Below are 57671 nucleotides of genomic sequence, written 5' to 3'. Positions count from 1 at the left end.
AACACCTCCCGAGCGCCCCTCACCGTTGAGCTCTATCCTTTTTCTATGACAATGGATGAGCACGGAAAAGAAACCATCCGAGCAGCGGATGACGAGTTACTTGTCATACCCGTAACCGCCATTATTGAACCTGGCCGTTCCCAGTCTGTGATGATCCGATACTTAGGCGACCCATCGATCACTCAATCAAAATCGTATCGCATTGCCGTTAAGCAAGTAGAGGTTAAACGAGGTGATGGCAACAACGGTCAACTTGGTTTACTGCTCCAGTTCAATACACTTGTCAATGTGAGACCAAAGAATACAGCACCAGCTCTTGATATTAAGAGTGTGCAAGAGGGGAAAAACAAGTGGATCGTTGAAGTCGAAAATACTGGAGACAGTTATGGCAGATTAACGAAAACTAACTGGCGAGTAACTGATGGAAACCATTCTAAATACCTCAAGGGCATCGACATTAGTAAGCTGATAGCGGGGACATTAGTGTTACCACATTCGACACGCTATTTTGACATGCAGCCGCTGGATGGATTTGATGCATCTAAGGTATCAATCGAGATCGATCAGGACGAATAACAATGAGAATAATGAGTCTACTTGGCGTTCTCCTATTAGTCGTGAGCTACCCATCGTTAGCCATTATTATTTCACCTACGGTTTTAGAGCTGAATACAAGCAAGAGTAACAATACTCAGTTGATTGTCACCAATAACTCAAATATCAAATTACCTATTGAAGTGACCGTTAAAAAGATTGTATTCAATGAAGATGGGAAATACTCGACTCATAATATCAATCACGAAGACATTTTAGTTTTTCCACCAGCAGCAATGTTAATGCCGGGGAAAAAACAAACATTTCGAGTACAATGGTTAAAGAATAAGCCTATTAATCATTCAGAGAGTTATTTCATTCGATTTAGTGAAGCTAAAGTAAAAGACAATGAAAAAGCTCAACGTAGCAATAACGTAACAACCGACGTTGACTTAAATATACATTATAACGCGCTAGTTCACGTGTTCGACCAAACATTAAGGCCCAATGTATACGCCCATATTGATGAACTCGGTGCCATTACACTTCAAAATAGAGGCTCTCGATACACATTTTCATCACTCGTTCGTTTTGGTGAGTTAAATTCTGAGGCAAATGATCTGCTGCAAAACGAAATTGGGCAGCAATTCTTACCTCCTCATTCATTAATAAAGTTGCCGTCAACTTCAACCTTACCTGCCGGTCTATATCATGGAAAAGAACAATGAATTGAGTTTATTATTGAAGTTCTTCTTTCTACCCCTACTCTCACTGTTTCTAACAAATAGTGTCTCCCATAGTCGAGAAGTCGTTCTGAACCCGACTGGCAGGGATATCGAATTGGTCTCTTTAGTTAAGATCAGTGATACTGTACTCGGTGAAGCTTCTATCACCATCACCGCAGACGATTCCATTGTATTACCCAAAGACAGCACACTAGAGCTATTATCTTCTTCAGTTTCACAGCAAGCCATCCAGAAGCTTCGTGAAGTAAACAACCTTGAAACGCTCACACAAGTTGACTTTGAAAAAGTCGGACTGGGCTTACAGTTCGATCTTTCAACCCTAGAGTGCATCATCGCCGTCCCAAATGAGCTAAGCCTCACACAGCAAATCTCGTTGTCCGATAATAACGATCATTACAATTACATCGAGCCAAGCTTTTACAGTGGTTATTTGAACATTTTCCTAAACGCAAATGAAACCCAATCATTTGATGAGCAAAGCTCAAGAACCAGCCTTTATAGTTCTCGACTAGATTCTGGCCTAAACATCGGTTTACTTAACATTGAGTATGAGTCCATCTTTGAAAATGGCTCTGAAAAAGAATCGACATACAATAGAGAAGGGACGCGGCTCAATGTCGACTTCCCTACCCAAGGAACAAGGCTAGTCGTCGGTGACATGTACAATCCCGGCACTAGTTTTCAAGATGGCACTGACGTTCTTGGGCTCGGCATTACGCGAGACTTTACGCTTATCCCCACCCGAAATGTTCGACCAAAAGCAAATCAGTCTTTTACGCTGCAAAGAACCTCAAGTGTTGACGTTGTGATTGACGGTATTGTTGTGCAACGATTAACGCTTGGTGCAGGCAGTTATAACTTGAATGACATCCCCTTGGCTCAAGGAACGAACGATGTAGAACTCGTGATTACTGACTCATCGGGTCAACAAGAACGCATCCAGTTTTCGATTGCCACAGGTAACGATTTATTGGACAGCGGAGAGTTTGAATATAGCCTGATGTATGGTGCGCCTTCATTTTTCGACAATGGCGCCATAGATTATTTGTCAGATCAAAGACTCGCTCATGGTTACCTAGATTTTGGTGTAACCCCCTGGTTAACACTCGGTGTTAACGCTCAGACAAGAGAAAAGCTGTATCAATATGGCTTTTCTGCTCTATTTGCGAATTCTCTTGGCATTACCGAACTTTCTGGGTCCCAAAGCCACCATCCAGAGTTCGGCAATGGACACGCCTATAAAGTGGCGTTTGATGCGGAGTTTTCCGACACCAATTCATGGCAGCCTCAACTTAGCCTGGTTTACGAATATCAATCCGAGAATTTTTCTGGCGTCAGTGACCTTGACTCAACCCAATCACCATTAAATTTAACCACACATTATGCGTCAGCTTTTGCTGCTGTTTACATTTACGATAGTTTGAGAGCCGCAGTGACATTCAACTATCGCTCTGGTCTCGACAAGAACAATGATTATTGGTCAGTCAGCCCGAGCTTGTCCGGTCCTTTTTTTGGCACACCTGCTACTTGGAGCGCTCGCGTAAATTATCAGAATAATGAGGTAGACTCAGATGAAGTCAACACAACACTAACTCTGAGTTGGCCGCTTAGCAAACAGTCTCGCGTCGTCGGCCGATACTCTACTGAAATCGATCAAGCTTCGCTCGACTACACCTATCAAAACAACGTTGGCAATACTGGCGGTGTATCTGGTTTTGCATCTGTCGTTACCGACAGAGAGACAGATTCTAGCGTCGACCTCGGCATTAACTATGCAGCAAATCGATATCAATTCATTGCGGACCACTCTTCACGCCTTGAAGATCTAGACGAGGACAGACGAAATCATTCCACAAGAATCGAAATTGGTAGTGCCCTCGCCTTTGCAGGAACCTCTGTTACGATTGGCCGCCCTGTACGTGAAGCATTTGCGGTTGTAAGCAAGCATTCAAGCTTAGAAGACAACGCTATCGCGATAGACCCAACTAAAGATGGTGATTACGCCCGCGTCTATAGCACTAACCAACATAACGTATTAATCCCGGATCTGGTCGCCTACAACACACAACTGATTAGTTACGACGTAGAGGATCTTCCTCCCGGCTATGATCTTGGCGAAGGTGCCTTTTGGCTCAATCCCGGAAACAAACAAGGGTACGCCCTTCAGATAGGTTCCGATGCCGTCTTAACCGTTATAGGCACTCTTTTAGATAGACAAAGTGGCAGCCCCATCCCTCTTGTGGCAGGAACTGCAAGCTACTTAGGAACGGGACAGCAGCTGCCAATTGAGTTTTTTACGAATAGAAATGGCTTGTTTGCGATATCTGGCTTGAAACCTGGGCGCTATAAACTCGAACTTGATACTAAAGAAAAGCAAACCGTCACCATTGATTTAAGTGAACAAAAAGAAGTCCTGATAAGACTGGGAGAGCTCTATGTTGATTAGATCATCCTTTTACCTGATTTCCCTAATTACAGCCTTTCAATCCAATTCGGTGGTAGGTTGTCAAATAAACTCTCTCAGCATTGAGCCTATTGCAACGCCTTATAGCTATGATGTCTTTGCCAATGGACCTTATGCGATGACCAACTCTTATAAAGCTGCCGCAGATATTGTAGGCGAAAATTGTCACGTTGAGATGTCACTACAAATGGAAGACGTAACGACGACATTAACAGGCAGTAACCAGCAAACTCTTGCATTTACATGGGCTGGCGGCAACGGGACGTCCGTTGCGAACCAATGGCAATTTGTACTAACAGAACAATCGCCCTCGGCCATCATACAAATGCGTTACCCAGCAAAGCAGTGGCTCCCGGCAGGCTCCTACAGCGGAACACTACAGCTTGCTGTAGCTTATTCTTCAATGTTGAACCAAACACCACTATCACCTGCAATAACGACGGTGAATGTCACGGTTAACCCGATTGCAAAAATACAATTTTATGGATTAACTCAGAGGCAATACGACTTAGATTTGGGCAACTTGTACTCAAACAAAGTGATCAGTAATGCGCCCAACTTATGGGTTCAAAGTAATAGCCCTTATCAAATTACCGTTACTTCTAGCCACCAAGGGAAGTTAAGGCATCAATCGAATGATGGACAATGGGACATCGACTACCAACTTTCGTTTGATAGCCAAGTGATTGACTTAGACCTTTTGGAGGCTCAAGTGAACAAAAGTGAAATGACTTCTGGGCTACCCATTGCTCTTAACTTTGTCATTGGTGACACGTTCAACAGACCGGGAGGAAAGTATAGCGACACTCTAGATATATCTATTGAGCCACTTCTTTCACAACAACCATAGGCATTCCCAATGATGAGACAGTAAAGAGTGGCAAGGGCAATATCAGTGAACTATGGTGATATTGTTAACATTAAGTGCTAAGACAAAATTACTATTTTGGGGCTAGTCATGCACGGTAGGGCAAACAACAGCGGCCGACTCAGTATTCTTTTGGTTGGAGATCATTGTATACAGAATCAGTTTTTACGCCGCGAAATAGAGAAAAGTAATAAGTATAAGTTCACAAGGAAAAGCATTCATGATTTCAGTCACTTAACTATCCAAGGCTCGTTCGACATTGTGTTGGTATCCTACGCACAATTAGAAAAGTATGATTATCATGGCTTTATTTCTGCCTGCACGGCGGAGGCAGACCTGATCGTTTACGACGTGCCTAATGGTATCGTTGAGCTTAAACTCGCCGCGAGTTTAAATCTCAAGGGAATGCTTTATGAAGACGCTCCTATTGAGCACTTAACGCGTTGTATACAAGCGGTCGAAAACCAAGAGCTCTGGCTACCGAGAAAAGTCATGGAAAAAATGCTCAGCGACATTCGCCCTTACGCAATGAACTCGCAGGATATCAGCTCAACATTAACCAAACGTGAGAAGCAAATACTTGATCGGCTCGTTCAAGGCCATTCTAACCTGCAAATCGCGGAAGAGTTATTTGTTGCTGAAAGCACAGTAAAGACCCACGTTTATAAACTGTACAAAAAGCTCAATGTCAGTAACCGAAGAGAAGCCGTTCAGAAAGCAAGCCAACCGTTTCATTACGAATTTAAGCCACACTAACGTATTAGTTGTACTTAACCGCACATACTGCCCCCCCCTTCTAAAGGCATCCTACCTCTATACAAGTTACTGAAATTGTGCACAATAGACCTGAATTATTTGTTAAAAAATAGTAAATTCAAATAATCTCGCTATCGGTGATTTGTTGATGCTTTATCCTGTTCTGCATCCAGCACCAAGAGAAGGAACCCTAGGTTCAAGGACCCCTTTGGGGCGTTTAAGGAAAGAAAATACAAAAGAGTAGTCACATGAGCGCATTTCAAAAACTCGTCGAACATTCAAATAAAGTCTTCAACTTCGGTCATTTAGCATCCATTGTTGGTTGGGATCAGGCAGCCGTTATGCCCGCAGGCGGTGCAGAAGCTCGATCTAATGCAGTGGCAGAATTAGAAGTCCACATCCACTCTTTAATGACTCAGCCACACCTTGGTGACCTATTTGCTCAAGCAGAAGAAGAGTCACTATCTGCTAAAGAGCAAGCCGTACTTCGCGAAATGAAACGTGATTGGCAGCAGGCTAACCTATTACCAGAATCATTGGTTCAAGCTCAGTCCCTAGCGGGCTCAAAGTGTGAACACGCTTGGCGTACTCAGCGTGGTGACAATGACTGGGCGGGGTTCGAAGAGAACTGGGCAGAAGTGGTCAAACTTTCTCAAGAAGAAGCACAAATCCGAGCGGAAGCCAATGGCACGACGCCTTACGATGCAATGCTAGATATTTATGAACCTGGCACAACTTCCGCTTCACTCGATGCTCTATTTGCAGACGTTAAAACGTGGCTACCGAATCTAATCGATGACGCTATCGAGAAACAAAAGTCGAACAATATTCTACTGCCTAACGGCCACTACCCTGCTGAAAAGCAAAAGGCATTGGGTCTAGAAGTCATGAAGCTTTTGCAGTTCGATTTTGAGCATGGCCGTCTCGATGAAAGTGTTCACCCTTTCTGTGGTGGTGTACCAACCGATGTACGAATTACTACGCGTTATGACGAGAGCGAATTTGTTCAATCTCTAATGGGTATCGTGCACGAAACTGGTCACGCGCGTTACGAGCAAGGTTTACCTAAATCGCTAGCGGGCACTATGGCAGGTCAAGCACGCTCAATGGGAATCCATGAGTCTCAATCTCTGTTCTTTGAGATGCAAGTCGGTCGTAGCCAAGGATTTGTTGAACACCTAGCACGTCTGGCTTCGAACCACTTTGAAGGCCCTGAGTTTGCACAAGATAACTTATCAAAAATCTACACTCACGTAGAGAAAGGCTTTATCCGAGTTGACGCTGACGAGTTAACCTACCCAGCTCACGTCATCCTACGTTACGAGATTGAGCGCGACCTGATGAATGGCGTGATCAAACATACCGACGTGCCAGAGTTGTGGAATGAAAAGATGAAGTCTTATCTTGGTCTATCAACAGAAGGGAACTTCAAAAACGGTTGTATGCAAGACATCCACTGGACCGATGGTTCATTTGGCTATTTCCCGTCATACACACTAGGCGCAATGTATGCAGCACAGTTTATGGCGGCTATGAAGAAAACTGTGGATGTGGATGGCGCGATTCGCTCCGGTGATCTGTCACCAATCTTCACATGGTTATCTGACAATATTTGGAGCCAAGGAAGCCTGCTATCTACTGATGATTTGGTTACACAAGCAACTGGTGAAGTCTTAAACGCTAAGCACTTTAAAGATCATTTGATTGGTCGTTACTTGTAACAGTCAAATCGAAAGAAAGCCGAGCGTTTTGCTCGGCTTTTACTTTTAATGGCTACTTAACCAGTATCGCATCATTTGTCTTCTCATCCATTTCATTAGGCGATTGCACGCCGTTATTACGATGAGTCCAAAGGTAGATGGATGGAATAACCGTAAGGGTCACTATCATCGAGATAACACAGCCCCATCCTACTACTAACGCCATTGGAGACATGTAATTGTCATAACCACCAAACCCATACGCCAGAGGAATTAGACCTGCAACCGTCGTGATGGTCGTTAATGTTATTGGTCGAACGCGACTTTGAGTCCCTTGAATCACAAACTCTAATAGGTTGCTTTTACTACAATCCGATTCGTGTTCTTTAAAGTGCCAGATCAACACTAAGCTGTTATTCACCATGATACCAATCAAGGCGATCATCCCAATAATCGAGAAGAAACTTAAAACTTGATTGTGTAAGAACAAAATGAACAACGCACCCGCAATACCAAAAGGAATCACCGTTAAGACAATTAACGTCTCTCTCATCCTATCGAACAACAAGATGAGAAGCAGAGCGATGCCAATAAACGCCACGCTGATTGCAATGATAAAGCCTTGTTGTGCTTCCTGGGTTTCAAGGATTTGACCAGTAGCGATGATCGATGCACCGCCGTACTCTTTATTGGCAAACTCTTGTTGTACCAAAGCAAACACCGCCACTGGGTCTGTGACTGTAGCATCTACCCCTGAAGACACGCGGATAACTCGTTCACCATTAAAGTGCTTGATCTGAGCTTCTGAGTCTGCATTTTTCCATCGAACCAACTCGCTCAGCGGCACGAGCTTGTTATCACTCGCACGAACTAACAGGTTATTGAGCTCCTCAAGTGACTTATCATCCTCTTCTAACGCGACTCGGAAGTACACTTCTTCCTCACCGTTAAAGATGCGAGTCACTCGCTGACCATCAATCGCGAACTTGATAATGTCACCTACTTGGTTCGCACTAATGCCATAATATTTTAGCCAATGGTGCTGTAGTTCTGCTTGGATCTGCGGTGCAGGTGCGTTCAAATCACGACGCACACGACTGGTTCCGTCCAGAGAATCAATATATGCCGTTAAGTCATTGGCTAAGTTCTCACGACCTTCGTCCGTTCCGCCAACAACACGTAAATCAACTGGGCGTCCAACTGGTGGCCCACCACCATCAATGTCAAATTCGATCTGGGCGAGACCGGTAATTTGTGTGGCTTTCTCTTCCCATTCCTCAACGATTTGTTCTGCCGTTCGGGTTCGACTATTTGGTGGTGTTAGTGAGATAACCCAATAGCTATTTGGTGAACTCACCTCTCCGTACCAGTAATTTACTTCTTCCGTATTTTTAATCAGTGACTCTAATTTTTGAGTTTCTTGCCAAACGTCATCCAAATCCAGTTCTGGATTCGACTCAGCACTTATCTCGATCAGATACGCGCCATCCGTAGGGAAGAACAAAAAACTCAAGCTCTTGTAAGAAATTGCGCCTAAACTCAGGATCACAACAGTGATACATGGTAACGCCAACTTACTATTGCGAATAACAAACTCAATCAATCTATTAAGGATCGTTAAATCTAAGAAGGCTTTCTTTTTGAGTTGGTTGCGCTTGGTTAAAATGCCTTTTAGGTGAGCAGGAATAAAGAACAGTGCATCAACGAATGAGAAACATAGCGCCACAATCACGGTAAGCGGAATAACATAAACGAGCTTACCACTGTTCCCAGGTAAAAAGAGCAACGGCACAAACGCGATCATAGTTGAAAGAATACTTGCTAATACAGCAGGAAATACGCTCTTCACCCCCTGAGTTACAGCGGTTTCAACAGGGTATCCCTCTTCGACTAACGCGACGATTTTATCACTGACAACGACAGCATCATCCACAATGATGCCGACGATTAAAATCAATGCCGACATGGTAAACACATCGAGGATTTGGCCAAAAGGTGGAAGTAAAGCTAAGGTGCCAAAAATACAAACTGGAATGGAAACCGCAACCCAAAACGCGATTCTTCGGTCTAGGAACAGCGCCAGAGTAATCAGTACTAAACCAAGTCCTACCAAACCGTTGTCTTTTACAATCCGCGCTTTTTCTTGAATATCTCCAGACAAATCAGAACCAATTGCGATTGTGTACTTATCCCCTAGCAAGCTTTGCTGGCTATCAATCAACGCTTTAACCGCATTGGAAGTACTAATGACATCGGCTGATTCATTGGTCCTGAGATCAAATAGGATACTCTTATTACCATTTATCGAGCCGTAAACATCACCTTTTTCAAAACCATCCTCAATGACACCTGAGACATCTTTTAGCTGGATATTGGGACTGAATGAAATGAACATGTTTCTCAGCTCATCAAGACTGTCCAACTCTGCCGATGTCATTAATTCTGGATTGTTCTTGAGCGTCTCTAGACGTCCTCCACTGATCAAAGTGTTACGCTCGGCAATCAGTGCTGCAACTTGGTCGAGTGTCAGGCCATATCGGCGTAATGAGATCGGTTCGAGCTGAATTAAAAATTCGGGAGCACGTAAATCAACGGTATAAACCTCACCTATCCCCTCAACGCGGCGCAACGCGAGCTCAAGATCTTTGGCTTTTTGTCGCAGAGCTTTGTAACCAACATCGCCTGAAATTCCCACCACCATAAAGTCTAAACTATACGATTTTTTGATCGATAGTGTTGGCGCTTCAGTCACTCCCGAAGGCAAGTCAGATACGCGTGCCAATGCATCTCGAATGTCTTGGTAAACCGCATTGGGGTCAGAAACATTACTATCCAGCACCACACTGATGTTTGAAATGCCAGTTTCAGAGGTAGACGTAAACTCTTTTAAGCCTGAAATGGAAAGCAACTCTTTTTCAATCTTACTGGTAATATTACTCTCTATATCTTTAGCACTTGCTCCGGGATAAACGGTAACAATATTCCCTTTACCTAGATCGAATCGCGGCTTTTCCGCCAGCGGTAGGTTGTACGCAGTTAACGCCCCGACACTGATGATCAAAATCGTCAGTATTTTAGAGGCAAACTTACGATGAGAGAGTAGTTCTAAGAAGAAGTTCACATCGCCTCCTCATCATTGAAATAGACATAAGATTCCATGCCAGGGTTCAGCAAGCCTTCAGTGTTTTGGACGGTGACTTCAACAAGGAAGCCTGGTTCACTGTTTTTAAACGCAGGCGAAAGTAAGGTAATCGTTCCATCTAACGTCTTATTCACCGAAGGGACTTCGACTTTCACCGCTTCACCCTTGGTGAACTTGTTAAAATCAATTTCCAAAAGGTGGAAACTGACCTTTAACTTATCCATATCTGCGATAGTAAATAGAGGATCGCCTACCGAGATAAACTGCCCCATCTCTACAGAACGATCAATAATTACGCCATCAAATGGAGCATCTGGCGTTGCTTTATCTAGCGTCCTTGCGGCAATTTTGTATTGGGTGTTGCTGACATTAAATTGAGCTCGGCCAATGTTGGTCACACGAATTTGATTATCGACATCACTCGCGGACACGCCTTTGCTCTTTAATAGAGACTGATAGCGCTTCAATTGCTTTTCTTGAATATCGAGCTCAGCGCGACTTACTTCAAGCTCGTTTCTCGCAAGCTCTAAGCTCAACGAATAGTCTTGCGACGACAAAGACAGTAACTCTTGGCCTTGAGTCACCAAATCGCCATTGTCATAAACATAAGAGTCGACGACTCCTGCAACCTCACTTTTAACAACGACACTTTTTTCAGGGATTAACTGACCGACAACGTAATCACTCGAGGCATGAGCAATACTTGATAGGAAAAACAACGGTATTAGTGCAGATCTTTTATTCATTTAGTTATCTCAAATCTGATGAACCAAAGGTGACCTGTGCAGATTGCTCTATTCAAATAATTAGAAACCACTGATATCAACGCACAAGCCCATGGTGTTTAGCAAAACGTTAACCAAAGGTATAGCTAACAGTTAACGTAATTCTTGATTGGATCTATAAATTATCAGTGGAAGTGTGGAAAAAAAGTGAGTTTGGGATAGGATGGTGTGAGACGAAAAAAGCGGCTGTATTGAGCCGCTTAGATAACTATTTAAATGGTTCTACTAGAAATAGTAGCTATAGGTAAACTTGAGTTCTGTGCCCTGCCTGTTGTGACCAAAGCTCTGTTCTGTATCATCAAAAAACTCAGTGTAGGTAACCTTTCCCCAGTGCTTACGGTTTTCTGTAAAAGGTGTTTGGAACGCGAGATCGAGTTGGAGCTGATTAACCGTCCCTACACTGCCGCCAAAATTAAGTGAACTAAACTGTGGGTTTACCTGAACATGCGTGCCATTTTCATGTAGGTAAATAGAGTTTAAGTAATTGAACTGAAACCCATAAGTATAATCATCTGTAATACCTAATCGGCTATAAGTACTGTTATTTTGTCCGATAGCGCCAGCTAGTATTGGGAAAGACAGCCAGTTTTTAAATGGGGTGTTAACTCGAATCAAGCCACCAACAGCAAACAAGCGATCCGAAATTGCGTCAGTAAAACTGGTTTCGATGTAGTCTAGAGACACACCAACCATAGGCGCGTGCTGCCAGTCAGTATGGCTAACCTCGAAGTAACGAGCCCGGACTTGGGACAAGTTAAAGTCTTCGCTGCCCACCTTGCCTCTATCTTGCCCTTGAATGGTTAGCTGTCCCAGAAAGAGATTGTCGTTGCTTTTTTTTCCTGACATTTGCCCTTGGATTTGGGCAAAGTCATTATCCTGCTCCCTAAAGCTTTGCTTACCGTAAGTGATATTAATCACTGAGGATACTTTTGTATGGTCACCAGGATCTGGTGCATCTTCCGGAGTAATATGCTCCTCAGCCAGAGCATAAGACGAAAAAAGGATCAGGGCACTACTTAGCGTTATTTTCTTATAGTTAGTCATGGTCAAAAACCTATTGCGCGTTATTGGATAATGGTCATTGTCGACATAAACCAAATTCCAAATCACTCTAGATAAATTGCACCTTGCTAGATAACAAAATAAAAAAACAATAAGTAAAAAAAAATAGTTTCTTAATGATGCCCTGCCCTAGAGCCTAATTACGAAGGCACCACGCTGAGAATTCAGACAAACATAAAATAGACAGTAAAAATCTTTCCGTGCAACACATTTATACATCAAATGGAATTCTCATTAATTGTCACTTATTTATGCTCGACTACTGTTTAAAATCTCATTTTTGAGCTTTCAATTTTCGATGCAGCTCATTTATTGCGGTAGATCAAAATCAAAAACCTCGGCACCCAGTTAGCATATTTATCGACGTAATGACATTGAGAATACTAAATGGCCAAACTATGCCTTGAGCCACCGATTTATAAGGTGGGCGATCTCTACTACTCACCAACATCCGCTGTGGTTGATAATCAGGGAGAGTTGAGTCGCTTGCGAGCACGTGAAGCGAGCTTATTCTATGAGTTAATCAAAACCTTTCCTGATGTGCTATCTCGCAGTTCAATAGAACAAACGCTCTGGAAAGATTCTTACGCGACAAATGCAACAATCAATCAAACGGTTAAAGCACTAAGGTTTTCACTTCAAGACGCAGACAGAACACTCATAAGGACCATTCCAAAGCAAGGTTATGTGCTTTCCGCTGCGCCACAGATTGAAGATTCTTACGGCAAACCAATTGTTGAAGAACCAAAGCAAACTGAACGAGTCCTAAATGATAACCAACAAGAGGATACGCTCAAGCCAAGATCCAACGTAGTACAGTCTGTCACCACAATACTTGTTGTCGCTATTGGTTCTTTTGCACTTTCTGCGTCAGGCGTTTTTGTTTCTAAGCCCAATCGTATCAGTCAACAACATGGCAAACACTGGATACTCTTTAATGCAACAGAACAAGAACTCGCATCTTTGCCTGTGAAACAAAATGAGTCCACTAAATACATAACTAAACATGAGTCATTCTATAGAGTTTGCTCTGAAACAACAGGGGTTCTGGAATGCCAAAAAATCGACTTTTAGCACTGTTTCTACTTACAGTCATTGCCGGACTATCAAGCTTTCTAGGAACTCAGGTCTACCACTATTTGAATGACCCTTTCCGCCTTTATGAAGGAGGGTGGCAAGGAGAAGGTGCAATATATGTTGGAGATAAAAAGATCGATAGCAGCGCTTTTATGCTCGTCAATAATAATGACATTCGGCTTTCGATTAATAACAAATACCAAGACTTTAGCTACACATATGATGGTAATTTGGTGCTGCAACAACGAGAACACGTGAGTGCGCATTTCGATATTGAAAACCGACATGTACGTGGATTAGAAGCATTTATCGAAAACACCAAAATAGATGTTCCCCTAGGTGGAAACCTATTGCGCTTGAACGCTTGGCATTTAGATGAAGGAAGAATATTTGTCGAAGTTGAACAAAGTAACGGCTTGGACGTATCTTACATTTTAACTAGAAAATCAGATAGTTAATTTGGTTTTATGTTTTTTTACTTCCGATTTTAGAAATACAATTTTTTTTGTTCTAAAGATACTTTTTTTGGTTGGAGAGCAAATAGGCTCACAAGGTTAAATAGCGATGAAGATTATTTCATAACTATAACGACTTGAGCTTTTGGCTCTTCAACTAAAAGGTATCTACAATGACGGTATCCGCTTCTACTATTCCTACTCCTGAGGAGAAAACAGGGCTAGCCAAATGGTTTCCTTTAATTGTTCTTCTCGCCGCACAATTCTCTACCATGGCTGACAACTCTGGCCTTGCTATCTCTACCGATGCTCTAATCGCCTTGCACGGCGCATCCATGCCACAAATTCAAATGGCAAACGCTATGTATCCTCTTATTGCAGGTGCAGGTATGATTGCTGGTGGCTTAATCGGCCTTATTATTGGCTGGAAACGCCAAATGATTATTGGCGCCGGCATGCTTGCTGTAGCTTCGTTCGGTGCTGCTTTTGCTCCGAATATGGAAGTTCTAAACTATGGTGCGCGTGTTGGCGCTGGCTTGGGTGCTTGTTTGCTCATCCCTGCGGTTCTCGCAAACGTCGCTGGCATTTATAAAGGCAAAGACCAAGCCATTGCATTTTCGGCCATTGCTGCCTTGGTCGGACTTGCAAGTGCTGTAACCCCGCTTCTGTTTGGCTTTATTCTTGATGTCGCGAGCTTCCGAGTTGCGTTTGTTGGTTTAGGCATCTACTGCTTGCTAGTTATGTTTGGCAGTATGAAACTTCCAACACTTGATTCTAGCCCCTTCAAAGGCAAGCTAGATACGGTTGGTATTGCACTCGCTGGTATTGGTTTACTTTGCTTTGTTACAGGTCTACTGAAGATTTCTGAATGGGGCCTAGTGGCACCACTAACAGACTTCACCATCCTTGGCATGTCTCCAGCAATCCCAACGGTACTACTTGGCGCTGCCATTCTAAAAGCGTTGATGGTATGGGAACGTCGCTTCGAGGAACAAGGTGGCACACCACTACTGCCGTCTTCATACAGTAAGAATCCTCAAGTTGTAGTCGGCCTTGTGCTATGTGCAACTATCTTCCTGCTATTTGGCGCAACTGGTTTTATCAACGTATCTTACATGCAGCTTGTTGCGGGTATGAGCGCATTCTCATCAGGCATGGCACTGTGTGCTTTCGCATTAGGCATGATGATCGGTTCACTCGGTGCGCCAGCTAAACTGGCTCACCTAACTTGCCAAAGAGTCTGTCAGCTAGGCTTTATCATTGCAGCTGCAGGTACTGGTTTAATGTTCTTTGGCTTCACCGCTGATGGCATCACCTTCTGGCAATATGTTTCACTGACTATCTTTGGTACAGGTGCTGGCCTACTTGCTTCTCAGGCATCGATTGTCGTGACATCAGCTCTGAGTGAGCGTGAAGCACAGCAATCTGGCGGTATTCAGGCTACATCACGTAACGTTGGTCAAGCATTTGGCGTTGCGATTCTAGGCTCTGTAATGCTGTTTTCTCTGACTGGTGCAATCAAGTCTAATGTAGCGGAGCATGAAGCATTATCTGCAGAAACTAAGCAAATCATTATTGAACAACCTTCTCTACCATTCGTATCAAACGCAATGGCAATTGATCTAATGGAGCACTTAATCGTTGATAAGGAAGAGCAACGTATAGTGATCGAAGTAATGGCTGAATCACGTCTGCAATCTGTTCATTACGCACTGTTTGCGTTGATTGGATTAATGCTTGGCGGGTTAGCGCTTTGTTCAAAACTACCCCAACGCTCATTAATGAAGAATTAACGGTGACATTAAAGCCTCGGCAATGCCGGGGCTTTATTCGTTTACCTCTGCAAACCTAGTGAGATTCTATGGATAAAACTAAAGATAAAAAAACGACTTGGTTGCTCATTGCACTGTGTTTGGCGCAATTCACGCTCTCCGCGGACGTAGCAAACCTTTCGATCTCAACCTCAGCGCTCGTTAATGTATTTCAAACAGACATTTCCAACATTCAATTTTTGGGAATTGTCCAACCTCTCGTTGGCGCTGCTTTCATGCTCCCTGCTAGCATATTAGGCTTGATCATCGGCTGGCGACGACTCCTGATCCTTGGGACATCAGTAGGGTTCATCTCTACGCTTGGTTTCATGACCATTGATAACATCAACACAATTTCGCTCTTAATTCGCCCGCTTGCTGGCATTGCATCCGCACTGATTCTTCCTGCAGTCCTCGCACTTGTTGTTGCCCATTTCCCTGGAAAAGATCGTGCTATCGGCTTTGGACTCATGGCGGCTTCTACGGGGCTAGCAGCAGCTCTCATCCCTTTACTTAGTGGCTGGCTACACGATAATACCAGTTGGTTTTGGCCATTCATTCTTATAGCGGTCTGCTATTTTTCCTGTCTTATTGCCGCCATTTTTGGGATTCGCCCTATACACACCAATCAACCAACTAAGTTCGATACGGTTGGGGCGATATTGGGTGCGGCGAGTACCGTAACTATCTTTTTCGGATTGGTAAAAATACCTTACTGGGGGGGGCAATTAAAGTATTAAACGGAGCTAATGTTCCTACATTGCTGAGCTTTGTTTTTCCTTTCAGCCCGGCTCTATTTTTGCTCTGCTTCGGAGCCATGCTCTTTACGCTGTTCGTCATCCAGCAAATACGATTTGAGAAACGTCACGGCTTTGCTTTGCTGCCGTTCAGTTGGTTTAAAAACCGTGCATCACGAACAGGTTTCATTGTTCTCGCTTTAATGTACATCGCGCTCGGTGGCAGCAGTTTTGTTATCGTCACTTACCTACAAGTCGCAATATCCCTTTCATCTGCACATTCAGGGGCGATCATTCTTCTTTTCTCTGCATGTATGATTGGTTTATCCATCGCGACGCCAATCGTATTCAAAAAGCAGTCCCCAAAGAGGCTATGTCAAACCGCTTTCATTGGGATGTTAACCGCTAGCGCTACCCTAATATTCTCAAGCCAAAGCTTGTACATACTGCCACCCTTCTATGTCGGAATGGGCATACTTGGTGCTTCTATGGGTATTTTGGCATCACAATGCCCTGTCATCATTACTAGCGCATTAGGAGAGCGAGAGGCAGAGCAATCTGGCGGCTTACAAGCGACGGTAAGAAACATCGGATTAGTGCTGGGAATCAGCCTATTTGGTGGTTTGAATCAATGGGCAATGGATCACAGTATTCGTTCGAATCATGAGATAACTACCTACTACCCTCGCTCTTTTGTCTCTGATTTAAATCAAATATCTCATGTGCCCTATATCGACGATAGTCGAGTTGAAGTGCTACTCGAACGCTATCAACTTGATTCTCACCAAACCTCCTATCTATTGAACGAAAATGCTAAGGCTCGCGCATTGGGGTTCAACCTTGCAATGGGAATTCTTGCCACTATCGCACTTCTCGGTGGTTATGTGAGCTTTCAAATCCTCCATCAAAGCACCAAGTGTAAGACTAAACCAACGAAGATATCGCAACCCCCAAAGCCTCTGATGAAAGGTCAGCATTAAGTTTCTGACCGTCCGTTCCCATTTTCTTATCTTTATCTACGCTGCATCAACTTAACTCAATAGTGGATGCAGCTCCCTTTTAAACGTTACCCTGCCATTCCCTGTGCCACTCAAAGCCTTGCTGAACTTAAAGCCAGTCGCTCTGTTTACTCCGAAGGCAACAATAATACTAATCGTGGTAAATAACTGATCATTCTAGCCTGTTATAACGCTCGATAACTCTGCTCACTGAGTTGCTGTGATTGGAATAAGGTATAGCGATACGAAGGTATGAAGGTATGAAGGTATGAAGGTATGAAATCTTACATCCAAATCACGAATTCTGAACTGGATGCATCTAACTTGCTTTAAGTCGTGGATTCAGAGGTCAATTGAGAACCCCAACCAAACTTATCATCATGCTTCTATATTAAGAGCTCGACATTGGCAAACCTTCCACTTACAGAGATAGCGGAGAACTCAACGCGAAACCGTTCTTCTAAGCGAATCTAAAGCATGACTGCACCGCGATGTCTTTGCTAGCTGTCCACCATGTAACATTTCAGTAATACGACGCTGAAGAGCGAGTAAGGCTAAAACAAGCCTATGCATCCAACTGATATATACCCAAGTAACCTCGAGATGCTAGGTTCAGCGAGAATGACTTGGTTTGTAGACGCGGCGGCGATTTAAAGGTCTAGTGGTTCTAAATCAAGAATCGGCAACAAAGTATACAAGCCAAGGCCCTTACTATTTGTAAAGAGTGCCCTTTGGGAGCGTGTCATTGACTCGGTTTTTTATTAAACCAATGGCTGCGTCAAACAACTTGGAAAGAGCTGGCTATTACGCTGCGTTGTTTTCCTTGAACTCGAATCAATGACAACGCTCTGAATCCTGCATCTTGAAGTCACTTGGGTATACCGACATAAAATACAAAAAAAGAGCACTGATTAGGTGCTCTTTGACTTGAAGTGAAAGTGTGAGATTTATATTAAGCCATTTCTGGTTCTTTCACTGACGTTGTAACCGTTTGGTGCACTGTGACATCGCCACCCAGCACTGTGGCATGCACACGAATATCTTTAATTTGTTGCTTAGGTGTCTCGAGAGGGTTTGCATCCAAAACTGCAAAGTCTGCAAGCTTACCAGCACAAATTGAACCCTTGCTCTCCTCATGACCCATTAGGTACGCTGCGCCTAGCGTTACCGCATGTAGAGCTTGCTCTGCAGTTAGGCACTCTTCTTCTCCGTATACATTTCCAGAGAAGATGCACTGGCGGTTCATCGCCCCCCCCACATCATAAACAGCGGGTTTACCTGAGTTACACCATCATCACAGTGGATAGAGAACGGAATGCCTTTCTTCGCAGAGGTTTGGAATGGATTCAGGCGCTTAACAAGCTCTGGCCCAACGGTTTGAGTCGCGTGCACGTCACCCCATACTGGAATATGAGTGCCAAACAGGTTGTGACAAACACCCATCTCTTTCATTCGATCCATCTGCTCATCTGTCACCATTTGGTTGTGCTCTAAACAGTGGCGTGCATTTGGCATTGGCGTGTCTTTTTGCATACGCTCGATAAGGTCTAACAGTTTTTCTGTTGTACCATTGCCGTTACAGTGGAAAGAGATATTGTAGCCCGCCTTATGAAAAGGAAGAGAAGCTTCATAGATCTCTTCAATATCACGAGTCAGTGATGTACTTGGCTTGCCATTATAGAATGTTTGTCCGTCCAATAAGTTAGCAGTAAACCCTTGAATAGAGCCATCGGTATTCACGTATTTAACACTACCAATGCTTAAACGATCGTTGTTCTCTGCTTTCATCGCATTCGCTTCATCCACGCTGAATACGCCAGCAAGTGGGTATGCAGTCACACGAAGTTTAAATGCTGGGTTTGAACTGAGTGCTTGATACAACGGATATGGGTTCGATGGAATACCCATACCACAATCAGCAACGGTTGTTACGCCGAGTGAATGCGCAATGTTCGCGTAATCAATCAATGTTTTTCCGATAACAGCAGGATCAGTGCCATAGTTAAATGCGCCAACATTCAGTGCACGATATAGATCTTTCATCTCTGCGATATCACCCGTTAGTCGGCCGTTTTCACGGAGAATAAACTCTGGATCATCATCTAAGCTGTACCCTACTTTTTCGATTGCTTGCGAATTCATTGTGGCTAAGTGGCAACTCGCATGCATGAAAAAGACTGGAGAATCATCAACCACTGAATCAAGGAAATCGCGGTTTACTACGGAGCCATCGGTCATCAATAATGGGTCAAGACCCCAAAGGTTAAGCCAGTCACCTGTTTTCCCTGCATTATCATGCTCTTGTTTTAATTCTTTAATGCGGGCTTTTAGCGTCTCTTCCGTTGAGCAGCCTTTGAGTAGTTTGCCACCAACACCTAAGCGATCATACTGGCCGCCATACTCGAACATGCCTGTAAACAGAGCCGCCATCAGCGGGTGCATGTGGGCTTCAATAAAGCCTGGAACAATCGTTTTTCCTTCAAATTGCTCATCACAGCGGTAGTCTAACTTCTCACTGTTTAGGTATGTTTCAGCTTGGTCTTTGGTACCAGTGAACAGTATCTTACCTTCCTTTACAACAACAGCGCCTGCTTTCGGCTGCTCTGTATTCATCGTAATGATGTTGCCAGTATATAAAACGGTTTCGTTGCTATATTCAAGGCCAGGTTTAAGAGTTGTTTTTGTTGTCATGGTAAAACTCCAAATATGTAGGATTCATCGTTATATGGCTACGCCAGTGACTTCAAGATGCAGGATTCAGAGACACTAGACCTTCAAATCACCGCCGCGTCTGCAAGCTATGCTCTTCTCACTGAACAAAGTATCTCGAAGTTACTTAGGTATTTTTGTTCCTTTCCAACTTGCCTTAACCAAAGATTTGTTTCGAGAATTTAAAAATGAAATAAAATGATGAAATAAAATCCGGACATAAAAAAAACTAAAGACACTGATTTTAAAGAACATTTAACATCATAAGTAATTCTGATGTCGTTCAAAGAACATATGGACTTCAAAGCTACCGACTGGGTACTCAGTACCGTGTTCGCTGTCAAAAGCAGCTGACGACAACTCTAGAAAAAGAAATAAGCCAATTAGTACACTTGTAATAATTAGAACGAATAGTCGAAAGTAAAAACTCATCACTGCACACCTTATTTATTAGCCGTAGTGGTCTATTTATAGTGCTTATTTTTTCCTCATTTATTGACAACCTAGTCTTTAAAACAATTTCTTATCTATTGTCATTTTTATTTTTTATTTCACGAACTAGAGCGAGTGACTTCACATCAGATGAAATGAATGATTTCGTGACCACCGCATCAGATCCGGTATTTCTCAGGTCAGAACAATGTCAGGCAGCGGTGTTTTTTGATTCAAGACAGTTTTAACAGGGTTAAGGTGTGTAATAAGAGGTGTTCTGTTCCCTTTCGGGCCCGCACGATACGGATGCGGTCTCGACCCAGAAAGAAAGAGACACCCAAATGACACAAATCAATCAAGAACGTCTAGTTGAACACTTCTGCCAACTGGTTCGCATCGATAGCGAATCAATGAATGAAAAACAAATCGCAGAAACTCTAGCTGAGCAACTAGGCGAGTTAGGCTTTACAGTTCAAAAGCTACCTGTACCAGAACACATTTCTAACGGTTTTAACGTATACGCGCGTCTAGAAGGTAAGAAAGAAGGCTCTATCCTAATGAGCTGCCACATGGATACAGTAACGCCGGGTATTGGCATCGAGCCAATCATTGAAGACGGCATCATTCGCTCTAAAGGCAATACAATTCTTGGCGGTGATGACAAGTCTGGTATTGCGGCAATCATGGAAGCGGTTCGCTGCATCCAAGCAGAAAACCTTGAGCACAAAACACTAGAGCTTGCATTCACTGTGCATGAAGAAGGCGGTCTGTTCGGGTCTGAGTACTTCGACATGACGCACGTAACGTCTAAAGAAGCGATCGTACTAGACACAGGCGGTCCTATCGGCACTATCGTGACAGCAGCACCTGGTCAGCAAAAAATCGTTGCGACAATCAAAGGCCGCCCAGCACACGCGGGTCTAGCTCCTGAAGAAGGCATCAGTGCAATCATGGTAGCGGCAGATGCCATCAATCAGATGAACCTGCTTCGCATCGACGAAGAAACAACAGCAAACATCGGTATGGTAAATGGTGGTCAAGCGACTAACATCGTAATGCCAGAGCTAAAAATCATTGCCGAAGCTCGCTCTCTAAATGGCGAGAAGCTAGAAGCGCAAGTAAACCACATGATCTCTACATTCGAGTCTGTGTGCGAAAAACATGGTGCAGAAGTTGAAATCGAATCAAGCCGTGCATACGACGCGTTTGTTATCGAAGAAGACAATGCACACGTATCAGCAATCAAAGCGGCATTCGCTGACATGGGCATCGATGCGTTCACTAAAGGCACAGGTGGCGGTAGCGACGCGAACAACTTCAATAAGAAAGGGCTAACAACCGTAAACCTTTCTACAGGTATGGCAAAAGTCCACACTACGGAAGAATTCATCGCGGTAGACGACATGGTGAAAATCACTGAGTTCGTTAAACACTTCCTAGTAAAATAAGCTCACTGCAAACCTAAATTCAGATAATCACTTTGCTCCCCTTCCGGCCCTATGCTTGAAGGGGATTTTTTATTAAAGACTTTTGCTTACTTCACTTACTAGATTGTGCTCACTGTGAATAATAATCTAGTGCCATAAATCTGCCCACAACTTTGTGACACTGTCACCAGAAACCCCAAAATAGATGGCCACAATATCAGTTTTTGCCCTGAACATTGGCTATTTACTCTCCTTACACCAACGTATTTTAATAAAAAGCCTAAACACTTATAAATTTCGCTCAATTAAGATGCCAACTACATAAAAATCAACACCTTGAATAGATAGATAACGACAAATTTGGACATAAGGTTCCAATCTGATTCCACCATCAAGCTGGGGCTGGAAGCAAGTTCACAAGCGAGCCCAACCCACCTATTTCAAACTAAATTCTCATCAGATAATCCCATTCATAACTCATTCACATTGAAGCGAGTTATGTAAATCCCCCCCCAAGAGTCCAAGTTTATTGTGACTCATTGATGTCCATTAAATTGTCAAAAGTAGAGTCTAATATGAAGAAAAATACGCTCGCTTGGCTGATCTCTTCACTCCTAGGAAGTACAGCCGCTTTCGCAAACGCGAACCACGACTTAACTATGGTCGAAATCGGAAATCAAACCTTTGAACGCATTGAAATGCTCAAGCAATTGGTAGAAAAAGGTCAAGACACGTATCTACGTGATGGCAAAACTTACCTTGATTTTCAAGGGCATGAATACTGGGTCAACTTCGATAACTACCCTAAGTTCCCTTTTATGTTTGGAGACCAAGATCAAGCTTATCGTAACGTAGTGGACTTCGTCGGTCCGGAATGGGAGTTTATTTGGTATAACGGTGGCTTCTACCTGCTCCATAAAGAGTTTGGCGTGATGAACCCAGACGACACAGGTTGCTACGTCGAATATATCCCTGCAGCTCGTGGCTCTAAGGGGCCAAATGGCGAATACATTTGGCAGTCAGATATGATTCAAAACATCGAAACTTCGGACTGTGGTGACCTATCTACACCAAGCATCAATGCATTGAATGTAGCCAGCGTTTCAGATCAAGGTGTTCAGCTAAAATGGACTACGCAAAACGCTAATGACAATGTGGTTCTGACATTGACCGAATCAGGTGCAGAGCCAGTTCGCTATGACAACGTTCAATCTGGCTTGTTCATTGGCAACCTAAAACCAGATACTCGCTACACCGCAGAGCTTTCTTCATGCAATGCGATTGATTGTATCGAACCACAGAAGGTTGAGTTTACGACAAGTGCCGCACGCCTTGGTTACGCAGACGAATTGCCACTAGTAAATCACTTGAATGGCGATTTGACTGGTTCTATCCATTTTGCTCAGACCCATACTACCACCGCCCCGAATCAAAACGATGTGAACCTGTTCCCTGACTTGGTGATCGACCGTGAAGCCTTGCTCCTATTCATGCCAGAGGACAAAACCGTTCAACAAGTTTGGGTAGAAGTGAGCTTTGAAGGCACTGTAATCACTCGCCTCCCAATGCTGCCACCAAGCGCGCTTGCGGCTTCTGATCAGCCAGATAATGGACGCTCTAAAGTGGTGTTCTCCCATCACGCGTGGTCACTGCCGCTGCAATGGAATTGGATGAAACCAGGCTTGTCGCTGCGCTTAACGGACAACACAGATCGTCAAGGCGACTTAGCTGCCAATGAACTTGTCTTTGGCGGTGCGCCGGAGCTTATCATTCAAAACATCGACATGGGTATGCTCACCGCACCGCGTGATGGCAACACCATGATCAAAAACATGGCAAAACTGAGCGCCGATTACTTCCAGAAGATCCCAGCATCTAAACTGGTGATGTCGGATTACACTGCCGCTTATTTCCCGAAAGTAACGCTACCAAATGGCAAGGTTTACACCTCAAGTTCTGATGGTGAAGGCGGTTGGCACGGTGGCGACATGCGTGAAGCGATTGGTAAGGCACTCGTATCAACAGGTGTAAATAATGCTAACGTCGGCATCACCGATAGCGCAGGTTATTCGCAAGCTTACAATAAACGCTTCAACCACATTACTGCACACACCAACCGCGGCGTGTACACCAACGGCATTATTGACCATGGCGGCAGTGGCGGCGGTGGCATCGTGACTTTAACGGCGACAACTGGTAACGAATGGTCGCACGAGCTTGGTCATAACTTTGGTTTGGGTCACTACCCTTGGCATGCATCAACTCACGATTTGGAATCTGGTTGGGGTTGGGATGCTCTGCATCGCCGCTTTATCGGTAACTTACACTGGACAGGAAAAGCAACGACCAATGATGTTGGTGGTGAAGTTATCCCACCATTTGCAGACGAATTCCGCTTTATGCGTGATGCGCAAGCTGGTGGTGAAGCGGCACTGCTGGGCACCATTAGTCACTACACGCTGGAGCACCCTTCTCAGTCTCGACGTGTTCAAGCTTGGCTGAATAACGGCTTTAACGTTGATTTAAACAGCTCTACTGGTTATGTACGTTGGAACCAAGAAAACCAAAGTTACGAAGAAGCGCAAACCGATACACCAGTACCAAGCGCTGCAGGTGTGCCTGTTGTCACTATGCTGGGTATTTACGATCCACGCAACGAACTAGCAAGCCAAGTTTACCCGCTGATTTACTCTAACTACGGTAACGTGTTTGAACTACCATCAGCACCTGAAGTGACTTACCATCCGGAAGGTTGGCAAGCGGTATCTTCTCTATCCGATGAGCAGATCCAGCAAGATCACTGGCAAACAATGAAGGTAAATAACGGACAAGAACGTATTTGTCAGTTCAGCTACACAGCGAGCAATGGCGAAAGCGCAAACTTTGTCGGTACGGTAAGCGATGATTTGGCTCGTTGTGAAAGCAGCGAAGACATGTATTGGAGCATCAATGGTCAACGTGAACACATGGTATCTCAAGATCATGATTACTCGTTGCTGTCTAAATACGGTGAAGGCGCGGTGACTTACACACCAAACGCTGAAATTGGCGAAGTACCACTTTGTGTTCTAGACAAGCGAGGGACGAGCCATGACGGCGCAGGCTACTTTACATCTTCACACTGTCAGCAATTTACTGGCGTACAACACAACAACGGTGCGGATTGGCGTTATGCAAGACACCAAGGTGGCATGTTCCAACCAAGTATGATTTCTCAGCGTAGCTGCGCAGTCACGGTTGAGCGTGAAGACGGCTCAGTACAAAGTGTTGCGGTTGCAAGTAGCCGACTTAACGATTCGCAAAGTAACAAGTTCCACTTTAACCTAGAGCAGTTACCACTACCGACTCGTGTAACCTTAAGCTGTACCGACATCAACGGTGAGCAAGTTCTGGATAGCTTGATCCCTGATCAAAACCCAGCAATTGATAAGCTCGTCGGCCCTATTTTTGTAGGTCAGGAACACGGTTACAGGCAATACGTTGATCAACAAGTACTATTTACTGATAACACTTCATTAAACAGCATCGATTTTGGTTTTGTTGCTGACTTCGACAAGTTCGTTGCTGACAACTACGGTGCAGGTGTACTGAACAATGGTGAGACAAACGCAGAACGCCGCGCTGGTGCACTTTACGTGTACCCTAACCCAGTAACAGGAACACGTGATTACTTCCTAATGCGTGACATTTCTGCCGCGGATTTCCCAACCAATCAAGCAGACAATGAGGGCTGGAAGTATTTAGGCTCAGCAGAAAATCATGTTCAGTTCAGTTTTAACCCACTGATGATTGATCGTAGTAGCATCGACAATGCACAGCGAGTAGCGAACTACTTTAATCAGTCTAATTTACTGACATGGGAACAAGCAGGCACAACGGCATGGGGAGCATCGGAAAACGCCATTTTCATCGATACCGATGCAGACGGCGAACGCCGCTACTTTATGCAAAAACGCCCAGGCGTAAACAGTACTCTGCCGGCCCAAAACATCTCTGACGCTGATTGGCGCTTTATTGGTAGCGATACTGATATTGAGCAATACGTTACGGAACTTAACAGTGACCTAGCCAAGTTCGAAGCGGAGATCCTGACTTGGCATAAGCAAGAGCGTATGGGTATTTGGGGTGAAAACAACAAAACGGGAACGATTAACGACATATACGTTTATCACTTCCGTGGTGGCTACCATTACTATCGCCTAATTGACGGTAAATACTGGTACTTCCCTTGGCCAACTGAGGAAAATCCAAATAACGCAGATTGGCACTATCTAGGTCAGTTCTAAGCATCTAGAACACAAATAAGATCATCATTAAACAACAACGCCCTATTCAATTTAAAACGTGTATGGGGCGTTTTTTTATCATTCGCTCTTTTTGGCGTTAACCTAAAATCGAGTTACACTACCCCCTCTTTTTCTTTTCTACATCACACCTATGACCGACGCTGATATCGATCTGCAACACCTTTGGTTAGAAGTCCAAGCTGAGCGCTGGCAAAACCTGTCACGCTTTTTGTTTAGCTATTACTGCTACAAACACAACCTGGTGAGTAAAACCAATAAAGTGTGTTGGGAAACTGCCCGTGCTTCACTGCCCTGTTCTAAGACGATTAGCGAGCGTAAGCATACGATAATCGAACCGCTGATACCTGAAGATACGGTCGTTGGACTATTAAAAACCATCAGTAAAGATGGCGACATGAGCTTTGAAATGATGACGAGCACACTCGACACGTTTTTGCGCTATGTTGTGATCAGTAAACAAGAAAAAGCCCAGCTTAAACCCAACATGCCAGCAAGCTGGTATCAGCAAGAGAACAAGTCATTAATGGCACGTTTTGAGCTCGCAGGTATTGTCATTTAAGGTACGTCGATGCAATTACAAACCCTAGGTAAAGGACGCTTTGAGGCGCAATGGAGTGAAGATAAACATCTCATCGAAAAAACGATCCGAGATTGCATCTGTACGCGCCGAATTTTTGATGAAAACGAAAAGCTCCTCACCCAAGGTGAGCATGTCGAGAACTTATATCTGGTCGATTCCGGTCGCATCTCCATGGGTGTCACGGCAAGAAACGGCAAAACCTTTCTGCTTGGCACGCTTGAGTGCGAACAACAAGTCTTTGGTGAGATGGAGTTCTTTACTGGCTATCGTTGCCAAATGGATATTATCCCAGTTGAGCCAGTTGAAGTTGCGATTATTGACGCGCAAAAGCTGCAAAAGTGCCTGTTAGAGCAGCCTCGACTGTCGCTTTACTTTGCCAGTGCTATTGCGATTGATTACCAAGATACGGTGGAAATTCTTTCTCGCCGGTTACTCTACCCGATCACCTATAACGTGGCGTACGACATTTACCATCAGTATTTAAATGATCTGCCAGTGGATGGTTTCCAAAAGAACTATCTGGAAGCGGAGCGATTTGCCACCTCAGACCGTGTTTATCGCCGCGCGGTGAAAGAGCTTGAAAACAAAGGCTTCATTGCCAAAGAAAAGAAAGGATTACGTATTCTCGACTTGGACGGACTGCGTAATTTTGTCGAAGAATAGCTGAGCTCTTCAATCGTAAATAAGAAAAGGTCTGCACAGTGCAGACCTTTTTAGTTCGCTCGCTTTCACTAAGCTGTTTGAACTTGCTTAGCGGTTTTCAGCTTCATAGACGCTAGCAGCATTGCGACGACGACTGCGTAGATAACTGGGATTGCGTACATCACGGTTTGCAGACCAACCACGCTCTCCAGTACCGAGCTGATTGCAGGGCTGAACATCGCACCCGCGCTGCCGCTGATCAAAATGTATGACACGTTCTTACTGGTTGCATTGCGCACGAACGATACACCGTAAGCAATAAAGGCATTGTAAAGCGCAGCGCACGCAAAACCGTAACCGTAAGTCAGGTATGACAACCATTCTAGTTTATCCGTGGTAACGATAACGCTAGTGATCACCATAGCAACAGAGATGATAGTCAGTAGGAATGTCTGAATCTTCATACGTGACACAATCACGGTAGAAACCAACGCACCAACCAAAGCCGCTGACCAGTATTGTGTGATGATGTTGCCTGCTTGCTCAAATGGGATATCAAACTTCTCTTTCACAAACATTGGTGCCCAAGTTAGGAAAGTGTATAGCGCAAGCATGCCTAGGAACAAACCCACACCGCCACTGATGATACCGAAGTTCCACTCTGATTTTGCCTCTTGCTCCGAGCCACTTTCGCCGCCACATTGGTTAAAGTTGGTCAGCAGCGCAACAAACATAGTTGCCAGCGCTACCACGCCCACACTCAGGTAGCTGATGCTCCAGTTCATGGCATTGGTCAGTGCATATGTGGTAATCAAAGGGAAAACAACGCCCGCAACATTAAAGGTCGCGTCTTGAACCACCAGCATGGTGCTTTGAATTTTGTCTTTCCATACCGATACTACGATAGTACCCGCGATACAAAGACCGACACCACCACAGAAACCTATCACAGTCATTCCGAGCATCACGATAAACAGAGATGGTGCAACGTATAGGCTCAATGCAGAAGCAGCAATCGCACCGTAACACAACACGGTCATGCGTTTGATGCCGACTTTCTCAATCAAAAAGAAAGCAGCGATAGTGCCAGCAAGTGCGCCGCCGTTTAATAGGGAGAAAATCGACGCGACTTCGTTAACGTTCGCATCAAAGGTGTTGGCAAGCGGTTCGACCAACATACCAAATTGGGTTGCAAAACCCGCCATGATGAAGTTGGCGAGAAAGCTAATTGCGGTGAGTGTTATTTTATTTTTCATAGTTCACTCCAAGGGCTCATTGGATAGATGTTCTTATCATGATTGAGAGCCAGCGAGCTAGCTCTCAAAACAAACTTAATCGTAGGGTTAAGCTTTAATGGCAGTTTCTAGCGCAATTTCAATCATGTTGTTGAAAGAAAGCTGACGCTCTTCTGCTGTGGTTTCTTCGCCAGTAATGCAGTGATCAGACACGGTCAAAATCGCCAGAGATTCAATACCGAATTGGTGCGCCAAGCCGTATAAGCCCGCCACTTCCATGTCCACACCAAGCACGCCAAAGCGTTCTAGTGCAGGGATCATGTCTTCATCCGGATCGTAGTAAAGATCACCAGTGAAAATATTGCCCACTTTGACATCAATGCCCTTCTCTTTCGCAGACATGTAAGCATTGTGCAGTAGTTCAAACGTTGCAGACGTTGCCATGTGGTAGCCACTGCTGCGCTTAGCGTTAGTTGGTGAATCCGTACCTGCTGCTTGCGCTAAGATTACGTCACGCATGTGAACGTCTTTTTGCGTCGCACCGATACTACCGATTCGGATAATGCGTTTCACACCAAAGTCATTAATCAGCTCGTGACCGTAAAGCACCATTGATGGAATACCCATGCCATGCCCCATGACTGAAATGCGCTCGCCTTTGTAGTAACCGGTGTAACCCAGCATGTTACGAATGTCCGTAACCAACTTGGCATCATCTAGGTAGGTTTCAGCGATGTATTTCGCGCGTAGCGGATCACCCGGCATGATAACAGTTGATGCAAAATCTTCTGCAGAACCTGCGATATGAGCAGTCATAATGTTTTCCTCGTTCGTTCTGATGGCGCAATCATAATGAGGAAGCAGGACAAAGTTTCAGGACAAAAGTCCGGTTTAAAAGTACAAGGTCTCAGAACGAAAGAAAGGCAACAAAAAACAAAAAAGCACCTGTGAAAGGTGCCTTTGGGGTGATGCGAAACCAGTATTACAAGAAGTGGAATGTTACATTGCCAGTAATGCTACTTAAGCTATCACTATCTCCTTCAATATCCACGCCAAAAGCTTGATAACTCGCCCCGATTGAGATGTTGTCCAGAACGAAGTATTCAGCGCCAAATCCAACCATATATGACACACCATCATCCTTGTCCAAAGAACTTAATGATCCGTTGTATTCAACATTAAATGCGTTAATTCCCGCTTTGCCGTATACGTGGAGAGGGCCAAAATCAATGCTAGGTTTTGCTGCTAAGTAGAACGAAGAAAAATCCACACTGCCGGAGTTTCCACCTAAAGATAGGTCAACTTGTCCATGGTTAAAGTAGCCAACTTCAATACCAATCAATGGCAAGATCCCTGTGCCTACATGAATACCGTAAGTGGTGTCATTTTCGCTGTCGATATCAGACTGACCAATTTGACCACCAGCATAGATCCAAGAGTCAGCAAACGCTGAACTTGAACAAAGCACCAAAGCCAATAACGAGAATTTTGTTTTCATAGTGATACCTTTCTGATTGGATTCCAGACTGGCCTATAAGACGAGTGTTTTCGCGTCTATTATGCTTTTCTAGCCAGACTATATGAGAAAGCTAGCTCGTTTTTCGGAAAGTGGGGGAATAATATTTATTTGTGTGATTTACAAACAAAAAAACGCCGGCATGTTGCCGACGTTTTACAAATAAACCTTCGAAGAACTCGATGATTATAGGAAGTGCAGTGTCGCGTTTAGAGAGAAAGTACCGATGTCGTCTTTACCCGCTGTGTAGTTCATGTAGCTTGCACCAACAGACATAGGACCGAAAATGAAGTATTCCGCACCCACACCGTACATTAGATCGAAATCATCGTCGTTTGTGCCGCCAGAAACTTTCTTATCCCACTGGTGGATACCGCCTTTTGCGTACACGTGTAGCGGGCCGAAATCGATACTTGGCTTAAGTGCTGCGTAGTAAGAAGTCAGCTTAGTATCTTTGCCATCTACTTTGAATTCACCGTGCTGAGTTACACCTGCTTCGATACCGATGATAGGCAAGATACCTGTACCAACGTGTACTGAGTAAGAAGTGTCACTTTCGCCTTTAAAATCAGACTGGCCTACAGACGCTCCGCCGTAAATCCACGAGTCTGCCATTGCTGCAGAAGAAGCACCAAGAAGTGCTACTGCCAATAGAGTTTTCTTCATCATCAACCTTTACTCTTTATTATTACCCACTTCTGCTTTGGGCAGAGGTTGGTACTGCAAACATAAAAGAGGCGAACCTTTGCCTCTCTTATGACTAAAAATCACTTGTGGCCAAAAATCTGCAATTACTGTACCAATAGAGCCTATAACTGGACAAACCATTGATTAGTCAGTAATCCCCACAAGAAAAACCGCCGCTATTGTACTGATCGCTTAGCAAGCATCAATCGCATTTTTGACACGTTTATCAGAAACCGGATATGGAGTGCCTAATTGTTGAGCAAAGAAGCTCACTCGAAGCTCCTCGAGCATCCAACGGATCTCTTTTACATTCTCCGGAATCACCATGCCTTTTGGAATCTTGTTCAGCAACTCTTTATAATCACTGGCTACTGACTCCACTTTTAGCATGTGTAAACGGTCTTTATTCGGATCAATCGGCAACTTCTCCATACGGCGCTCAATCGCGCGCATGTAACGTAGAATATCTGGCAGACGTTTCCAGCCACATTCTGTTGCGAAGCCTTTGAAGATCAGTCCTTCGATTTGTGCTTTGATGTCCGATAACGCAAACGCCATGGTGAAATCGATCTTGCCTTTCAACTTCTTATTGATGTTGAAGGCGGTCGTCAGGATGGTTTCCACTTGCTGCGCAATTTCCACCACGGTATCACCAAGCTCAGCACGAACGTGTTCTTTCAGCGCGTCAAACTTCTCAGGCTCCCAAACCAAACCGCCCTGCTCTTCGATAAGCTTATCGACACCACAGGCGATACAGTCATCAATCAGATCCAGCACTTTACCGTAAGGGTTAAAGTACAGACCCAACTTCGATTTGTTCGGTAAGTTGGAGTGCAGATATTTGATTGGCGACGGCACGTTCAACAAGATCAGACGACGCTGACCCGCTTGCATTGCCGTAACCTGCTCGTATTCGGTCTCGTACAGTTTGATTTCAACACTGTCTTTAGAATCCACAATCGCTGGGTACGCTTTAACGTCGTAACCGCCACGTTTTTGTTGGTACACCTTAGGCAGCTCACCAAAGCTCCACGTATGCAAACCTTGCTGCTCGATGTCGTCATCCGCTACTTTTGAAAGCGTTTCTTGAACTTTATCTTTCAAGCTCTCTTTCAATTCATGAAGGTCTTTATTTTCCTTCAACTTGCGATTTCTATGGTCAACCGCGCGGAAAGTCACCTTTAAGTGTTCCGGAATTTGATCCATATTCCAATCTTCGCGCAGAACTTCCACACCGGTCATGCGTCGCAACTCTTTCTCTAACGAGTCAAGTAATGGCGCTTCCATTGGCGTAGAACGTGCTAAAAATGCATCAGCGTAGTTTGGCGCAGGAACAAAGTTCTTACGGATTGTCTTCGGTAGCGATTTAATCAAGCTCACAACCAACTCATGGCGCAGGCCAGGGATCTGCCAGTCAAAACCTGCAGGCTCAACTTGGTTCAAGATCGGCAGCGGTAAGTGTACCGTCACACCGTCACTGTCATCACCCGGCTCAAACTGGTAGCTCAATTTGAGTTTTAGGTTGTTTTGATGCCAGAAGTTCGGGTAATCCAAATCAGTAACGTGGCTTGCATCGCCCTTGAACAGCATCTCTTTTTCAAAGTTCAGCAGTTCTTTGTTCTCTTTCGATGCTTTCTTCCACCACGTATCGAAGTGTTTGCCAGAAACGACTTCAGTACCAACACGTTGGTCGTAGAAGTCGAACAGCTCATCGTCATCCACCAATATGTCACGGCGACGAGATTTGTGTTCAAGTTCTTCCACTTCTTGAAGAAGCTTGCGGTTTTGCTTGAAGAACGCGTGTTTGGTTTCCCACTCGCCTTCCACCAGCGCGCTACGAATGAATAGCTCACGACTGACGGTTGGATCGATACTGCCGTAGTTCACCAAACGCTTCGGTACAATTGGCACACCGTAAAGCATCACTTTCTCGTGTGCCAAGACTGCTGCACGTTTCTTCGACCAATGCGGCTCGCTGTAGCTGCGCTTAATTAGGTGCTTCGCTAACGGTTCAATCCACTCAGGTTGAATCTTGGCGATGATACGACCCCAAAGTTTAGAGGTTTCCACCAATTCAGCAGACATGATCCACTTAGGTTGTTTCTTGAATAGACCCGATGCTGGGAAGATATGGAAACGAGCGTTACGCGCGCCTTGGTATTCATTCTTCTCTTGGTCTTTCATACCGATGTGCGACAACAAACCGACAAGGATTGAGCTGTGTACGCCATGGTAAGACGCAGGCTCATCGTTAAGTTTGAATTCCATTTCACGCATCGACTGGTGAATTTGGAAGTACACATCTTGCCACTCACGCACGCGCAAGTAGTTCAAGTAATCTTGTTTACATTGCTTGCGGAACTGGTTACCCGTCAGCGCTTTTTGCTGCTTCTGGATGTAATCCCACAGGTTCACAAACGTCAGGAAGTCTGACTCTTCATGGAAGAAACGTTTGTGCTTGTCATCTGAAGATTGCTGCTTGTCACTTGGACGCTCGCGCGGGTCTTGAATCGACAATGCCGCTGCGATGATCATCACTTCTTTCAACGCGCCTTGCTTTGGTGATTCCAATACCATACGTGCTAGACGTGGGTCGATTGGAAGGCGCGCAAGTTGGCGACCTATGCTGGTTAGGCGTTTCTTTGGATCCTTCGCTTCTGCATTAATCGCACCAAGCTCTTCCAACAAACGAACACCGTCTTGGATGTTACGTTTATCAGGCGCTTCCACAAATGGGAAGGCTTGAATGTCGCCCAGACCAAGTGCCGTCATCTGCAAGATAACAGACGCTAGGTTGGTACGTAGGATCTCAGGATCGGTAAACTCTGGACGTGACTCGAAATCTTCCTCTGAGTACAGACGGATACAGATCCCCTCTTCCACACGACCACAACGACCTTTACGCTGGTTCGCACTCGCCTGAGAAACTGGCTCGATTGGAAGACGCTGAACCTTAGTACGGTAACTGTATCGGCTGATACGCGCCGTACCCGGGTCGATAACGTACTTGATGCCCGGAACCGTCAACGAGGTTTCCGCTACGTTGGTTGCCAGTACAATGCGACGACCTGCATGAGGTTGGAAAATCTTGTTCTGTTCACCCGCCGACAAACGCGCGTAAAGCGGCACAATTTCCGTGCTCTTCAGATTACGTTTAGACAGTGCATCAGCGGTATCACGGATTTCACGCTCACCGTTCATGAAGATCAGGATGTCACCTAAACCTTCATCGCACAGTTCGTCTACCGCTTCGAAAATGCCCTCAAGTTGGTCACGATCGTTGTCATCATCACCACTTAGTGGGCGGTAACGCGTTTCTACTGGGTAAGTTCGACCTGACACTTCAATGATTGGTGCGTTGTTGAAGTGTTTTGAAAAACGCTCAGGGTCAATGGTTGCCGACGTGATGATCACTTTCAGATCAGGACGACGTGGCAGCAACTCTTTCAAGTAACCCAAGATAAAATCGATGTTAAGGCTGCGCTCGTGCGCTTCATCGATAATGATGGTGTCGTATTGATTCAAGAAACGGTCATGCTGAATTTCAGCCAGCAAGATACCGTCCGTCATCAATTTGATTTGGGTATTTTCAGAGATCTGATCGTTGAATCGAACCTTGTAACCAACAAACTCACCAAGCTTGGTTTCCATCTCTTCAGCAATACGGTTCGCAACCGAACGCGCCGCAAGACGACGAGGCTGAGTGTGACCAATCAGACCGAACTTACCGCGACCAAGCTCAGCACAGATTTTTGGTAGCTGAGTGGTTTTACCTGAACCAGTTTCACCCGCAACGATAACCACTTGGTTTTCTTCTATCGCTTTTGCAATGTCGTCGCGTTTTTGGCTGACTGGCAGAATTTCTGGGTATTCAATCGTTGGTTTGTAGCTACTGCGTTGCTCCACAACCATCATGGATTTGGCGATGTCTAATGCGATTTCATCAAACACAGCGTTACGTGCCGCGTCTTTTTTGATTTTGCTCGCACCAGAGATTCGTTTACTCAAACGGAAGCGGTCGCGCATCATGCACTGGTTAAGTGCCTTGCGCAGTGATGCGGCGTTATTCACTTGAGCCTTAGGCGCAGCATTCTGAGAAGCTTGTGCTTGAGGTGCATTACCCTGCTTCGCTTTGGCGTTTTGCGCACCATTTGACGGTGTCGCTTGCTCTTCAGCGGGATTCTTTTTTGGGGGCTGTGACGAAGTCAAAGCGTTTCCTATTCTTTTCATTACATAAAACTGCGCGGATTGTAGCACATAAGGGCTAGAACAAGATAACGGAAAGCAGCATCCAACAGTCATTCAACTTTTTCGAACAACTTAAGCAAATCCATCGGGTTTTGAGTCGCTAGGCATTGCCTATAATGCATCACATAGCCGAAAGCACTTATTAAAGGAAATCCATATGTCTCGTGTACTAGCTCTTAAATCAAGCATCCTTGGCGATTACTCTCAATCAAACAAACTGGTTGAAGACTTCATCAAAAATGTAGACCAAGATAAGCTAACGGTTCGTGACCTAGCTGCAAATCCACTGCCAGTTTTAGACTTTTCCGTTGCGACAGCACTTCGTGCAACAGAAGATCTTTCACAAGAGCAACAAGCAGTGGTTAACCTATCTGATACCTTGATTGAAGAAATTAAAGCAGCAGATACTTTGGTTATCGCAGCACCAATGTACAACTTCACGATTCCAACCCAGCTTAAAAACTGGATTGATTTGATTGCTCGTGCAGGCGTGACATTCAAATACACAGAAAATGGCGTTCAAGGTCTGATTGAAGGTAAGAAAGCAATCGTAGTCACCACACGTGGTGGTCTTCATAAAGACTCACCAACCGACAGCATGACACCATACCTACGCACAGTATTGGGCTTTGTTGGTATCACGGATGTGGAGTTTGTTTACGCAGAAGCGCTTAACATGGGCGAAGACGCAGCAGCGAAAGGCATTTCAGACGCGCAAAGCCAATTGGCAACCTTGGCGTAAGATTAAATAGAATTGAGTACAAACAAAAAGGGATTGGTTCGCGCCAATCCCTTTTTTATCGTTTTAAGTCAAAGCTAATGATGCTGTTGTAGCAGCTTTGCGCGCATTGTCCGCAACCTTTGCATTTGGCAGCGTCAATTTGAGGTTTGACATCATCTTGCCATTGCAAAGCATCATATGGGCAACTGTCCTCGCAACTGCCGCAATAACCGTATAAGTTTTCGCAGCTGTTCGAGATAGTGGCAATCAAGCCTGTAGACTCTGTTTGGTTAGAAAGCGCCAATGTAGGGCACGCCGACTTACACGCGCCGCATAAATCGCATGCCGAGTAACTGATGTCTAACGCGGCAACGCCATCGACCATTTCAATGATTTGGCTTGGACATGCCGAAGCGCACTTACCGCATCCATCACACAGCCGAGTGAACATCGACTCTTCCACCGCATACGGCGGTCTCGCTTTTACACGAGACTCTTGAGCTTGCTCTACTGGCGCACGACGGAACGAAAACAGACGTCGCTTGCTTAGGTCAACCGATTCAGACTGGCGCATCCGAGTAATCTCTCTTTGCTGGCACAACGACTTGGTATTGCTCACTCAAGGATTGAAGTAATTCTTCAGTAAGGTTCGACAGTTTTGAGTAAGGCGTGAGAGTCACCGTTTTTTTGAAGCGCTTGTTGAAAAAACCAAACCACGTCATCAAGTGTTCGCGCAGCATTTCAGCCGCCAGTTTTTTCTGTTCAGTTTCAATCAACATGCCTAACACCATCAGCATCAAGCCGATCTGGTCTTCTGGCTCACGTTGGTCAGATTCCAAAGCAAAACCACAACGCTGCAAGAAGTAACGATATTCAATGGTTGATTCACCAAACAACACCGCTTCTTTATCTAGATAAGCCGAACCCCAAGGTGGCGCTGGCATCTCACCAATACCGGCAAACATGCGATCGTGCTCCATTTGCAGTGCCTCTTCGCTCTCGTTTTGAAAGCTGCGCAGCATGTCATTAAGCGCTTCAATTGGCGTATCAGTATTACTCAGCAACGTATCGAGATTTGCCGCCGGGTAATCTTTTGGCTGGTAGTAAAACAGTGCACCCAACAGCTTAAGAACGATGCTGGTATCTTGTGGTTCAAGTTGAGAAATTTGCATGAAGTACCTTTGATGACTGGTGTTTTTATTCTTCGATTAAATGAAACGGAACAGAGGTGGGACGAACACTCGCCCCACTCTGCTAATTGTTATCAGTACAAATAATGGTTATCAGTACAAATAACGGTTATTAGTACAAACCAGATGTAAAGTGCATGCCGTAGAACACGTTACGACCCAGAATCTCTGCAACGAACAAGGCAACGAATGCCACGATAACCAGCAAGTTCTTCTGGCGACCTTCTGCGGTAAACAACTCAGCGAATACCCAAAGAGCAGCAGCAACCACAAGCAACAACACATGACCAGCAACATAGCCAGATAACATAGTGATTTGATCTAAGCCACTGTGAATCGCGGTCGAGATGCCTGCGAAGTGAATCGTCTGCATCACTGAGAAAGCTAGGTTCAGCGCAATCAGGCTTACACCAGCCCACATTAGGCGACGATTGGTTTTCTCAGCCGTCACGTCCAATACATTGATCAGCGTGTAACCAAACATCAGACCTGAAGTCACGACCGTGAACCAAAACGCAACTGTTGTCATTGGTGAGTACCATGCTGGCACTGTCTCGATTTGGTAAACATTCGCCATCGCGAACATGAAAATCACGCCAACCGCGATAGACAGCCAGTTCACGATTTTACGAACGCCTTCGCTGCCCATTTTTAGAATCGTTAGCAACCAGTACAAACCCGCTAGAGACAGAAAGCTTGCACCCGTTAAGATCTCGTTAGATAGCGCTGCACTGCCAACTCGGTTTAATGCGTTGAAGGCACGAAGCGGGCTACCTAAGTGAGTTGTTGAGAACAAGAAACCCAATCCCATTACAACCAAAATAGCGAAACGAGCGATGTTCATACGAGGCTCTGTCACACGTGGTGGCTTACCGAATTTCTCGAACGCGTTAACCGTTAGGTGCGCGCCAACCGCGGTTTGAGCAAGAACCGTAAAGGCAACTAATGGTGCTTCGTATAACATTATTTCACCTCTCTTGGATTCTGTAGGAAACCAGTGCGGTCATTGGTTGGACGACCATTTGGATTTAGCTTCACGATCAAGTTCGGGCTAGTAATGCGAGAATCTGGCAGTGGTGCCACATCCGCGTTTGAACCGTATTTCGCGCGTAGCTCATCAATTGGGCCAAACTCAATCGCACGTAATGGACAGCTATCAACACACACTGGCATTAAGCCTTCTGCGACACGTTCATAACAGCCATCACACTTAGTCATGTGACCTTTTTCTTCGCTGTATTGAGGTGCGCCGTAAGGACACGCCATGTGACAAGATTTACAGCCGATACACACGCTTTCATCGACAACAACAAAGCCGTCTTCTTCACGCTTGTGCATGGCACCTGATGGACAAACCTTGGTACACGCTGGGTTAGTACAGTGGTTACAAGAGATCGATAGGTAGTACGCGAACACGTTTTGACGGAACGCGCCGTTTTCTTCTGTCCAGTTGCCGCCTACGTACTCGTAAACACGACGGAAGTTACGGTCGATACCCAGATCTTTGTTGTCTTTACAAGAGAGCTGACATGTTTTGCAGCCAGTACATTTGCTTGAATCAATGTAAAAGCCATACTGCTTCGCTGTGCTCATTATTTAGCCCCCATTTTCTTAATTAGCGTCACTTCAACGAGGTTGGTATGGCTCGGGTTCGATTTTGCCAGCGGGCTTGGACGTTGTGTTGTCAGCACGTTGATTGAACCCGCTTGGTCAACACCTTTTGCGTTTGGTGCGTACCATGCGCCCTCACCTAAGCCAACCACATGCGGCATGATGCGTGGGGTCACTTTTACACGAACGTTCATTTCACCGAACTTGCTGCGCACGCTGACCAAATCGCCGTTATCAATGTTGCGAGAAGCCGCATCGACTGGGTTGATCCAAAGCTCTTGTGGTGCTGCTGCTTTTAGGATGTCGACGTTGCCGTACGTAGAGTGCGCACGTGCTTTGTAGTGGAAACCCGTCAACTGAAGCGGGAACTCTTTACGATCTGGCGAATCCCAGCCGTTGAACGTCGAAACGTATTCAGGCAATGGCTTGATGGACTCATCTTCGTCCAGTTCCCATTCTTCATTGATCTTCGCGAGGGTCTCTGAGTAGATCTCAATCTTACCTGACGGTGAAGGCAACGGATTCGCTTCTGGGTCACGGCGGAAATCTTCAAACGCCACATATGGACGGTCGAATTGCTTCTTGTAGATGCCCTGCTTTCTCATCTCATCGTAAGACGGCAGGTTTGGATCGTTGTTTTGTTTAACGGTCTGAGCATACATCCACTTAAGCCACTCTTCTTGAGTGCGACCTTCAGTAAATTCATCAAACACGCCCATGCGCTTCGCCACACCAGACATGATGTCGTAGATTGGCTTACATTCGAAACGAGGCTGAATCGCTTGGCTTGCAAAGATGAAGTAAGGCATTGACGCTGCCGCACCATCCATACAGAAATCCGATTGCTCTGAGGTTGTACAGTCTGGCAGTACGATATCGGCATACTTCGCAGAAGAGGTCATGTGGTTGTCGATCACCACAATCATTTCACACGCTTTTTCATTTTGAAGAATGTCGTGTGTGCGGTTGATGTCTGAGTGTTGGTTAATTAGACAGTTACCTGCATAGTTCCAGATGAACTTGATGTTGTTTTGCAGCTTCTTAACGCCTTTGATGCCATCAGTAAGATCGGTCATCTCAGTGCCACGGAAAATCGCGTCTGTCCAAAGGAACATTGGGATAGAAGCGCTGATCGGGTTTGGTACTTTCGGGAAGCGTTGGAATGGGTAAGAGTGGTTACCCTCACGAGCACCAGTACCACCGCCTTGTAGACCAACCTGACCACGAAGAAGAGACAGCATCATGATCGCTTTACACGCTTGCTCACCATTTGCTGAACGTTGTAGACCCCAACCTTGGGTGATGTAAATGCGTTTTGCATCGCCGATTTCACGCGCAAGTTTCAAGATCACATCTGCAGGAATACCTGTGATTGGCTGTGCCCACTCTGGTGTTTTCTCGATACCATCTGGACCTGTTCCCATGATGTAATCTTTGTAGCTGCCGTTTTCTGGCGCTGACGCTGGCAGAGTTTTACGGTCGTAACCCACACAGTAGCGGTCAAGGAAGTCTTGGTCGACTTTATCTTCGCTAATCAATACATGTGCGATAGCAGCGATCAGTGCTGCGTCAGTACCATGCTTGATTGGTACCCATTGGTCTTCACGACCCGCGGCAGTATCGGTGTAACGAGGGTCGATACAGATCGTACGAGTGTGGTTGATGTTTTTTGCGTCCACGTAGTTGTGAACCTGACCACCACCCGACATACGAGTTTCTGCGGGGTTGTTACCAAACATCAAACAAAGATCTGCGTTTTGTACGTCGTCAATCGAGTTGTTGTCTACCCAAGTGCCGTAGAAATACTCAGACATACATTCAATGTTCGCTGCTGAGTAGTCACCATAGTGGTTCAGGTAACCACCACAAAGGTTCATCATACGGGCAACCAATGTCGCGCTTGGATCCCAACTCTTGGTTACCGTACCACCCAAGGTACCCGTACCGTAGTTTAGGTAAACCGCGTCATTACCGTAGTCTTTAATGATGCGTTTTAGGTTGTCACCAATGAGGTCAAAGGCTTCGTCCCAAGTGATACGTTTGAACTTACCCTCACCGCGTTTACCAACACGCAGAAGTGGGTATTTCAAACGGTCTGGCGAGTAAACACGGCGACGCATAGAGCGACCACGCAAACAAGCACGTACTTGATGGTTGTGGTTATACACATCATCACCCGTGTTATCGGTTTCTACCCATTTGATTTCACCGTCGACCACGTGCATACGAAGCGGACAACGAGAACCACAGTTTACGGTACATGCCGACCAGACAATTTTTTCATTTGGTTTTGCTGGCGTTTCTTTGGCAACCGCTTTAGTTGCAAACGGGAGAGAAAGCGCGTTTCCTGCTAACGCCAAAGCGCCAAGTGCAGAACCACCCTTTAAAGCATCACGCCGAGTAATATTAAACTTACCATTTTGACTCATGGTTTTTTCCTAAATTACGTTTTTGAATTTGGTAGTGGCACTTAATTAATGGCTTTAAGTGGGGAAAGAACACTCGTTAGAAATAAAAGACATTGAGATTGTATTTTCAAAATAGGCATTCATTGAAAATATCTAATTTCGTTTTAATTAATACACAAGGCAAATCAAAACAGTATTTCTACAAAACCATCAATTAAGCCAGAACGCACAAGCCTTGAGCAACTAAGGCATGGCGGCCTACCACTATCAATATCCTTATAGATTCAGAGGTTAATAAGTTTGATACCAGTCAATTTATAAAAACGACAAGACGTAATCTTATATTTCATTTCTAGGTTTTTTATTAATGGATTATTAATAGGTCAGAGAGGTGTCAATTTAATTAAATATTCAAATAGCTTTGCAATTAAATAAATAACCAGCACAAATAGAGGGGAATGAAAATAAGAACAATTACTAATTATTTAAATTAAAAAAGCCTCATTTTAATATGAGGCTTTTGGTATTTATTTTGAGCTGAGATTAAAAATCATACTGGAAGTAGATCGTGTTGTAGTTACTGCCACCTTTGATGCGGCCAAACTGGGAAGCACTTTCGAAGATAGCACTACGGTGATGCAACGAGTAACCGACCCACATGTTTTCCCAGTCTTTCTGGTTAAACAGATCGCCTACATTCACATCAAATGAGAAATCCAGATAGTTCAGCAAATTACTTGCTGTGTAACCCTTCTCTTCCATCTCAGTATCTTCGATGTAAGTAATGTTATCGATGTACGACATCCCTTCAGCTACGCCAAAGCGCCACTTAGTTGGCCAATTAAACGTATAGTACGCCTTAATCGCCATCACATACTCAGTACTGGACGATTGAACCTCCGATGACCAATGGTGCACAAGGCCTGGCGTCAGATAAATATCAAGCGGGAAGCCAAATATTTCATCCGTCAAAGGGTGCCCATAGAAGAGCGACGTCAACTGGTTGTTGTACTCATCCTTTTCGGCATTGAATTTAAAAATATCACCGATATTGGATGGCGTTGCCCAACCGTGTGCAACACGCAGATACGGGCGGTTACTCAATTCAGATTTAAGCTCCTTACCCTTGTCGTTAAAGAAGCCAAAGCCAATAAAAACTTCACCTTGGTAACGGTCTTCGACAATCTTGCTGTTATATGCGGAGCTATCTAGTCTTGTAACGCTGGTTTGCCCGAGTAAATAAAGGTTTGAAATAACATGGTATCGGGCTTTGACACCTAGGTTTGCATCTATACCAGCACCGATCCGCTCTCCTGTCACATCGGAGAATGAGTAGTAGGCGCTATTAAAATCAGCATCTTTGTAGCGGAAGGTTAAGGAGGGTTCGAGCTCCCAATCACCGAACTCATAGTTAGCAGCAAGACGGAAGTTAGAGTGAAACTGAAACTCATCATCAGTCATTAATTCCACTTCTGTTCGCCAATTGTCATCAAAACGGTATTGAAGCTGAGCACCGAAATCAACACGATCCCCTTCAAATGCATTTTGTACCGACTTAGGTATATCGAGAAAACGTAAACGAGTAATACCACTGACTTGCCAAGGCGAGTCTTCCTCGTCATATAGATAAACCCCACCTTCAAGCCCGCGGATATAAACATGCTCATTTTTGAAGAACATCATAGGCACAAAGGTGCTAACGGTTGAGTCATCATTCGCAGTATAAAAAGGTATCGCGGCTGTACGATACATAGCTGCAATCCCCCACTCTTGTTCTGATGAGGATAAAGCGGGCAAGGAAACAGCAGATGTTGCCAAGAGAGCCACTGCTTGTGTTGTTTTCTTCATAAGGTTCCAAAGGGAAAATTGGTTGATAAAAAGCCAAACGTTCTCAGAATGCTATTTTAAGCTTATGTTATTTAAGTATTAGCCGTTACAATAATCGTAACTAATATTGCGCTAACTTCACAGACTTTATGTCAGGTGCATTAGTAAACAGATGTGCCAATAAGTTTTGTGGTAAAGAGTTAAGTGTTCTGTTCATTGTCGAGTGACTAGAGCGCTGTACTTATAGAAATGCGTATAGATTAAACCCAACCTAATGAAATTAATGTGAAAGCTTCCGAACTCATCACCGTTCTTAACGATTTATCTCAACAAAACGATCCAGATATCGTAATGGGAGAATCCTGGCTACCCGAACGGTTAGTTAGTACACAATTAGATGGTGATCTTCTTTTTCTTCAGTTTGATAACGCTCCAGAAGAAATACAAGGAGAGGAGGAAGGTCGCGGATTTGTTGAGCATGAAATCGATCTGATTCGCACTCGCCTGCAACAAATTCTCGATGAAGATAGCGACAGTGCATCAAAAGCTGACGCGATGTTAGGTTTATTTCTGATGGGACATGAACTTAGCAGCTCACAAGTTATCGAAATACTCGAAGAAGATTCAGAACAATAAGGAACCGCTTTGCCAACATTGCTCAGTACCAACGAACTTTCCTCCCTTCCTCTGATTGTTGCCGGTCCGATTTTAAGAAAAGTCACCGCGATGGAAGTGAACATTTGGTTGGTGACAACCCAACCTCTCGAAGGCTTGGTTGAAATCAGCGATGCTAGCACTGGTGAACAATACTATTCCCAGCCAGTATCAACAGAGTATCTATTGCAAGTTGGCGAACGCGCTTGGGTTTGTATGCTGACACTTCAAGGCAAATTTCCTACCCATAAAGCACTGCGTTATCAGCTCCATACTCAATCCGGCTTGCTAACCGAGTTGATGCCCCATCTTATCTATGGCGAAGACAGGCAAGCAGCGCAAGGTGTCGAATTTTTAATTAGCGAGAAAGCTGATTATGTACTGCACGGCTCTTGCCGAAACCCACATCATTTTAGTAAAGACACACTAGTCCAAGCAGACGCCAAGGTTGCCAGCCAGCAAATCACTGAGCGCCCTGACATGCTGCTCATGAGCGGCGACCAAATCTATGCCGATCATGTGGCTGGGCCGATGCTGGATGCCATCGAACAATTGGTAGAGCTATTAGGCTTGCCTGATGAAGAATTCGAACAAGCGCCGATTAAAAACACGCAAGAACTGTATCAAAGTCCAGATTGCTTTTATGGCCGAGATAACATCCTGCCCCACTACGTAGATGATGGCAGTTTACTCACCAAGCTTTTCCCTCATCGGGGAACACCAATTTTCAGCTCGCGTGAATGTGAAAACCACTTAATCAGCTTTGCTGAGCTTTTTGCAATGTACCTACTCGTTTGGTCTCCAGTACCTTGGACGTTAGTCAATCGCGAACGTTTATTGGATAGACAATTCACGACCGGCGGAAAAGCGCTCGAGCCAAAATGGCAGCAACATTGGCGTGATGAGAAAGTCCATATCGATGCATTTATCGAAGGCTTAGATAAAGTTCAACGTTTGTTGGCACACGTCCCAACTTACATGATCTTTGATGACCATGACGTTACTGACGACTGGAACCTGACCGTTGGCTGGGAAAAATCCGCCTACGAGAATCGCTTCTCCAATCGTATTATCGGTAATAGCTTAATCGCGTATTGGTTATGCCAAGGTTGGGGAAACGCACCAGAAAAGTTCGATGCACCTTTTATTGAACATGCGCGCCGTTACTTTGATGAACTAACGCCTGAGTCTCAAGACAACTTCATCCAATACTTATATCGATTCGAAGACTGGCACTATACCATCCACACTTCACCCAAAGTGGTGGTGCTAGATACCCGAACTCGTCGCTGGCGCTCGGAATCACGCATGAACAAACCATCTGGCTTGATGGATTGGGAAGCCTTGATCGAGTTCCAGCAAGAACTGATGCATCAAGACAAAGTGATCGTCGTCTCGGCTGCGCCAATGTTCGGTGTAAAGTTTATTGAAACACTGCAACGCATCATGACCAGCTGTGGCCAACCGCTGCTGATTGACGCAGAAAACTGGATGGCTCATCCGGGCAGTGCGAATACCTTAATCAGTATTTTCACTCACACTAAAACGCCGACCAACTTTGTGATTCTTTCCGGAGATGTACACTACTCTTTCGCGTACGACATCAAACTGCGTTTTCGCCGCAATAGTCCGAACATCTACCAAATCACCTGTAGCGGGATTAAGAACCAATTTCCTGCTCAATTGCTGTCAGCTTGTGATGCGATGGACAGACTTTTGTACAGCCCCCGCTCACCGTTGAACTGGTTTACTAAACGTAAGCGTCTGAAAATTTTTAAACGAGCCCCAAGTAATCACAACTTCTATCGATTAGTAAATCAAAGCGCAATTGGCGAGCTGAGATTAGATGAAAATGGTAAGCCAAGTAATATCAGCATTTTAACTGGCGAAGGTAACTCAATACATTTCCCACCAACGAAGGTTGAGGAATAAATCCACTTTTTAGTGGTCAAATTCTGTATTGAGCAATAATGTCCTCTCATTCGTATGAGATCTTGGTCAAATCTCATCAAGACCTTGAGATTTGTTCAAACCAATACCATCTTAACCAAATAGATAACAGCTTGGTGCTTAACATGTTTAATTCGCTTACTTCATTATTTAAACAACTTATTGAAGGCTCAGACCTTAGCCAATCCAACACGCTGTCACCCAATATGGCAATAGCATGTCTCCTTTGCGAGGTAGCTGGGGCAGACAGCCAAATCGATGAAAAAGAGCAAGCTAGCAAACACTCTTTAATTATGAAGTTACTTTCGCTGACGGAAGAAGACGCCAGTACACTGCTTACTCAAGCTCAAAGTAAATCAGCGGAATCGACTTCTCTTTATGACTTTACTTCACAACTGCGCGAGCTTTCACAAGAAACTCGCTATGAGCTTATCAAGAGTATGTGGGAAGTGGCGTACGCTGACGGTGAAATTGATCCATTGGAAGATGCCGTCATTCGCAAAACAGCAGAGCTGCTCTATGTCGACCATAGTGAGTTCATTCGTGCAAAACTTTCCGCGAGTTAGCATACGGCTAAACATCTTTAAAGCTAATCAAAACAAGAGAAAACGCCCCTATTAGGTAGCTGAAAGTGACCAATTTTTCATTGAGCCTACGTCAGCAACGTTGTTTTTAGCTGCCACTATTCTGTAAGCACATTAAATAGGGAAAAAGCTAGAACTTGATTACGTAAATCACTGGTTGCATTTATAAATTATTGATCATTCACCGCATCTATAATACTTTCATTAGACATTTAACTCTTACAATACATACATCAGAGAATGGTAATGAAGTACAACAAGTTAGTCGGCGTAATATCCCTGTCATTGATGTTTAGTACGGATGCCTTATCCAACGACCTTTGGCAGTCTGTTTTTTCCGAAAGATCAACAAGTAGCAAATCATCAACGACCTTTGCCGTTGATGCGGGCAAGTTAAAAAGTCACTTTGCAAATGGTCAAGCTAGGGGTGATTTAACGCTTCAGGTGCCTTTACCTAATGGAGAGCTAATTGACTTTGTTTTAGCCTACGACTCCATCCTCTCACCTGACATGCAGGCAAAATATCCAGAGTTAAGAACGTACGCTGGCCATGCCGTTGGTGATACCAGTATACAAGGCCGATTCGATTACACGCCGAAAGGGTTCCACGGCATGTTTCTCCACAATGGAGAGTACGTCTACGTAGAACCAAAGCCCGATGGTTCAGGTCACTATGTGTCTTACAACCACAAACTCTCTAGCCCATTCCAGGATCAGGTTTTAGAGAATAACCAAGCAAAAATGGCGCAAAATCGGCTTACCTCCCGCGCAAATATTGAGTCACGTACTTACAGGCTGATCGTCTCAGCAACTGGTGAATACTCACAATATCATGGTGGAACAGAATCCTTGACTCGCTCTGCGATCACGACAGCCATCAACCGAGTAAATCAGGTATATAAATCAGACTTAGCCGTGCAGCTTGAGCTAGTGAATTTCAATATATATACCAATGCAGCGACGGACCCGTTTACCGACTCTGATGCAGGGATCGACATTGATCGCAACCATGATGATCTGACGAGGCAGTTTGGTAGTGACGCATTCGATATTGGTCATATCTTTACCACTGGTGGCGGTGGTTTGGCCGCGCTAGGCTCAGTATGTGATGATTTTAGGAAAGGGGCTGGTGTCACAGGCCGTGACGTCCCAGAAACCGATGCGTTTTATATTGACTATGTTGCCCATGAACTCGGTCACCAGTTTGGTGCAAACCACACATTCAACGGCAATATGTGGAATTGCGAAGGCTCAAACCGCAACAATCCAACCGCTTTCGAGCCCGGAAGTGGTAGCACGATCATGGGATATGCTGGTATCTGTGGCGATGATGATTTACAAGTTAACTCAGACGCCTACTTCCATGCCGCCAGCATCAAAGAGATCAACGACTATCTTGCAACTCAAAGCTGTGGAACCGTAAATACTTCCGCAACCGAAGTACCCGTAGTCAATGCAGGTAGCAACTATACCGTTCCAGCCAGTACACCTCTGGTACTAACTGGCTCAGCAACAGGCACTGGCAGTCTGACTTATGTATGGGAGCAGATGGACTCTGGTACGGGCACCTCAAATTTAACAAGTGATTATGGCAGCGGCCCTCTATTCCGTTCTTGGATGCCAACAGCCGAGCCTACGCGTTATCTACCAAGGTTGGAAGATGTGGTGGATGGTACACTGGCAAAAGGTGAAACATACGCGACAACCAGCAGAGATTTAAACTTCAGGCTCACGGTAAGAGATGGTAATGGTGGTGTGTCGAGTGATGATACTTTGGTAACAGTCGATCGTAACAGCGGACCTTTTGTTGTAATCACACCTACAGCAGGCTCAACAATATTGGGGAGTTCAAATATCGAATGGGACGTAGCTGGCACTGCTCAATCCCCGATAAACTGTTCTGCCGTTGATATTCGACTATCAACCGATGGCGGTGTGACATTCGATCAAACCTTGCTCTCTGCGACCAATAATGACGGTTTGGAATCGGTAAGCTTCCCTGCTCAAGCGTCTAACAATGCACGTTTGATGATCCAATGTAGTGATAATATCTTCTTTGCTGTTTCGAAAGGTTTCTCAGTTGCGGTACCAGAAGAAGTAAGAGCGGTTGATGATGCCTACGCGATTACTCAAGGCAGCGCTGAAACATCATTCAACGTACTTAATAACGATAAAGGTGAAGGCACACTTAAGATCACTGCAGCTAACTACAGTGGTGCAGGTATGGTTTCTCATACAGATACAGTGATCAACTACCAACCTCAAGCGAGCTTTGTTGGGAGTGAAACCATCACTTATTCAATCGTTGATGGTGCTAACCAAACGTCGACAGGAACACTGACCGTTACAGTTAATTCCAACACTGCCGAGATTTCAGCACTAAATGACAGCTATGATCTTGACCACAATAGCTCAGCAACAGTACTCGATGTATTAGCGAATGATGCGGGGCAAGGTACATTAACGATTAGTGCAATACATTACACTGGTAGTGGCTCAGTCATTAACTCAGGAACAGAAGTCAGCTATCAACCTGCACAAGGCTTCTCGGGTATTGATTCATTTACCTACACGATAACCGACGAGACATCTCAAACGGTTACCGCAATGGTAACAATCAATGTTGCGGCAAAGCCGAGCACTGGTGGTGGTTCATCATCTTCAAGCAGCAGCGGCGGTAGCTTAAACTGGTTCGGTTTACTCATGCTTGCAGCATTTTGGGTGAGGAGAAATAAATGATTAAAGCAATTCTTCCCTTTGCTCTGGTTGCCATGACTGGTTGTGCTGCCGAAAAGCAAGTAGAAGCGGATACACAGAAAGCGCTCAACGCGGAAGATTACCGCCTTTTTCAGGTGCCTGGACGTGGTAATGTTCTTCCGGGTATAGAGACTGAAGAAAGAGCGTTCGCTGCTAAGTTATGCGGGGTAAAAATCATCCAAGGAATAAGTGATATCGTAAGAGATGATGAAGAGTTAGAAAAACGAAAGCTTTTAACCCAATATGCCGCGGAATATAACCTGAAAATTTATCCAAAGTGCAAAAAAGCTAAGCAGTAAAATGCAATTTAATCACTTCAAATAGAAAAGGGAGCTCATCGCTCCCTTTTTACATCTCTATAGCATGGTCAGTGCAAGTTTCGCTAAGTTATAAGCGTCCACATAACCGGAGTGCTGGCGACCTTCCCACTCAATCCCTTTCGCTTCTTGTGCCGCTTTATGGCCAATTCGCTTGTCTTTCAGGCGATTTTGAATTCGGTACAAGGTAGCTAGGTTAATGAACTCAGTAAATGGTGCATCAATGCCCTTCTGTTGGCACTCTTCAAGCAGGATAAGATCATCACGCCCCCAAGAAGCGTAGATCTTGTTACGACCACCAAAGTTCTTCAACATCGACTTAAGCACCTCTTCTAGAGGTCGGCCCTGCTTTTCAATCTTACGTGGGGTAATGCCCGTTAACTCTACACAAAATAGCGAGACCTCATCATGTTCCGGTTTCACGTAGTATTGTGCGCGCTTGACGATTTCGCCTTTAGACAAATCTATTTCCGCTAGACCTACTTCGATGATCTCTCCAGTGCGGCCAACGCCGTTCTCACTCCAACAGCACATTTCTAAATCAAAGCACACGACACGGTTATGATTCATAGTTTGTCTTGATTCCTAGCGTAAATTTGAAAGCGTTGGATTCTACCGTAACCAATATCAAAACTCGAACTTGCTCGCTGAATTAATCAGCAATCGACACTAAGTTTCGTCCATTTTTCTTACTAAGGTAGAGTTGTACATCCATTTTTTGAAAAAGAGCTTCCGGATCTTCACCATCATGAAGTGCAGCACCGATACTGAGAGAACACAACACGATACTCTCTGAATACTCCATTGGTGAACTTGCAACGATACCACGAAGTTTTTCAAGATAAGCTTCCAAACTCGGTTTATCCGTCACGCGACTAAGAATACAAAACTCATCACCGCCGGAACGGTAAAATCTATCACCTTTGTTCAAATTAGCAGAGACAAGCCTAGTCACATGAATTAACGCTTCATCACCAACCAAATGGCCGTGCTTGTCGTTAATCTGCTTGAAACAATCGATATCAAAACCAATTAAGGTAAAGCCAACGCCGTCATTAATGAAATGCAGCAAGTGATCATTAAAAGCTCGTCGGTTATATAAGTGTGTAAGAGGATCACGCTCTGCCATCGATGTTAACTCACGAGTTTTGGCTTCTAACATCTTCGCAAGACGCTCCTTCTCGCGGGATTGTAAGTTAACAATGTAAGCAACAAGGACAGAAATAATAAGACCACCAAAGGCGATACCATAAAGTACTGAGCGATCCCAAGGAGAAACCATATCCGTTAATTTGAATTCAATTAACCAATCTCGATTAGGAAGCTGGATGGTCTTCTTGATGATAGCGCCATCGTGAGAATCCCAATCTTCGCTTTGAAACAGCACCGGATCATCGTATGCGTCAAAACCAAGATCGCTTACTTTCACTAGCATCTCTAGTTCGGTAGCCGTTTTAGTGATCAAATCATCGAAATAAACAGTACTACGCACTACCCCGACAACAACCCCTAGCAGCTCCCTACTTTCCTGCTCGAAAACTGGGTGATAGACCAAGAGCCCTGTTTTATCTAACGAACGGTCATAGCCATCTTGTAAAAGGCGAACTTTATCTGAAATGTTAGCCCCACCACTGGCAATGATGTCTTCCAGAATCAAATCAAACCTTAGCCTCGAGGAATAGAAGCCAAGTAAATCGATATTTGATTGTGTTCTAGGGTAAATATCAGAAGCGATATAAACAGGTTTATCATCAGGAAGTATGTAACCGAAGGTCTTGGGCTGATCTTTAGGAACCGTAAACACCTCAAAATTCGGGAACGTTTTTCGCACTTGCTTTACATGTTCAGGTAGCTGTTGAGGCGTGACTTTTTGCATCCACTGCAGACCGATTAAGCTCGGAGAGCTATCGATAACTTGGCGAGCAAAAATAGGAAATCTGTCCCAGTGCTTTTTGTCTATCGAATGAAAGAAATTAGCGCCAGAACCGATGAAGGCCAAATCAGTTTTTACGTAAGTTTTTAAAGACTCAGCTTGTCTCTGAGCTAAGCTATCAAAAATGGTAACGGTGTACTTTTGCTGAATCACATAGGCGACGAAAACAAATACCCACGTAATGATCACGGACGCCCCAAAGGCAGACAATGTTGCTTTGTAGCGAGAGAAAAAAGGTTCTTGAAGTGTATTTCTAGTCATGCCCCATCCACGTCAAAAGCGTGTTTAACGTCGTTTGCTGTACGATACTGCGCCAGAGGTGTGTAAACATCAAGCAACATTGCACTTATCTATATCTAATCGTTGATTTTTCATGCTAATCATGAGGTATATTCATGAATTATTACAGTCTTAAGCCTTGAATATGCTAACATCCGCCATCATTTTAGTGTCTAAACTTGGTGCAGATCGCAAAGCCGATCCTTTTAGTTAATAAATATGAGCCAATACTAAGCGCCAATAAATCAATAGAAAGAGAAAAATGTCATGAACATTGATTTGAACCTAATTCCTCAAACGTTCGATATGCTTCACGCAGGCCTTGCGGCTTCGAGCGTTTTACTTCTTCTTATCGCAGTATCTCGTAAATCTAAAGTGATCGAGAAAGTGGTAGAAAAACCAGTCGAGAAAATCGTCGAGGTTGAGAAGCCAGTCGAGAAGATCGTTGAAGTAGAAAAAGTAGTGGAAGTTGAGAAAGTCGTAGAACGTGTTGTAGAAGTTGAATCGAAACTTGCAACGGCATCTACAGACTCTGCAATGCAGCTACTTTCTATCATGCAGCAAGAAGCTCGTCTGATTGACTTCCTAAAAGAAGACCTAACGTCATTCTCTGATGAAGAGGTGGGCGCAGCTGCTCGCGTAATTCACACTGGCGGTCAGAAAGTACTGAACGACTACGTGACGCTTGCACACGTTCGCAACGAAGACGAAGAAACTCGCATTACGGTTGAAGAAGGCTTCAACCCACAAGAAATCCGCCTAACAGGTAACGTAACAGGTAGCGCGCCATTCAACGGCACACTAGTTCACAAAGGTTGGAAAGCAACATCAATGACGTTGCCTAAACTTGCAGAGAACTACGACGCATCTGTGATCGCTCCAGCTGAGGTTGAGCTTTAATGGAACACATGAACCAAGAAAACCATTCTCAAGAAGCGTCTGTTGAAACTCAGCAGACGCCTAAATTCAGTGTCGGTATCGACTTGGGTACAACACACTGTGTGATGTCTTTTGTTGATACACACGACGAAGATGCTCGCGTTGAAGTAATGCCTATCCCGCAACTTACTGCGCCAGGCACAGTAGAGACTCGTAGCCAATTAGGCTCTTTCCTATACCAGCCGCACGAGCACGAAATGAATCCGCAATCACGCGTTCTTCCGTGGTCGAGCGAGCCAAAAGCTCTGGTTGGTGCGATTGCACGTAACCTAGGTTCAAAAACACCAATTCGTCTTGTTGCAAGTGCGAAATCTTGGCTTTGCCACGCTGGTGTGAACCGTCGTGATGCATTCCTGCCAGCAGGTAGCCCAGAAGAAGTAGAAAAAGTATCCCCTCTTCGCGCGACAGAGCTTTACCTAGAGCACCTAAAAGATGCTTGGAATCACACCAATCCAAATCACAACCTTGCCGATCAAGACGTGACTATTACGGTTCCTGCTTCTTTCGATCCTGCTGCTCGTGATCTAACTGCAGAAGCAGCACGCAACGTTGGTTTCGTGCACCTAACGCTTCTAGAAGAGCCACAAGCTGCACTTTACAACTGGATCGATAACAGCAACGACAAATGGCGCGACGAAGTTGAAGTTGGCGACATCGTGCTTGTGGTCGATATCGGTGGTGGTACAACCGACCTTTCTTTGGTTGAAGTAACTGAAGACGACGGCAACCTAACTCTGAACCGCATCGCGGTAGGTGAACACATCCTACTTGGCGGTGACAACATGGACCTTGCACTTGCGTACCGCTTGAAGATGAAGCTAGCGCAAGAAGGCAAAGAGCTACAGCCATGGCAAGTTCAGGCGATGACGCACGCATGTCGTGACGCTAAAGAAGCGCTATTGAACGACAGCGAGCTTCAGTCAGTGCCAATCGTGGTACCAAGCCGCGGTTCTAAACTGCTTGGCGCAACGTTGAAAACAGAACTGACTCAAGAAGAAGTACAACAAACACTGGTTGACGGCTTCTTCCCTCAAGTTGCGATTACTGACCACCCTGTTCAACGTAACCGTGGTGCACTAACGCAAATGGGTCTGCCTTACGCACAAGATGCAGGTATTACTCGTCACATTGCAGCGTTCTTGTCTAAGCAAGCCAATGCTCTTTCTGCGTCAGGAAATGGCGGCGAAGCAGCAGCTCAAGATTTCAACCCATTCGCTAACATGCCTGGTATGCCAGGTGCGGATGCAGCGCAGTCAGCTGACTTCATCAAGCCAACGGCAATCCTATTCAACGGTGGCGTTCTGAAATCGAAACTTCTAGCAACTCGTCTAGAAGACACGATCAACGAATGGCTACTTGAAGCAGATGCTGAAATGGCGAAACGCCTAACAGGTGTGGATCTAGACCTTGCAGTTGCTAGCGGTGCGGCTTACTACGGCTCTGTACGTCGTGGTCAAGGCGTTCGTATCCGTGGTGGTATTGCTTCGGCGTACTACGTGGGTATCGAAAGTGCAATGCCTGCGATTCCGGGCATGGCGCCTCCAATGGAAGCACTTTGTGTTGCACCATTTGGTATGGAAGAAGGCTCAAGTGTTGACGTACCGAGCCAAGAGTTTGGTTTGATCATCGGTCAGCCAGTTAACTTCCAATTCTTCGGCTCAACCGTTCGTCGTGATGACCTAGCGGGTACTCACCTAGACTACTGGGCACCAGAAGAGCTTGAAGAGCTTCCAGAAATCCAAGTAACGCTGCCTGTATCTGAAGGTCGTCGTGAAGGTGAAGTGGTTCCAGTAACTCTAGCTTCTCGCGTGACAGAGCTTGGTACGCTTTACTTAGAAGCCATTGCCGCTGATAACGGTCAAAAATGGCATGTTGAGTTCGATGTACGCGAAGACGCGAAAAACGACTCAAACGAAGAAGAATAAATAGAAAATCAAACGGCATCCAATCGGGTGCCGTTTTTAAATACACGAAGGTTTGTATGGCATCTCCTCGTTTTCTTGTTGGTATTGACCTTGGCACCACTAACACTGTGGTGGCGTACTGTGAAGTCACCGACAACCTTGAACAATCCGAAGTATCCCTATTCGACATCGATCAATTGATTGGTCCGGGTGAAGTGGTTCGTAAGCCACTGCTGCCCTCTTTCCGCTACCACCCTGCGGTTGGTCAAATATCCCCTTCTGACCTGACACTTCCTTGGGAAAACGAACCTGTATCTGGCGACATTAGTAACGTGATCGTGGGTGAATGGGCTCGTGAATTAGGCGCAAAGGTAGAAGGACGTCAGGTATCCAGTGCAAAAAGCTGGCTATCGCACCAAGCAGTGGATCGTAGCTCAGATATTCTTCCTTGGGCTGGCGCGCAAGACGTAGATAAAGTCTCACCTGTCATTGCCAGTGCAAGCTACCTCAACCACATTCGCCAAGCATGGAACTACCGTCACCCTAGCAACAAGCTAGAAGACCAAGATGTGGTTGTGACCGTTCCAGCGTCGTTCGATGAAACCGCTCGTAAGCTCACGCTTGAAGCGGCTGAGCTGGCGGGTTTAAAGAAAATCGTCCTGCTCGAAGAACCACAAGCGGTCTGTTACGACTGGTACGCACGCCACCAGCAAACCGCAGCCGATGAGCTCAAAGAGCTGCCACTGATTCTGGTGTGCGATGTGGGCGGTGGTACTACCGACTTAAGCTTGATTGAAGCAAGTTTCTCTTCACAAAATGAGCTAGCCCTTGATCGTATTGGCGTTGGCGAACACTTGATGCTTGGTGGTGACAACCTCGACTTAGCACTCGCGCACCTTGCGGAAAGCCGCTTCAATCAAAGTAAGAAGCTCACTGCAGCAAGCCTGACTAAGCTGATTCAGCAAACGCGTAAAGCGAAAGAGAACCTGCTTTCAGCGAATGCACCTGAAGAAGTGAAAATCACCATGCTGGGCAGCGGCTCAAAACTTCTTGGCGGAACAAAGAGTATTGGGCTGAGCAAACAAGAAGTGCACCAAATCGCTTTAGATGGCTTCTTCCCGCTTTCTGATTTCAGTGAAGTACCAGACAAACGCCGCAGCGCCGTTGTCGAGTTTGGTCTTCCATACGTTGCTGACCCTGCGGTGAGTAAGCACGTTGCCGAATTCTTAACGACGCATCAGCAAGTGTCTCGTGCCGCTCTTGGCATTGAAGACGACAAACAAAATGCCATTCCAGTCGGTTTGCTACTCAACGGTGGTGTGTTCAACAGCGAGCTTGTGACTGAGCGTGTCACTACCCTCCTTTCCGATTGGCGCGGCGCACCAGTTACGGTACTAGATAACCCACATCCAGATTGGTCTGTTGCGCTGGGTGCCGTTGCCTTTGGTAAAGCACGTCGTGGTGCGCAGCTTAAAATTGGTGGTGGCGCAGCGCGTTCTTACTTCTTGCATCTTCAAGAAAAGAACAAGATGGGTAAAGCGCTCTGTTTGCTTGCAAAAGGCACAGAAGAAGGACACGAGATCCGATTAAGTGGTCGTCGCTTCTCGCTTACCCTAGGTGAACCCGTTCGCTTTAACCTGCTGACTTCTACCCACGACACCTTAACCAATAACACCGCTATTCAAAACGGTGTGATGGTTGACGTTGATCCGGACTTGTTTGCGCCTCTGCCGCCTTACATCACCACCCTTGAAGGTGAAGGTGCCGAACTGCAAGCCAACCAGAAAGAGCGCGTAGAAGTGCAACTGGCGTGTCAGTTGACTGAAGTCGGCACGCTTAAGATGGAATGTGTCAGCGCAGAAGACGACAACAAACGTTGGGAGCTGGAATTCGAAGTTCGTAACAAGCAAACCGACGACAGTGAACAAGTTAAACTTCACCCTAAGTTGAACGAATGTAAGGAGCTGATCGCTCGCCTTTACAGCGGTAATAAGAAAAGCGCGGAAAGCAAAGAGATCAAAACCTTAGCCAAAGATCTTGAGAAGAAACTTGGCAAGCGCGACGAATGGGATTTCACGACCCTACGTCAACTGTTCGATACCTTTGCACAAGGTCGTAAGCGTCGTCGCCGTTCTGAACAACACGAGAAAAACTGGCTTCGTTTGGCTGGCTTTGCACTGCGTCCGGGCTTTGGCGATCCAACCGACTCATGGCGCATTGAGCAAGTTTGGGGTCTCTACCAACAAAACATTCAGTTTAAGAACCATCAAGGTTGGACTGACTGGTGGGTATTCTGGCGTCGCATCGCAGGTGGCTTGAGCCAAGAGCAGCAAGAGACCATCTTGGCGGACATCGCGAAATACCTACACCCTGGCGCGATGAAAAACCCACAGTCAGCCAAAGCGGCACAAGACATGGGTTATGAATCCATGGTTCGATTAGCGGCATCGCTTGAACACCTAGAAGTCGAAGACAAAGTTCTATTAGCAACGTGGTTCTTGAGTAAGGCAATCAACCATAACCAGTTCGAACAAGCGCACTGGTGGGCAATGGGTCGCTTAGCATCACGTACGCCTTTGTATGGCAGCCAGCACAATGTCATTCCTCGCGAACAAGCGGAACAGTGGCTACCTAAGCTGTTAGAGCAGAACTGGCAGAAAGAGCCAATGATCGCGTTTGCAGCCGTAATGATTTGTCGTAAGACGGGCGACCGCCTATTCGATATCTCTGACGACTACCGTGAACAAGTTCTCACTAAACTGAAGCAAAGCAAGGTGCCTGAATCTTGGGTTTCACTGGTTGAAGAAGTCAAAGAGCTATCTGAGAGCGAATCGAAGCGTATCTTCGGTGATGCACTCCCAAGCGGCCTGACGTTGGTAAATAACTAGGCTCTCACGCTTATAAACGCAACAAAGCCCTTCTCGTGAAGTAACTCCGATCAGTTAAGCAAATGATCAGTTGAACGATCCTGTGGTTGGTTGAAAATACCCTCAAGCATTTCATGTTTGAGGGTATTTTTTATGTTGGCTCACTGGCTTATTGATGTTGATGACTTCGCTTCTCCTGATTCACTTGCGCTTTTTCAAAAAGAGCTTCCATTGGAATGGATAAAACAAGCGCTTGATGAAACGAATAAAGCCAGCATGAGAAGACGAAAGCTACCTGCTGAGTTGGTCGTTTGGTTGCTAGTCGGTATTGGCTTGTATCGCGACAGACCTATTACTGATGTTTTGGAGAAGTTAGACCTAAAACTATCCAACTCTTTAGGTGAATCCATTGCTCCAAGTGCTATTCCTCAAGCCAGAAAACGTCTCACGGCAGGGCCACTAAAAGCCCTATTCACTATGACGGCTCAGCACTGGACTAAGTCCGAAGATAGCGAGGATAAATGGTTTGGTTTAAGACTATTTTCAGTCGATGGGACTCAATTTAGAACTCATGATAACGAGGCGCTTGCTAATCACTATCAGTACGTTAAGCACAGTAAAAGTCGTCACACCGAGTACCCTGTTGTAAGGCTATGCGCGCTTTGCTCTCTTCGTAGTCGTTTACTCCATGATGTTGCTTTTGGTCCTAGTTCAACAGGAGAAGTGAGTTACGCAAAACAGTTAATATCATCAACGATGCCTAACTCCCTGACGATCTTTGACAGATGTTATTTAAGTGCCGAGCTAATGAT

Annotated in this window: 43 protein-coding genes (1 of these 43 running past the window's edge); 25 read left to right on the top strand and 18 right to left on the bottom strand. The window is 45.1% G+C overall.

Annotation, left to right across the window (positions count from 1 at the left end; translation table 11 throughout):
• The 6 genes from B853_RS05825 to B853_RS05800 all read left to right on the top strand — a co-directional run.
• Positions 1-576 carry the 3' portion of a fimbrial biogenesis chaperone gene (locus B853_RS05825; protein WP_050569006.1) on the top strand. 129 nt of this gene lie to the left of the window's left edge, so only the last 576 of its 705 coding nucleotides appear in the window; the start codon falls outside the window, past its left edge; its stop codon occupies positions 574-576.
• Between the two features lie 11 nt (positions 577-587).
• A complete protein-coding gene (locus tag B853_RS05820) occupies positions 588-1262 on the top strand; it encodes a fimbria/pilus periplasmic chaperone (RefSeq protein WP_227741940.1) in 675 nt (224 codons plus the stop codon).
• Positions 1246-3726, top strand: a complete 2481-nt coding sequence (locus tag B853_RS05815; RefSeq protein WP_038887155.1) for a fimbria/pilus outer membrane usher protein — start codon at positions 1246-1248, stop codon at positions 3724-3726. Before B853_RS05820 ends, B853_RS05815 begins: the two co-directional genes overlap by 17 nt.
• Positions 3716-4594 (top strand): hypothetical protein, encoded by an 879-nt coding sequence (locus B853_RS05810; RefSeq protein WP_038887154.1) that lies wholly within the window; start codon positions 3716-3718, stop codon positions 4592-4594. The genes B853_RS05815 and B853_RS05810 overlap by 11 nt, the downstream gene beginning before the upstream one ends.
• 108 nt (positions 4595-4702) lie before the next feature.
• Complete coding sequence (locus tag B853_RS05805) at positions 4703-5368, top strand: LuxR C-terminal-related transcriptional regulator (protein WP_038887152.1); 666 nt, start codon at positions 4703-4705, stop codon at positions 5366-5368.
• Between the two features lie 248 nt (positions 5369-5616).
• Positions 5617-7089, top strand: coding sequence for a carboxypeptidase M32 (locus tag B853_RS05800; protein ID WP_038887150.1), 1473 nt, complete (start codon positions 5617-5619; stop codon positions 7087-7089).
• Between the two features lie 52 nt (positions 7090-7141).
• Here B853_RS05800 and B853_RS05795 read toward each other — a convergent pair whose 3' ends face one another.
• The 3 genes from B853_RS05795 to B853_RS05785 all read right to left on the bottom strand — a co-directional run bounded on the left by B853_RS05795 (position 7142) and on the right by B853_RS05785 (position 12039).
• A complete protein-coding gene (locus B853_RS05795) occupies positions 7142-10189 on the bottom strand; it encodes an efflux RND transporter permease subunit (protein ID WP_038887148.1) in 3048 nt (1015 codons plus the stop codon).
• Positions 10186-10956, bottom strand: coding sequence for an efflux RND transporter periplasmic adaptor subunit (locus tag B853_RS05790; protein ID WP_038887147.1), 771 nt, complete (start codon positions 10954-10956; stop codon positions 10186-10188). The genes B853_RS05795 and B853_RS05790 overlap by 4 nt, the downstream gene beginning before the upstream one ends.
• 264 nt (positions 10957-11220) lie before the next feature.
• A complete protein-coding gene (locus tag B853_RS05785; protein ID WP_038887145.1) occupies positions 11221-12039 on the bottom strand; it encodes a hypothetical protein in 819 nt (272 codons plus the stop codon).
• A gap of 405 nt (positions 12040-12444) precedes the next feature.
• On the opposite strand from B853_RS05785, the gene B853_RS05780 reads away from it, so the two are divergent.
• The 5 genes from B853_RS05780 (at position 12445) to B853_RS26360 (ending at position 17117) form a co-directional block, all read left to right on the top strand.
• Complete coding sequence (locus B853_RS05780; RefSeq protein WP_038887143.1) at positions 12445-13131, top strand: winged helix-turn-helix domain-containing protein; 687 nt, start codon at positions 12445-12447, stop codon at positions 13129-13131.
• Positions 13110-13592 carry a hypothetical protein gene (locus B853_RS05775; protein WP_038887141.1) on the top strand — a complete coding sequence of 161 codons (483 nt, stop codon included), beginning with the start codon at positions 13110-13112 and terminating at the stop codon, positions 13590-13592. The genes B853_RS05780 and B853_RS05775 overlap by 22 nt, the downstream gene beginning before the upstream one ends.
• Positions 13593-13762: 170 nt before the next feature.
• Complete coding sequence (locus B853_RS05770) at positions 13763-15382, top strand: MFS transporter (protein ID WP_038885321.1); 1620 nt, start codon at positions 13763-13765, stop codon at positions 15380-15382.
• A gap of 68 nt (positions 15383-15450) precedes the next feature.
• Positions 15451-16140 (top strand): MFS transporter, encoded by a 690-nt coding sequence (locus tag B853_RS26365; protein ID WP_249027398.1) that lies wholly within the window; start codon positions 15451-15453, stop codon positions 16138-16140.
• Between the two features lie 77 nt (positions 16141-16217).
• Complete coding sequence (locus B853_RS26360; protein ID WP_249027397.1) at positions 16218-17117, top strand: MFS transporter; 900 nt, start codon at positions 16218-16220, stop codon at positions 17115-17117.
• A gap of 970 nt (positions 17118-18087) precedes the next feature.
• Here B853_RS26360 and B853_RS26660 read toward each other — a convergent pair.
• Together B853_RS26660 and B853_RS05760 are read right to left on the bottom strand one after the other, a co-directional pair.
• On the bottom strand, positions 18088-18381 hold the full coding sequence (locus tag B853_RS26660) for an amidohydrolase family protein (protein ID WP_282957153.1): 294 nt from the start codon (positions 18379-18381) through the stop codon (positions 18088-18090).
• Positions 18378-19826 carry an amidohydrolase gene (locus tag B853_RS05760; RefSeq protein WP_282957152.1) on the bottom strand — a complete coding sequence of 483 codons (1449 nt, stop codon included), beginning with the start codon at positions 19824-19826 and terminating at the stop codon, positions 18378-18380. The genes B853_RS26660 and B853_RS05760 overlap by 4 nt, the downstream gene beginning before the upstream one ends.
• Positions 19827-20617: 791 nt before the next feature.
• Between B853_RS05760 and B853_RS05755 the strand changes: the two genes are divergently transcribed.
• The 4 genes from B853_RS05755 to B853_RS05740 all read left to right on the top strand — a co-directional run bounded on the left by B853_RS05755 (position 20618) and on the right by B853_RS05740 (position 27253).
• The gene (locus B853_RS05755; RefSeq protein ID WP_038885445.1) at positions 20618-21724 is read left to right on the top strand and encodes a M20/M25/M40 family metallo-hydrolase; all 1107 of its coding nucleotides are present in this window, start codon (positions 20618-20620) and stop codon (positions 21722-21724) included.
• A gap of 554 nt (positions 21725-22278) precedes the next feature.
• Complete coding sequence (locus tag B853_RS05750) at positions 22279-25989, top strand: M66 family metalloprotease (protein WP_152435598.1); 3711 nt, start codon at positions 22279-22281, stop codon at positions 25987-25989.
• Between the two features lie 151 nt (positions 25990-26140).
• Positions 26141-26569 carry a hypothetical protein gene (locus tag B853_RS05745; protein ID WP_038885449.1) on the top strand — a complete coding sequence of 143 codons (429 nt, stop codon included), beginning with the start codon at positions 26141-26143 and terminating at the stop codon, positions 26567-26569.
• Positions 26570-26578: 9 nt separating this feature from the next.
• Entirely contained in the window at positions 26579-27253 is a 675-nt protein-coding gene (locus B853_RS05740; RefSeq protein WP_038885450.1) for a Crp/Fnr family transcriptional regulator, read from the top strand.
• Positions 27254-27321: 68 nt separating this feature from the next.
• Here B853_RS05740 and tsgA read toward each other — a convergent pair whose 3' ends face one another.
• The 5 genes from tsgA to hrpA all read right to left on the bottom strand — a co-directional run bounded on the left by tsgA (position 27322) and on the right by hrpA (position 34879).
• A complete protein-coding gene (gene tsgA / locus B853_RS05735) occupies positions 27322-28488 on the bottom strand; it encodes an MFS transporter TsgA (RefSeq protein ID WP_038885451.1) in 1167 nt (388 codons plus the stop codon).
• Positions 28489-28575: 87 nt separating this feature from the next.
• Positions 28576-29286, bottom strand: coding sequence for a purine-nucleoside phosphorylase (deoD, locus tag B853_RS05730; RefSeq protein ID WP_373854493.1), 711 nt, complete (start codon positions 29284-29286; stop codon positions 28576-28578).
• Between the two features lie 163 nt (positions 29287-29449).
• A complete protein-coding gene (locus B853_RS05725; protein ID WP_038885453.1) occupies positions 29450-29965 on the bottom strand; it encodes a porin family protein in 516 nt (171 codons plus the stop codon).
• A gap of 204 nt (positions 29966-30169) precedes the next feature.
• A complete protein-coding gene (locus tag B853_RS05720) occupies positions 30170-30649 on the bottom strand; it encodes a porin family protein (protein ID WP_010447800.1) in 480 nt (159 codons plus the stop codon).
• A 213-nt stretch (positions 30650-30862) separates the two neighbouring features.
• Positions 30863-34879, bottom strand: coding sequence for an ATP-dependent RNA helicase HrpA (gene hrpA / locus B853_RS05715; RefSeq protein ID WP_173399867.1), 4017 nt, complete (start codon positions 34877-34879; stop codon positions 30863-30865).
• Positions 34880-35075: 196 nt separating this feature from the next.
• Here hrpA and B853_RS05710 point away from each other — a divergent pair, with 196 nt between their 5' ends.
• Positions 35076-35660, top strand: coding sequence for an FMN-dependent NADH-azoreductase (locus tag B853_RS05710; RefSeq protein WP_038885454.1), 585 nt, complete (start codon positions 35076-35078; stop codon positions 35658-35660).
• A 55-nt stretch (positions 35661-35715) separates the two neighbouring features.
• On the opposite strand, the gene B853_RS05705 is transcribed toward B853_RS05710, so the two are convergent.
• The 6 genes from B853_RS05705 to B853_RS05680 form a co-directional block, all read right to left on the bottom strand.
• Positions 35716-36213, bottom strand: a complete 498-nt coding sequence (locus tag B853_RS05705; RefSeq protein ID WP_038885455.1) for a 4Fe-4S binding protein — start codon at positions 36211-36213, stop codon at positions 35716-35718.
• Complete coding sequence (locus B853_RS05700; protein ID WP_038885456.1) at positions 36200-36811, bottom strand: TorD/DmsD family molecular chaperone; 612 nt, start codon at positions 36809-36811, stop codon at positions 36200-36202. Before B853_RS05700 ends, B853_RS05705 begins: the two co-directional genes overlap by 14 nt.
• A 130-nt stretch (positions 36812-36941) precedes the next feature.
• A complete protein-coding gene (locus tag B853_RS05695; RefSeq protein WP_038885457.1) occupies positions 36942-37793 on the bottom strand; it encodes a dimethyl sulfoxide reductase anchor subunit family protein in 852 nt (283 codons plus the stop codon).
• The gene (locus B853_RS05690) at positions 37793-38422 is read right to left on the bottom strand and encodes a DMSO/selenate family reductase complex B subunit (protein WP_005433785.1); all 630 of its coding nucleotides are present in this window, start codon (positions 38420-38422) and stop codon (positions 37793-37795) included. Before B853_RS05690 ends, B853_RS05695 begins: the two co-directional genes overlap by 1 nt.
• Positions 38422-40869 (bottom strand): DmsA/YnfE/YnfF family dimethyl sulfoxide reductase, encoded by a 2448-nt coding sequence (locus B853_RS05685; protein ID WP_038885458.1) that lies wholly within the window; start codon positions 40867-40869, stop codon positions 38422-38424. The genes B853_RS05690 and B853_RS05685 overlap by 1 nt, the downstream gene beginning before the upstream one ends.
• 522 nt (positions 40870-41391) lie before the next feature.
• Positions 41392-42696 carry a MipA/OmpV family protein gene (locus B853_RS05680; RefSeq protein WP_010447782.1) on the bottom strand — a complete coding sequence of 435 codons (1305 nt, stop codon included), beginning with the start codon at positions 42694-42696 and terminating at the stop codon, positions 41392-41394.
• A gap of 264 nt (positions 42697-42960) precedes the next feature.
• Here B853_RS05680 and B853_RS05675 point away from each other — a divergent pair, with 264 nt between their 5' ends.
• From B853_RS05675 to B853_RS05655, 5 genes are all read left to right on the top strand, one after another.
• On the top strand, positions 42961-43311 hold the full coding sequence (locus B853_RS05675) for a VC1380 family protein (RefSeq protein WP_038887717.1): 351 nt from the start codon (positions 42961-42963) through the stop codon (positions 43309-43311).
• 9 nt (positions 43312-43320) lie between these two features.
• The gene (locus B853_RS05670) at positions 43321-45261 is read left to right on the top strand and encodes an alkaline phosphatase D family protein (protein ID WP_038887720.1); all 1941 of its coding nucleotides are present in this window, start codon (positions 43321-43323) and stop codon (positions 45259-45261) included.
• Between the two features lie 143 nt (positions 45262-45404).
• Complete coding sequence (locus B853_RS05665) at positions 45405-45845, top strand: tellurite resistance TerB family protein (protein WP_029560965.1); 441 nt, start codon at positions 45405-45407, stop codon at positions 45843-45845.
• 264 nt (positions 45846-46109) lie between these two features.
• Positions 46110-48602: a reprolysin-like metallopeptidase gene (locus tag B853_RS05660; RefSeq protein ID WP_038887722.1), complete on the top strand. Its 2493-nt coding sequence runs from the start codon at positions 46110-46112 to the stop codon at positions 48600-48602.
• The gene (locus B853_RS05655; RefSeq protein WP_038887724.1) at positions 48599-48919 is read left to right on the top strand and encodes a hypothetical protein; all 321 of its coding nucleotides are present in this window, start codon (positions 48599-48601) and stop codon (positions 48917-48919) included. The genes B853_RS05660 and B853_RS05655 overlap by 4 nt, the downstream gene beginning before the upstream one ends.
• A 57-nt stretch (positions 48920-48976) precedes the next feature.
• Here B853_RS05655 and B853_RS05650 read toward each other — a convergent pair whose 3' ends face one another.
• Together B853_RS05650 and B853_RS05645 are read right to left on the bottom strand one after the other, a co-directional pair.
• Positions 48977-49507 (bottom strand): 3'-5' exonuclease, encoded by a 531-nt coding sequence (locus tag B853_RS05650; protein WP_010447770.1) that lies wholly within the window; start codon positions 49505-49507, stop codon positions 48977-48979.
• 82 nt (positions 49508-49589) lie between these two features.
• A complete protein-coding gene (locus tag B853_RS05645) occupies positions 49590-51131 on the bottom strand; it encodes a sensor domain-containing diguanylate cyclase (RefSeq protein ID WP_038887725.1) in 1542 nt (513 codons plus the stop codon).
• A 285-nt stretch (positions 51132-51416) separates the two neighbouring features.
• Between B853_RS05645 and B853_RS05640 the strand changes: the two genes are divergently transcribed.
• The 4 genes from B853_RS05640 to B853_RS05625 all read left to right on the top strand — a co-directional run.
• Entirely contained in the window at positions 51417-52049 is a 633-nt protein-coding gene (locus tag B853_RS05640) for a DUF2760 domain-containing protein (RefSeq protein ID WP_005434042.1), read from the top strand.
• A complete protein-coding gene (locus B853_RS05635) occupies positions 52049-54013 on the top strand; it encodes an Hsp70 family protein (RefSeq protein WP_038887727.1) in 1965 nt (654 codons plus the stop codon). Before B853_RS05640 ends, B853_RS05635 begins: the two co-directional genes overlap by 1 nt.
• A 56-nt stretch (positions 54014-54069) precedes the next feature.
• Positions 54070-56880: an Hsp70 family protein gene (locus tag B853_RS05630; RefSeq protein ID WP_038887729.1), complete on the top strand. Its 2811-nt coding sequence runs from the start codon at positions 54070-54072 to the stop codon at positions 56878-56880.
• Between the two features lie 132 nt (positions 56881-57012).
• Positions 57013-57671, top strand: a 659-nt coding sequence (locus B853_RS05625) for an IS4 family transposase (protein WP_128826825.1), incomplete at its 3' end; no start/stop codon positions are given.

This window comes from Vibrio rotiferianus CAIM 577 = LMG 21460 (genome assembly GCF_002741985.1).
Lineage (GTDB): Bacteria > Pseudomonadota > Gammaproteobacteria > Enterobacterales > Vibrionaceae > Vibrio > Vibrio rotiferianus.
This window is presented reverse-complemented; position numbering and strand designations above follow the sequence as displayed.

What these genes read in the sequence shown, in the direction of transcription:
- B853_RS05790 (WP_038887147.1), bottom strand. Translation starts at nt 10,956, where the DNA reads ATGAATAAAAGATCTGCACTAATACCGTTGTTTTTCCTATCAAGTATT.
- B853_RS05700 (WP_038885456.1), bottom strand. Translation starts at nt 36,811, where the DNA reads ATGCAAATTTCTCAACTTGAACCACAAGATACCAGCATCGTTCTTAAG.
- B853_RS05800 (WP_038887150.1), top strand. Translation starts at nt 5,617, where the DNA reads ATGAGCGCATTTCAAAAACTCGTCGAACATTCAAATAAAGTCTTCAAC.
- B853_RS05650 (WP_010447770.1), bottom strand. Translation starts at nt 49,507, where the DNA reads ATGAATCATAACCGTGTCGTGTGCTTTGATTTAGAAATGTGCTGTTGG.
- tsgA (WP_038885451.1), bottom strand. Translation starts at nt 28,488, where the DNA reads ATGAAAAATAAAATAACACTCACCGCAATTAGCTTTCTCGCCAACTTC.
- B853_RS26360 (WP_249027397.1), top strand. Translation starts at nt 16,218, where the DNA reads ATGCTCTTTACGCTGTTCGTCATCCAGCAAATACGATTTGAGAAACGT.
- B853_RS05815 (WP_038887155.1), top strand. Translation starts at nt 1,246, where the DNA reads ATGGAAAAGAACAATGAATTGAGTTTATTATTGAAGTTCTTCTTTCTA.
- B853_RS26660 (WP_282957153.1), bottom strand. Translation starts at nt 18,381, where the DNA reads ATGAACCGCCAGTGCATCTTCTCTGGAAATGTATACGGAGAAGAAGAG.
- B853_RS26365 (WP_249027398.1), top strand. Translation starts at nt 15,451, where the DNA reads ATGGATAAAACTAAAGATAAAAAAACGACTTGGTTGCTCATTGCACTG.
- B853_RS05780 (WP_038887143.1), top strand. Translation starts at nt 12,445, where the DNA reads ATGGCCAAACTATGCCTTGAGCCACCGATTTATAAGGTGGGCGATCTC.
- B853_RS05805 (WP_038887152.1), top strand. Translation starts at nt 4,703, where the DNA reads ATGCACGGTAGGGCAAACAACAGCGGCCGACTCAGTATTCTTTTGGTT.
- B853_RS05695 (WP_038885457.1), bottom strand. Translation starts at nt 37,793, where the DNA reads ATGTTATACGAAGCACCATTAGTTGCCTTTACGGTTCTTGCTCAAACC.
- B853_RS05680 (WP_010447782.1), bottom strand. Translation starts at nt 42,696, where the DNA reads ATGAAGAAAACAACACAAGCAGTGGCTCTCTTGGCAACATCTGCTGTT.
- B853_RS05665 (WP_029560965.1), top strand. Translation starts at nt 45,405, where the DNA reads ATGTTTAATTCGCTTACTTCATTATTTAAACAACTTATTGAAGGCTCA.
- B853_RS05810 (WP_038887154.1), top strand. Translation starts at nt 3,716, where the DNA reads ATGTTGATTAGATCATCCTTTTACCTGATTTCCCTAATTACAGCCTTT.
- B853_RS05660 (WP_038887722.1), top strand. Translation starts at nt 46,110, where the DNA reads ATGAAGTACAACAAGTTAGTCGGCGTAATATCCCTGTCATTGATGTTT.
- B853_RS05720 (WP_010447800.1), bottom strand. Translation starts at nt 30,649, where the DNA reads ATGAAGAAAACTCTATTGGCAGTAGCACTTCTTGGTGCTTCTTCTGCA.
- B853_RS05785 (WP_038887145.1), bottom strand. Translation starts at nt 12,039, where the DNA reads ATGACTAACTATAAGAAAATAACGCTAAGTAGTGCCCTGATCCTTTTT.
- B853_RS05640 (WP_005434042.1), top strand. Translation starts at nt 51,417, where the DNA reads ATGAACATTGATTTGAACCTAATTCCTCAAACGTTCGATATGCTTCAC.
- B853_RS05630 (WP_038887729.1), top strand. Translation starts at nt 54,070, where the DNA reads ATGGCATCTCCTCGTTTTCTTGTTGGTATTGACCTTGGCACCACTAAC.
- B853_RS05725 (WP_038885453.1), bottom strand. Translation starts at nt 29,965, where the DNA reads ATGAAAACAAAATTCTCGTTATTGGCTTTGGTGCTTTGTTCAAGTTCA.
- B853_RS05740 (WP_038885450.1), top strand. Translation starts at nt 26,579, where the DNA reads ATGCAATTACAAACCCTAGGTAAAGGACGCTTTGAGGCGCAATGGAGT.
- B853_RS05685 (WP_038885458.1), bottom strand. Translation starts at nt 40,869, where the DNA reads ATGAGTCAAAATGGTAAGTTTAATATTACTCGGCGTGATGCTTTAAAG.
- B853_RS05770 (WP_038885321.1), top strand. Translation starts at nt 13,763, where the DNA reads ATGACGGTATCCGCTTCTACTATTCCTACTCCTGAGGAGAAAACAGGG.
- B853_RS05635 (WP_038887727.1), top strand. Translation starts at nt 52,049, where the DNA reads ATGGAACACATGAACCAAGAAAACCATTCTCAAGAAGCGTCTGTTGAA.
- B853_RS05690 (WP_005433785.1), bottom strand. Translation starts at nt 38,422, where the DNA reads ATGAGCACAGCGAAGCAGTATGGCTTTTACATTGATTCAAGCAAATGT.
- B853_RS05755 (WP_038885445.1), top strand. Translation starts at nt 20,618, where the DNA reads ATGACACAAATCAATCAAGAACGTCTAGTTGAACACTTCTGCCAACTG.
- B853_RS05655 (WP_038887724.1), top strand. Translation starts at nt 48,599, where the DNA reads ATGATTAAAGCAATTCTTCCCTTTGCTCTGGTTGCCATGACTGGTTGT.
- B853_RS05745 (WP_038885449.1), top strand. Translation starts at nt 26,141, where the DNA reads ATGACCGACGCTGATATCGATCTGCAACACCTTTGGTTAGAAGTCCAA.
- B853_RS05710 (WP_038885454.1), top strand. Translation starts at nt 35,076, where the DNA reads ATGTCTCGTGTACTAGCTCTTAAATCAAGCATCCTTGGCGATTACTCT.
- B853_RS05705 (WP_038885455.1), bottom strand. Translation starts at nt 36,213, where the DNA reads ATGCGCCAGTCTGAATCGGTTGACCTAAGCAAGCGACGTCTGTTTTCG.
- B853_RS05750 (WP_152435598.1), top strand. Translation starts at nt 22,279, where the DNA reads ATGAAGAAAAATACGCTCGCTTGGCTGATCTCTTCACTCCTAGGAAGT.
- B853_RS05760 (WP_282957152.1), bottom strand. Translation starts at nt 19,826, where the DNA reads ATGACAACAAAAACAACTCTTAAACCTGGCCTTGAATATAGCAACGAA.
- B853_RS05820 (WP_227741940.1), top strand. Translation starts at nt 588, where the DNA reads ATGAGTCTACTTGGCGTTCTCCTATTAGTCGTGAGCTACCCATCGTTA.
- B853_RS05645 (WP_038887725.1), bottom strand. Translation starts at nt 51,131, where the DNA reads ATGACTAGAAATACACTTCAAGAACCTTTTTTCTCTCGCTACAAAGCA.
- B853_RS05775 (WP_038887141.1), top strand. Translation starts at nt 13,110, where the DNA reads ATGCCAAAAAATCGACTTTTAGCACTGTTTCTACTTACAGTCATTGCC.